Origin of the sequence: Frisingicoccus caecimuris, assembly GCF_004340975.1 — a bacterium.
Lineage (GTDB): Bacteria > Bacillota > Clostridia > Lachnospirales > Lachnospiraceae > Frisingicoccus > Frisingicoccus caecimuris.
The window spans coordinates 1-57,671 of sequence record NZ_SLXA01000013.1; the positions used below are offsets into that span (position 1 = coordinate 1).

Here is a 57,671-nt window from a genome sequence, read left to right on the forward strand (position 1 = left end):
TTAGACATAAAAATGGAGCCATTGCTCCATAGATGATTATTCATCTATTTTGCAACGGCCCCAGATGATTATTCATCTATTTTGCAACGGCCCCTATTTTTTTGTTGACAAATGAAAATATAGTGATATACTTTGATTATCAAAATATTAAAATATCAAATAAAATAAAAGACAGAGGAGATTATTTATGTTAGAGAAAATTAGAACAATCATTGCAGATCAGTTATCCGTTGAAGAAAGCAGTATCCAGCCGGAAACATCCCTGACAAAGGATTTGGAAGCCGACTCTTTGGATTTTGTCGAGCTTATTATGGCATTGGAAGATACCTTTGATGTAAAGATTGAAGAGGATGATGCTTCCAATATTTCAACGGTTCAGGATATTATGGATTATTTAAAAGCACAGGGTGTTGAGGATTAAGATGAAAACAGCGATTACAGAGTTATTGCATATTGAATATCCGATTTTCCAGGGAGGTATGGCCTGGGTGGCAGAGCATACGCTGGCAGCAGCGGTTTCCAATTCGGGTGGTCTTGGAATTATCGCCTCCGGCGGTGCGCCTTGTGAATATATTCGGGAAGAAGTGCAAAAAACAAAGGCCCTCACAAAGCAGCCCTTCGGTGTGAACGTTATGCTGATGAATCCGGAAGCGGAAGCAATTGCCCGGATGGTTGCAGAAGAGGGCGTTCAGGTAGTGACCACTGGGGCCGGTAATCCTGAGAAGTATTTTCCTTTATGGAAAGAAGCCGGAATTAAGATCATTCCTGTGGTGGCTTCTGTGGGGCTTGCCAGACGTATGGCCAAATATGGTGCGGATGCCCTGATCGCTGAAGGCTGTGAATCCGGCGGTCATATTGGTGAGCAGACGACAATGGCATTAGTGCCCCAGGTCGTTCAGGCCGTGGATATTCCGGTGCTGGCAGCAGGCGGTATCGGTGATGGCCGTGGTGTGGCGGCTGCCTTTATGCTTGGTGCTGAAGGCGTTCAGGTGGGGACACGTTTTTTGTTGGCAGATGAAACCCGGATTCATGATAATTATAAGGAGAAAGTAGCTAAGGCAAAGGATATTGATACCCAGGTTACCGGACGGTCAACGGGACATCCGGTGCGTCAGCTCAGAAATCCGATGACTCGGAAGTATTTGAAAATGGAAGCAGAGGGCGCATCGGCAGAAGAACTGGAATTGATGGCGCTGGGCTCTCTTCGTCGGGCAGTGGTGGATGGAGACCTGGAAGAAGGGTCTTTCATGGCTGGTCAGATTGCAGGACTTGTAAATAAACGTCAGCCATGTAAAGAAATTATTGAGGAAATGATGAGTGAAGCTGTAACATTAATGCAGGAAAAAGCAAACAGAAAATGAGGACGCTGCAAATGCGGCGGCTTTATTTTTAGACATATATTTTGAATATCAAATTAATTTTGGAGTAAAGAGAATGAAAAAGACAGCATTGATTTTTCCGGGGCAGGGTGCTCAGAAGATTGGTATGGGAAAGGATTTTTACGAGACTTTTTCAATAAGCAGGGAAGTTTATGATCAGGCTGGTAAGTGGCTGGACATGGATGTAAAAAGCCTTTGCTTTGAAGAAAATGATAAATTAGATATTACCCGTTATACTCAGATTGGATTGTTGACCACGGAGCTTGCTATACTCAAAGCGGTGGAAGCCATGGAAATCGTTCCAATTGTGACGGCGGGGTTAAGTCTTGGAGAGTATGCGGCGTTAACAGCGGCAGGAAAAATTTCAGTGGAGGATGCCATTCGGGTCATCGATAAGCGGGGACAGTATATGCAGGAAGCGGTTCCGGCAGGCGGTGCTATGGCGGCCGTACTTGGATTGAATGTGGAAACCATTGAAAAAATATGTGCTGACACCCGGGGAATTGTAGAAATTGCCAATGACAATTGTCCGGGACAGACGGTAATCTCCGGGGAGGCGGAAGCGGTATATCTGGCGAGCGAGGCCATGAAAGGCGCTGGAGCCAAACGGGTAGCCATGCTGAATGTGAGCGGTCCTTTTCATTCATCCATGTTGAAAAGGGCCGGTGAATGCCTGGCACCGGAACTTGAGCACATTTGTTGGTTGGACTCGGATATCCCTTATGTATCCAATACGACCGCAGAGCTTATCAGAGATAAAGGAATGATAGCTCCGCTGCTTGTTCGTCAGGTTTCCGAATCTGTCCGGTGGCAGCAGGATATGAAAGTGATGGTGGACATGGGTGTGGAAATTTTTGTAGAGATCGGACCGGGAAAAACATTGGCCGGATTTGCAAAACGAATCAACCGAAAAATTCCATGTCTAACAATAGAGACCGTCAAAGATCTGGAAAAGTTGGAGGCGTTAAAATGTTAAAGAATAAAATAGCTCTTATAACCGGCGGCGGCAGGGGGATCGGCGCAGGTATTGCCAGGGAGATGGCTGCTCAGGGAGCGGTGGTCATCATCAATTACAGTCATTCCGAAGAAGCGGCGAAGCAGGTACAGTCAGAGATTCGGGCAGCCGGAGGCAAGGCAGAAGTTTTTTGCTGTGATGTCTCGGATTATAACAGCGTAAAAGCGATGACAGGCGACATCATCCAACACTACGGCCGGCTGGATATTCTTGTGAATAATGCCGGGATTGTCAAAGACGGCCTGCTGATGCGGATGAAAGAAACAGATTTTGATAAAGTCATTGATATTAATCTGAAGGGCACATTTAATTGCATTCAGAACGTGTCCCGTCAGATGTTGAAACAAAGATACGGACGTATTATCAATATGTCTTCGGTTGTCGGTATTTATGGCAATGCGGGACAGGCAAATTATGCCGCATCCAAAGCGGGAATCATCGGATTAACAAAGTCGGCGGCGAAGGAACTTGGGCGTCGCGGCATTACAGTCAATGCCATTGCGCCTGGATTTATCCAGACAGATATGACCGAAACTTTAAGCGAAGCATTGAAAGAAAAAATACTTTCGGCGATTGCTTTGGAAAGCTTTGGCACAGTGCAAGATATTGCCCATGCCGCATGTTTTCTGGCATCAGATCGGGCGAAGTATATTACCGGGCAGGTTCTCGGCGTAGATGGCGGCATAAGTATGTAAGGAGAGTTGAAATGAAAGAACGTGTTGTAGTTACAGGAATGGGTGCCATTACACCGATTGGTAATAATATCGAAGAATTTTGGAATGGAATTAAGGCGGGAAAAACCGGATTCGGGAAAATCCGTGCCTTTGATACGACAAATTTTAAAACATCTCTTGCAGCGGAGGTAAAGGATTTTAATGCCGCAGATTATATGGATAAACGAGCGGCACGCCGTATGGAATTATTTTGCCAGTATGCGGTGGCGGCTTCAAAAGAGGCCATTGAAAATGCCAGACTGGATATGGACAAAGAAGATCCATTCCGCGTCGGTGTCTGTGTCAGTTCCAGTGTGGGAAGCCTTCAGGTTATGGAAAAAGAGGAAAAACGACTGGTGGAAAAAGGACCGGGCAGAGTCGGTCCGCTGCTTGTGCCGATGATGATTTCGAATATGGCTTCCGGCAATGTTTCTATTGCATTCGGTTGCCGGGGCAAATCTTTAAATGTCGTGACGGCCTGTGCGACGGGCACCCACTCTATTGGCGAAGCCTATCGGAGTATTCAGGCGGGAGAAGTTGACGTCATGTTGGCCGGAGGCGCGGAGGCTGCCATCTGTCCGATCGGTATTGCCGGCTTTGCTTCGTTGACGGCGTTGACTTCTGCTTCGGACCCGGAAAGGGCCTCCATTCCTTTTGATAAAGAGCGCAGCGGATTTGTTATGGGTGAAGGTGCCGGAGTTGTTGTGCTTGAAAGCCTTTCCCATGCGAAAGCCCGGGGAGCGCACATTCTTGCAGAGGTGGCTGGATATGGCGCAACCTCGGACGCTTACCATATTACATCCCCTTGCGAGGACGGCAGCGGTGCAGCAAAAGCCATGGAACTTGCTATGAAAGAAGCCGGAGTAAAGCCGGAGGAAGTGAGCTATATCAACGCCCATGGAACAAGTACCCATCATAATGATCTGTTTGAGACGCGGGCTATCAAGCGAGCCTTTGGCAATACAGCATATCAGGTACCGATCAGTTCAACAAAGTCTATGATCGGACATTTACTTGGAGCTGCCGGTGCTGTGGAATTTATTACCTGTGTAAAATCCATTGAAGACGGATATATCCATCCAACGGTTGGTCTGAAAGTGGCTGATGAGGAATGTGATCTGAATTATGTGCCGGGACAGGGAATTTATGGCGAGGTTCGGGTGGCTCTTTCCAATTCGCTCGGATTTGGCGGACATAATGCAACGCTGGCTGTGAAAAAGTTTGAGGAGGCATAAGTTTATGGAATTTGAACAGATGCTTCGATTGGTCGAAATGGTATCGACATCGGGACTTACCGAATTTGATTATGAAGAAGGCAATCTTAAAATTCATCTCGGAAAAAAATTGCCGAAAATGCAGCAGATTGGTAAAAATAGCGGCACGTTAAACAGCGGGGAGCTTTCGGAAGATGTAAGTGCAAGTAGTACGAATGTGTCGGAGATGGAAACAGAGACCTCAGAAAAGGCGCCGGATGGAACGGCGGTGACATCTCCCATCGTTGGCGTGTTTTACGCGGCGCCGGGACCGGAAAAAGAGCCCTTTGTCCGGGTGGGTGATCGGGTGGAAGCCGGGCAGGTCATTGGTATTGTTGAAGCTATGAAATTGATGAATGAGATACAAAGCGATGCATCCGGCGTTGTGACAAAGATTTGTGTACAGGATGGGGAAGGCGTGGAATACGGACAGCCTCTGATATATGTACAGGAATAGAGGCGGGATATGATTTTTGGAATTAAAGATATTATGGAAATAATCCCTCACAGACAGCCCATGCTGCTTGTCGATAAAGTGGAGATTCTGGAAGAGGATAAAAAAGCTGCAGGTTACAAGGGCGTTACTTATAATGAACCCTTTTTTGCAGGCCATTTTCCAACGGAGCCGGTCATGCCGGGGGTTTTACTCATGGAGGCGATGGCTCAGACAACGGCAGTTCTTCTTTTGCATAAAGACGATATGCGGGGTAAGATTGGTTATTACGGCGGAATCAATAAGGCAAAATTCCGTAAAAAAGTTGTTCCGGGAAGTCTGCTGCGCATGGAGGTTGAGGTGCTGAAACGCCGGGGACCTGTGGCTGTTGTTTATGGAAAGACCTATACAGAAGAAGGTCTGGCGGCGGAAGGCGAAATGACATTTATGATTGGTTAATGAGGTGAAAGACTTGATAAATAAAGTATTAATTGCCAACCGGGGAGAGATTGCCGTCCGTATTATCCGGGCCTGTCGGGAGATGGGTATTGAGACGGTGGCTGTGTATTCAAAAGCAGATGAAACGGCGCTTCATGTCCAGTTGGCCGACGAGGCTGTATGTATCGGTCCGGCGGTTTCAAAAGACAGTTATCTGAATATGGAAAATATGATCAGTGCCACGGTCATCAGCGGCGCGGATGCCATTCATCCGGGATTTGGATTTTTGTCGGAAAATGCCCGGTTTGCTGAAATGTGCCGTCAGTGCCATATTACATTTATCGGACCTTCACCTGAGTTGATTCATAAAATGGGCAATAAATCTGAGGCGCGAAAAACAATGATGGAGGCTGGCGTTCCGGTGGTTCCGGGAACGAAGGAGCCGGTGCATACGGCAGAGGAAGCCAGAAAAATGGCAGATGTCATGGGATATCCGGTCATGATCAAGGCATCTTCCGGCGGCGGGGGAAAGGGTATGCGTATATCCAGAAGCCCGGAAGATTTTCAAGAGAACTTTCAGCTGGCCCAGATGGAGTCCGTCAACAGCTTTAATGATGATACCATGTATATTGAAAAATATATCGAATCTCCGCGCCATATTGAGTTTCAGATTTTGGGCGATGCCTTTGGTCATATCATCCATCTGGGGGAAAGAGATTGCTCGATTCAAAGACGGCATCAGAAAGTGCTGGAAGAATCCCCGTCTCCGGCTGTTGACGATGAACTTCGGGAAAAGATGGGGCGTGCTGCCGTCCAGGCAGCACGGGCAGTCGGTTACGAGAGCGCGGGGACAATCGAATTTTTGCTGGATAAAAATAAAAACTTCTATTTTATGGAGATGAATACTCGAATTCAGGTCGAACATCCGGTGACCGAATTCGTGACGAATGTAGATTTGATTAAAAGTCAGATACGAATTGCTGCCGGAGAGCCTTTAAATATAGGGCAGGAAGATATAGAAATTAAGGGACATGCCATTGAGTGCCGGATAAATGCAGAAAATCCGGAAAAGAATTTCCAGCCCTCGCCGGGAAAGATTGAGCGTCTTCATTTGCCGGGAGGCAAAGGCGTTCGTGTGGATACGGCGGCCTATGCGGGATATGAAATTCCGCCTTATTATGATTCAATGATCGCCAAGCTGATTGTGCTCGGTAAATCAAGAAATGAAGCCATCAAAAAGATGAAAAGTGCATTAAGTGAATTTATTGTCGATGGTATTGATACCAATGTGGATTTTCAGATGGAAATCATGAATCATCCGAAATTTCAGAGCGGTGATTTCAGTACGGACTTTATTGAACAAATGAAAAAGGAGGGTGAATAATGCCGAAGTTAAACAGTATGTTTAAAAAAACGACCTATATCACCCTGTCCAATCGGCAGCAGAGCATCCGTCAGGATGCCCTGGTAACAGAAAAAGAACTGGAGCAGCCAAACGTACCAGAAGGGCTTTGGAAAAAATGTGAAAAATGCGGCGCCCTTCTTTATGACAGAGATCTGGAAAAAAATTTCTATGTATGCCAGGAATGTGGTCATCACCAGCGCATTTCTGCCTGGAAACGGATTGCACAGATTGCTGATGCAGGCAGTTTTGAAGAATTGGATGCAGTCATGACGGAGAGAAATTCTCTGAATTTTCCGGATTACGAAAAAAAATTGGAGGCCATGCGAAAATCCACCGGATTAAATGAAGGCGTGGTCTATGGACTGTGTACGATTCATGGCGAGCAAGCTGTACTGGCAGTCATGGATGCACGGTTTATGATGGGAAGCATGGGAACCATCGTGGGTGAAAAAATCACACGAGCCATAGAAACGGCTACAAGGCTGAAACTCCCGGTGATTATTTTTACATGTTCCGGAGGTGCGCGGATGCAGGAAGGTATTTTATCACTGATGCAGATGGCAAAAACCTCGGCAGCGGTGGAAGCTCACGGAAGGGCCGGTCTGCCCTATTTTACCGTCATTACCGACCCGACGACCGGCGGCGTGACGGCCAGCTTTGCAATGCTCGGTGACGTCATTCTTGCGGAACCGGACGTTTTGATTGGATTTGCCGGACAGAGGGTCATTGAACAGACCATCGGTCAAAAGCTGCCAGAAGGTTTTCAGCGGGCAGAATTTATGCTGGCACATGGATTTATCGATCAGATTGTGGAACGTAAAGATTTGAAACAGCGATTATTTCAGCTCATCCGGGCCCATCGGCCGGTGCATCCGGAGGCATAGGCCATGAAGAAAGAAACACGAGGCGAAGGACATATGAAGTTTAGTGCATGGGACAGAGTACGGATTGCCAGAGAAATGGATCGTCCGACAAGTCTTTATTATATTGAACACATTTTTGAGGATTTTATAGAGCTCCATGGAGACCGGGGAATAAAGGATGACCCGGCGATCGTGGGCGGTATCGGTTTTCTTGAAGGTCGGCCGGTGACCGTCATTGGTCAGCAAAAAGGACGGAATCTGAAAGAACAGGTTCAGCGTAATTTCGGCATGCCGAATCCGGAAGGTTATCGTAAAGCGCTGCGGCTGATGAAACAGGCAGAGAAATTTCATCGTCCGATTGTTTGTTTTGTAGATACGTCCGGAGCATTTTGCGGTATTGAAGCAGAGGAACGGGGACAGGGAGAAGCTATTGCGCGGAACCTTATGGAAATGGCAGGATTGACTGTACCGGTATTATCCATTGTGATCGGAGAAGGGGGAAGCGGCGGTGCCCTGGCTATGGCTGTAGGAAATGAAGTCTGGTGCCTGGAAAATTCTGTGTATTCGGTCCTTTCTCCGGAGGGCTTTGCGGCCATTTTATGGAAAGACGGTAAACGGGCCGATGAGGCGGCCGAAGTCATGAAGATGACATCGGAACATTTGAAGGCTTTAAAAGTTGTGGACAGGGTTTTTGCCGAACCGGAGCCGGTACATGTGGATCATGGAGGAGCATTGGCAGAGGAAATAAAACAGGCGATGACAGAATTCTTCCAGCGTTATGAGCGGATGGCGCCGGAAGAAGTTGTAAAAGAACGTTACGAGCGATTCCGCCATTTTTAGGAGAAAAGAATGAAATCAGAGCAAATAAAACCATTGAAAATCGGTGAATTGACGGCAAGACTGCCGATCATCCAGGGCGGCATGGGGGTTGGCGTCAGCCTTTCATCGCTGGCAGGCGCTGTGGCAGCGGCGGGCGGTATTGGTGTTATCTCCACGGCCCAGATTGGATTTTACCGTCCGGATTTTGAAAAGAATCCTCTGGAAGCCAATTTAAAGGCCGTAAAAGAACAGATTATTTTGGCAAAGGAAAAGGCCGGAGACGGAGTGATCGGTGTGAATATTATGGCGGCCACAAGAAATTATAAGGCATATGTCATGGCGGCCGTCCGGGCCGGTGTGGATGTGATTATTTCCGGTGCGGGCCTGCCAAAAAATCTTCCCGAATATATCAGAGGATCTGCGGTCAAAATCGCCCCGATGGTCTCTTCGGAGAAAGCGGCAAAGGTCATCTGTCGCCTCTGGGACAGAAATCATCACTGTGCACCGGATATGGTGGTGGTGGAAGGACCTCTGGCAGGCGGCCATCTGGGTTTTTCTGAGAAGGAATTGTCGCCCTTTATGGAAAACAATAGTAATGACATTTCACAGATGATGGCCGATTATGATGAGGAAATCCGTCGCATTATCCGTGTATGCCGTGAATATGGCGAGAAATATGAAAAGGAAATTCCTGTTGTTGTGGCCGGGGGTATTGATACACCGGAAAAGACCGAACATGCCCTTTCTCTGGGAGCGTCCGGCATTCAGGCGTCAACCCCTTTTGTGGCAACAGAAGAATGCGACGCCCACAGCAATTTTAAAGAAGCTTATATCAGAGCGAAAAGCGATGATGTTGTCATCTTAAAAAGCCCGGTAGGCATGCCGGGGCGCGGCATAAAAAATGCTTTTCTCGAAAAAGTTGCCCGGGGAGAACGGGGGAAAATTCATTGCAGACAATGTCTGGAAAATTGTAATCCGGCGACAATTCCCTATTGTATTACCGATGCGCTGATTCGGGCCGTTAAGGGGGATGTGGAAAATGGCCTTATTTTCTGCGGTGCCAATGTGGATAAAATTCAAAAAATATCCACTGTGAGAGAGGTCATCGGGAATATTCTGGGAAAAGAAAATATTTAGTCTTTCTTTAGTTAAAGCAGGTGTCTGAGAGAGACAGAACATATTGGGTCAAAGGCCAAATGCTCTCACGGTTAGTAAAATTGATACATTTTCCATAGGTTTCCAATAGCTGTTTGACTTCTTCACTCAGACTGTCCGGATCCTTTTTCAACAGCATTCGACGGAGCATGGACATCATAGCCTTGTGAGTGAAGCTTAAACGAGAATAGTCAATGCCGCCTCTCAGATGAAAAAGCCGGATCTGTTCCAGGATTTCCGGTGACAGGATTTTTGACAAAGACTTTCTGATAGTGGATATGTTGTCGGTATCCTCCGGATCTGCAAGTCCGCAGGTATAAAGAACGACCTGTTTGTTTTTTAGAAGCTTCCAGTTTTGGGTGATAAACTTTATACCGCTCACACCGCCGGCATAGAGACCACCGCCGTATATAATAACGTCATATTTCGTAAAATCCTTCGGGTTAAAATCTTTTCGCTCAAATAAAGAGCACATAAGTTCTTCGGCGATCCATTGAGCATAACATCTGGTTGAACCATATTTTGATTCATAAATGACTACTATTTTTCTCATGAAATAATCTCCTTTAATAAACGAAAGTATAAAAATGGCACACTTGTGTCTTTTCTTTTTTTATAGTATACTTTGTAGAAAGAAAAATCAAGGAATGGCACGGAAGTGCTACAAAAACGGAGTTTTGTGCCAAAGGTGGAGGGTGAATGGGAATGGACGGACATAAAAAGCAGAGGGAACAGTCAGCAAGAATGATTGAGACTGCTTTGTTTGAGCTGATGGAAGAAAAAGCTTTCAATGAAATTACGGTTTCTGAAATTGTTAAAAGGGCGGATGTTGCCCGAAGAACATTTTATCGATTATATAACCGAAAAGAAGATGTGATCCATCGTTATTTTGGCAAACTGAGCCGGGATTACGGGAATACCTATCCGGCTCTGGACAAATACGACTTGAAGCAGATTGGGTCAGATTATTTTAAATTCTGGTATCAGCACAGAGAATTTCTCCTGCTGATGAATCAGAGTGGTCTGGGAGAAATGATTTATTATGAAATCAGCCGGGCATCCGAGGAAATTGTTAAAAAACGTATTGGATGTGAAAAGGTCAGAAACGGACAGGATGTGCGATTTTTTGCTTATTATTCCACGGGAGGATTTATCTTACTGCTTCATCATTGGATTATCGATGGAATGAAGGAAACACCGGAGCAATATGCGCAGCAGGTGAGCCGTGCCATTTTGAAGTGTACGGAAGCTTGCGGATTGAACAGATATTAAAATTATGGTTTCAAAACTAATTTATGCATATGATATTCTTTTCTGTATAAAATACCAAATGACAGGAGGTTTTTACATGGAAAAGAATTGTCAGGAACTGAATTTGAGAAAAGTGGCCATGATTGGTTGTGGTTTTGTTGGTTCTGCATCCGCCTTTGCGTTGATGCAGAGTGGTTTATTTTCAGAGATGGTATTGATTGATGCGGATATGGACCGGGCCGATGGGGAAGCAATGGATATCCGGCATGGTCTGCCTTTTGAAAGACCTATGAAAATTTATGCGGGGGATTATGATGATATTGTCGATGCAGCGATTATTATAATCACGGCGGGAGCTAACCAGAAACCGGATGAAACCCGTCTGGACCTGGTGCATAAGAATGTGGCTATTCTTCGGAATATCATTCCGGAAATTTCAAAGCGGGGATGTCAGGGAATTTTACTGATCGTTTCAAATCCGGTGGATATTTTGACCTATGCTGCCTTGAAAATCAGCGGTTTTCCGGAAAATCGGGTCATTGGTTCAGGAACTGTTCTTGATACGTCCCGTTTAAAATATGAGATCGGCGAGTATCTCGGAGTGGACAGCCGAAGTGTTCATGCCTTTATTATTGGTGAGCACGGGGACAGTGAGATCGCCGCCTGGAGTAGTGCCAATGTTTCTGGGGTGCCTTTACGGAACTTCTATGAAATGCGGGGAAGGCATAAATACGAGAAGGCAGCGGAGCGGATTGCGGATACGGTTAAAAACAGTGCCTATGAGATTATTGCCAAAAAGAAAGCGACCTATTATGGAATTGCCATGTCGGTGCGGCGAATCTGTGAGGCTATTGTCCGGGATGAAAAGTCGATTCTTCCGATTTCCAGTCGGATGCATGGGGAATATGGCATTGATGATGTCGTTTTAAGTATGCCGGCAATTGTCGGCAAAGATGGCCTGGAAAGTCTGGTGCCGATTGATTTGGATGAGAAAGAACAGAGGAATCTGAAAGAGTCTGCAGATACACTGAAAGAAGTATTGGCAGATATCGACTGCTAGAAAGTGATATATTCCTCACATTTTTCGTTGACAATGAAAAGAAAAAGTGATATATTTGTCCTAAATGAAAGAGATAAATATATCACTTTTTTGCGTTGAGGAGGAAAAGCATATGTCAAAAAAGAACTTGAAACGGTTGATTATTTTGGGGGTTATCTGTGCTCTGTATGCAGCGTCGGCCATCGGTTATTCGCTGACTTTTAATGATGGGCGTCTGATCTATCCGATGGATTTCGGAAGTTATCAATTCCACATAAAAGATGTACCTATGATGCTGGCATTGATTTTAGTTATTTTATATGTCATCTATCTGGCAGCTTTATTGGTTATCAGCGGATTGGTCGTGAAACGGAACAGTAGGAAAACAGGGCGGACACGAAAAATCAATCCCAAATTTGGATATTTGGGCTTTTTAGGCTTCATGGGCTTTTTAGGCTTCTGGACATATCTGGTCTACGGTATGATTTTCCCATTTGTATTTTTCGTATTTTTTGGCTTTTTTGGATTCTTTTATGAGGGAAAAATGTCAAATATTCTGGCGGATGAGCGCTTTCAGCAAAATCGCCGGGAGGCTGAACTGAAAGCTTTACGAGTGGGATATAGTCTCACATTCCTGCTGGTGCTGCTTGTGGGAATGACAGGAAGTCATGTGAGCAGCGGAGTTGTGGCTCTGTTATTAACTTGTGGAATTTCTTTGATCTGCGGTCTGGTACAGTTTTTGAACGAATACCTATTGTATCGCTATGATCAGATGGATTCGACAGACTGGGAAGACGAGGATGAGTAGCCATGGTAGAATTTGTATGTCATTTAAAGAAATACCGCCAGCAGGTTGGGTTGACCCAGGAGCAGCTGGCGGAAAAGGTCGGTGTCCGTCGGGAGACGATCATGCGTCTGGAAAAGGCCCAGTACAATCCATCTCTCAAGCTGGCCGTGGATATTTCCAGAGTCGTCGGTGTACCGATTGAAGAAATCTTCATTTTTTAAGAGATGACGTTCGGGGTGAAAGTCGTTGATAAGTCGAATCTGGTCCTGACGGTTGAATTAAGCTTTTTTGCGTACCGGAAGCTGTACGAGAATGATAGCAATAAATACAAGAATGCAGCCAAAGATTTCTCTTGGAGCGAGGGCCTGATGTAGAATGACCCATCCGGCGAGAACACTGAACACAGATTCCAGGCTCAGGATCAGAGAAGCAATCGTTGGATCATAGTTTTTCTGGGCTACAATCTGGAGGGTGTAAGCTACACCGCAGGAGAGGATTCCGGCATAGAGAATCGGTGCCCAGGCCGCGACCAGAGAGGAAAACCGGGGATGTTCCAGAATCAGTGCCGGTATGCCGCAGAGGATTCCGGCGATGAAAAACTGGATACAGGACATCCGTACACCATCAACCCTGGGTGAAAAATAATCGATGATCAAAATATGTATGGAGAAAGCAAGGGCACAGAGGAGCACCAATGTATCACCTTTGCTGAAACTGAGACTGTCAGTCATACATAAGAAATAAAGTCCGGCCAGGGCGAGAATGACGCTGACCCAGATAATCAGCCGGGGTTTCTTTTTCAGGAAAATACCAAGGATAGGTACGATGACGATGTAAAGGGCCGTGATAAAACCGGCTTTTCCGACAGTCGTCATGGATATACCGTATTGCTGCAGTGTGCTGGCAATAGCGATGGCGATGCCACAGCATAACCCTCCGATCAGGAGTGTTTTTCTGTCTGTTGGATCAGTGGACGGAAGATTTTGGCAGCCAGCTGAAGGAGCTTCAGATTTGGCGGAGTCTTTTTTTTTCAGTACGTCCAGAAATGCGATGCAGGGAATAAGAAAGACAGCTCCGATGATAAATCGGGCCGCATTAAAGGTCAGGGGACCCACGTAGTCCATGCCCACACTCTGGGCTACGAAAGCAACGCCCCAGATAAAGGCCGTTAAAAGAAGCAGTAAGGTGTTTTTAGTCTTGTTCATGGTGTTTTTGCATCCTTTCGTATTTTTAAATAACCCATATTATACATATACATTAAGAGGGATATTCCGCAGATAATGATATAACCGATCAGGCTGAGACTGTCCGGCAATTCGCCGAAAACAACAAAACCGAGAACGGCGGCAAAAATGACCTGGGTATAATCATAAATTGAAATGTCCCGGGCCGGGGCAAATTTATAGGCGTAGGTGACGCCGAACTGACCGCCCGATGCGGCAACACCGGCAAGGAGCAGCGTACCAAGCTGTTTTATTGTCATTGGTTCAAAATTTAATATGATATAAGGAAGAACAGCGATACAGGAAAATGCGGAGAAGAAAAAGACAATAAAAGGCCCCCGTTCACCGCGAAGTCCAAGATACCGCACTGTTGTGTAGGCTGAGCCGGCAGCAATGGCTCCGACCAGTCCCATAAGGGCCGGCAGCATTTCTGTCAGCGAAAAGCCGGGGCGGATGATAAACAGGCTGCCGATAAAGGCGACGATAATGCTCAGAATCTGGAAGCCGTTCATCTTTTCTTTTAAAAAGATATAGGAACAGATGAGAACAACAAAGGGGGAAAGCTTTCCGAGCATGGAAGCATCGGATAAAAGTAAATGTCCCAGAGCGTAATAATTACATAAAATACCGATTGTTCCCAGGGCCGAACGAAGAATAAGATATTTCAGATTTTTTTTCTGAAATGAAAAATCATGTTCTCTAAATAATATGGCAGCCGCAAATAAAAAAGCGATCAGATTCCGGAAAAAGCTTTTCTGAATCGGATTGATATCTCCGGCCAGCTGGACAAACAAATTCATCAGCGCAAAAGAAAAAGCGGAGATGAGAATACATATAATGCCTTTCTGCTTATTTGTCATATTGTTTCACCTCAATTTTAGTCTAACTTAGATATTATAAGGCAGAAGGCAAAAAAAGTAAATCAAATCGGAGGAAATAATTTAAATGATTCCTGTTTGCTGGTGTTAATGTGAGGGCTTTGTATTTGCTTTAGATAACATTTTTTCAAAAAATAAACCGGCACCAAACCACAGAGGGGTGTAGCACAGGTTGATTAATCCATGGACATTTGCAGGCTGTTCGCTGTAATCCCATGGGCAGCGGTGAAATTTTTTCAGAACCGCACCAGTGGTGTATTCTGTGGCAAAAATGAGCAATGTATACAAACCTCCTCGAAAGAATGTATTTTTGCCATTCAGTCGTCTGCTGATGGGAGACAGGAATGCAGCCAATCCATAGATTGGAAACATCCAAACAGAAGTCCGACAGGTCAGCTTGGGGTCACGTGACACTATGGAGCCCAGTCCGGTCCACAGTACTTCCATACACCAACCCGCCAGACCACAAAGAATAAAATTTTTCTTCATAGATATATTATGCCGTAGGGTGGACAAAATATACATCGCATAAAAAATATTCTTGATTCCCTTTCATGGCAATGGTAAAGTAAGTAAATAACAGGAAATTGAAATAAAGAGGGAAAATAATGGGAACAGCAATCGTAACGTTAAAAAAAGGCGAGGGACGGACGTTGAAGTCCGGGGGCGCCTGGGTTTTTGATAATGAAATTGATGCAATCACAGGAAATTATGAGAATGGCGCGGATGTCATTGTTCGGGATTTTGACGGATATCCAATGGGTCGTGGCTTTATTAATAATGCTTCCAAAATCCGTGTCCGTATGATGACGCGGAATGTGGATCAGGAGATAGATGAAGAATTTTTAAGAATGCGGGTGAAAAATGCCTGGGAATACCGAAAAAAGGTCATTGACACAGAGAGCTGCCGGGTGATTTTTGGAGAGGCAGATTTCCTTCCGGGGCTGGTCGTGGATAAATTTACCGATGTGCTTGTTGTTCAGTCGCTGGCGCTGGGAATTGATAAATATAAAATCCAGATTGTTGAGCTGCTGAAGGAGATCATGGCAGAAGATGGCATTCGGATTCGTGGCGTTTATGAGCGCAGTGACGCGAAGGTTCGTCAGCAGGAGGGCATGGACCGGATAAAAGGCTTTATCGGAGAAGCTTTTGATACGAAAGTGCCGATCGTGGAAAATGGTGTCAAATACATGGTCGACGTGAAAGACGGCCAGAAGACGGGATTCTTCCTGGATCAGAAGGAAAACCGCAAAGCTGTGGGGAATTTAAGCCGGGGCTTTGAGGTGCTGGATTGCTTTACGCATACCGGTTCCTTTGCCTTAAATGCGGCTCTTGGCGGGGCTGTCCATGTGACGGGAGTGGATGCTTCGCAGTTGGCTGTAAACCAGGCCAGGGAAAACGCTGTTTTAAACGGCGTAGAAAATTTTGTGGATTTTGTCTGTGCCGATGTTTTTGAATATCTTCCGGCTTTGGAAAAAGAAGGGAAGAAATTTGATCTGGTCGTGCTTGATCCTCCGGCCTTTACAAAGTCAAGAAATTCCATAAAGAATGCGGTAAAAGGTTATCGTGAAATCAATATCCGCGGATTAAAGCTGGTGAAAGACGGCGGATATCTGGCAACCTGCTCCTGTTCTCATTTTATGGATTATGAACGGTTTACAGAGACGATTCAGCAGGCAGCCCGCAGTGCTCACAAGCGGCTCCGTCAGGTAGAGTTCCGTACTCAGGCACCGGATCATCCGATTTTGTGGGCAGCGGATGAGTCTTATTATTTGAAATTCTATATTTTCCAGGTATGCGACGAAAAGTAGGTGACGATCAGATGATTCAAATGACATATGAAGAGACAATGGATTGGATCCAGCAAGTCGGAAAGACGGGAATCGTCCTTGGTCTGGAGCGGATGGAGGAGCTTTTGAACCGGATTGGACGGCCGGAACGGGCTTTAAATATCATTCATGTTGCCGGAACCAATGGGAAAGGCTCGGTCTGTACATTTATTGCTGCAATCCTGGAAGCGGCAGGTTATAAGGTTGGACGATATATATCGCCAACCTTATATGATTATAGAGAGCGGATACAGATAAACGGCGTCTATATTGAGACGGAGGATTTGACCGACGGAATGAGCCGGATTCGGGAAATCTGTGAATCCATGGCAGCCGACGGTCTGGAAGTACCGACAGTTTTCGAGGTGGAAACCGCTCTGAGTTTTTGGTACTTTAAGAAAAAGAACTGTGATTTCGTTGTTCTTGAAACAGGTATGGGCGGACGGCTTGATTCCACCAATGTGGTGGAACATCCGGTGCTTTCTGTGATCACATCCATTTCCATGGACCATATGGCTCAGCTTGGCAATACTCTTTCAGCGATTGCTTATGAAAAAGCGGGCATACTCAAACAGGGAACACCGGCGGTGTCTGCATCTCAGAAGCCGGAAGCGATGGAGGTCCTTCGGGCACAGTGCCATAAGAAAAATATTCCTTTGGCGGTTATGGCCCGGGAACGGCTGATTATCAGAGAAAGGCGTCTTTTTGTCCATCAGACCTTTGATTATAAACAATACAAGGGCCTGAACATTCATCTGGATGGCATTTATCAGGTGGAAAATGCCTGTCTTGCCATTGAAGCCATCGAAGCATTAAAGTTGGAAATACCGGTAGAGAAAGTCATTACTCAGGGCCTTTCAGCAGCCCGGTGGCCGGGACGGTTCCAGTGTCTTTCAAAACAACCATTGATTTTTATTGACGGTGCTCATAATCCGGATGGGGCGGTGGCTTTAAGAGAGACCGTGGAAACCTATTTCCCAAAGCAGCGAAGGATTCTTATCATGGGTGTTTTTGCGGATAAAGATTACGAGGCTATTTTAAAAGAAATGCATTCGGTTTCCGAAATGTTGATCAGCTTTACGCCACAGAATGTTCGTGGACTTGACAGCGGAGTGTTAAAAATTGCGGCCCAGAGGTATTTTGATCAGGCTTTTGATGCCAAAACGGCTGAAAATGCCCTGAAAATTGCCAAAAAGCAGGCCGGACCCGAAGATGTAATAATAATTTTCGGTTCATTATCAACTATTTCGACATTTTGTGATATACTAGGAAGCAAATAAAAAAGCGGAGGCTGACATGATAGATGAGAAGAAAATCGAGGCGGGAATACGGCTGCTCTTAGAAGGCATCGGCGAGGACCTGGAGCGTCCGGGGCTTAAAGATACGCCGCACCGCATTGCGAATATGTATAAAGAGATTTACGGCGGCCTGGGGGCTGATGCATCGGTCCATTTGGGCAAGACTTTCCCGGCCATCAATAATGAGCTTGTTTTGGAAAAGGACATTACTTTTTATTCGACTTGCGAACATCATTTACTGCCTTTTTATGGGAAGGCACATATCGCCTATATACCGGATGATAAGGTCGTAGGTTTGAGCAAGCTGGCCCGGACTGTGGATGTGTTTGCCAGACGGCCTCAGATTCAGGAACAGATGACAGCTCAGATCGGGGATGCGATTATGGAACACCTGAAACCAAAGGGCGTTATGGTCATTTTGCAGGCGGAGCATATGTGCATGACAATGCGGGGGATTAAAAAGCCGGGAAGTCAGACGATGACTTATATTTGCCGTGGAGCTTTTGAAAACAATCCGGAACTACAGCAGATGGTCTTTCAGATGGTGAAGTCATGAATTATGTGAAAAAAAAGGAAGAGACCGTTGAAGCAGGAACAGGATGGAATGAAATTCCGGAAGATATGGTACGGGTGCAGAGAATTCTGCACCATCCGGAATTTAAGAAATCAATGGGGTGGATTGATATTTTGGAAAAGGACCGGGTATTCTGCGGCCATGGCATGACCCATCTGTTGGACGTGGCACGGATTGGCTGGATTGACAGTCTGGAGCAGGGCGCAGTCTTTCGAAAAGATGTGGTCTATGCCGCGGGGCTTCTTCATGATGTGGGAAAATATCTCCAGTATAAAGAGGGGATTCCACATCATATTTCAAGTGCTGAACTGGCAAGGAAGATATTAACAGAGACCGGTTTTACGGAGGAGGAAAAAAAGGACATCTGTCAGGCTATTTTGAACCATCGGGACAAAGCGGCGGCGGAGGCGAGCATTCTCGGGCGAATCCTCTACCGGGCCGATAAAATATCCCGGGCGTGTTATGCCTGTGGTGCGGCAGCAGAATGTAACTGGAATGAAGATAAAAGGACACCGGGAGTGATTATATGAAAAGATCAATGAACATTGGCGGAAAAGAATTTGAAAGAACAGGGCATACCTATATTATGGGAATCCTGAATGTGACTCCGGATTCATTTTCCGACGGTGGAAAATATACAACATTAGACAAGGCTTTAAAGCATGTGGAACAGATGATCCAAGAAGGGGCGGATATTATTGATATCGGCGGTGAGTCGACACGTCCGGGGCATACGCTCATTTCGGATGAAGAGGAAATATCCCGGGTAGTTCCGGTGATCGAAGCTGTGAAACAGCAATTTGACATACCGGTTTCTATTGATACTTATAAATCCGCCGTAGCAGAGGCTGCCATTTTGGCCGGAGCCGATCTGGTTAATGATGTATGGGGACTAAAATATGACGATAAACTGGCAAAGGTCATTTCAGGGGCGAAAGTTCCATGCTGTCTGATGCATAACCGGAAAGCTGCAGATTATGAACATTTTATGACCGACTGTCTGAATGATCTGAGAGAGACTCTGGCGATAGCCAGGACTGCCGGTATTGAAGATGAACAGATCATTCTGGACCCGGGTGTGGGGTTCGGCAAGACTTATGAACATAACCTGATCGTTATGAAACATTTGGATGTGTTCAGGGAATTGGGATACCCGGTACTCCTGGGGACATCCAGAAAGTCGATGATTGGATTAACGCTGGATTTACCGGCTGACCAGAGAGTGGAAGGAACGCTGGTGACGACGGTCATGGGGGTCATGGCCGGAATGAGTTTTGTCCGTGTGCATGATGTGGAGGCAAACCGACGGGCAATTCAGATGGCCGAGGCGATTTTGAAAGTACGGGAGGAATCAATTTGGGACACATTGGGATAAGAGATTTGGAAGTATTTGCCCATCACGGTGTCTATCCTGAGGAAACGGAAAATGGACAGATGTTTTACGTTTCTGCAGACTTATATCTGGATACATGGGATGCGGAACATACAGATGATCTGAATACTTCTGTGAATTACGGAACGGTCTGCGAATACATCAAAGACGTGATGACACGCCGGAATTATCAGCTCATTGAGCGGGCTGCCGGCGAGATTTGCGAAGATTTAATGATAAATTTTCCAAAACTTAACAAGGTTCGTGTAGAGTTATATAAGCCTGAAGCCCCGATACCGATACCTTTCGGCACCGTATATGTCGAAGCGTGCAGGGAATGGCAGAATGCTTATATAGGAATTGGCAGTAATATGGGAGATAAAGAAAAATATATCCGGTCTGCTATTCAGCTTTTATCGGAAACGCGGGGAATTCAGGTGGAGAAAGTCTCTACTCTGATTCAAACGGAACCTTACGGTTATACGGAACAGGATGAATTTTTAAATGGATGTCTGAAGCTTCGGACCTGGCTTCCGCCGGAAGCATTGTTAAAGCGGATGCAGGAGATTGAGCTGCTTTTGCACCGAGAGCGTAAGATTCACTGGGGACCTCGGACGATTGATCTGGATATGCTTTTGTATGGAGAAGAGATCATTCATACAAAAGATTTGTGTGTACCTCATCCGGACATGATCAATCGTCGTTTTGTGTTAGAGCCGCTGGACGAAATTGCCGGTTGGTCCTGGCATCCGACGGAGAAGAAAACGATTCACCAGTTAAGAGAAGCATTGAATGAGAAGGAGGCAATGGAGTCATGATTGATCTGCATGTACATCTGGCCGGGTCCTTAAAACCGGCAACGATTATTGAGTATGCCAAGGAGAGAAATGTTCCTTTGCCCACCTACAATGCTTCTGAGCTTGAAAGCTATCTGGAAGCCCCGGATCACTGCACGGATACTGCGGAGTTTTATGAGCTTTGTGATATGACAGACTGGGTTCTTCAGGAGCGCCGTTCCATTCGTCGTGCTATGACAGAGATGGTCAGGGAGTTGGATGCCCAGGGCGTCATGTATGCGGAAATTCGTTTTTCACCATCCGAATGTACGTTGGGAGGCCTGCGTCAGGGGGATGCAGTGTCGGCAGCGTTGGAAGGACTGACCAGAGGTATTCAGGAAAGCCGGCGTATCCGTGCCAATCTGGTACTTTGTATTATACCGAAGATGGACGAACACGAGGCTTTTGAAACGCTTGTGGAAGTGAAAAAACATCTGCGTAAAGGTGTTTGCGGGTTGGATCTTCTGTTGGAAGAATCCCTTTATGGAACAGAAGTTTATGACTGGTTGTTTACGCTGATCAAAGAAGAGCGTATTCCGTTTACTGTTCATGCAGGACAGTATAATACGGACAGTATGCGTAAAGCAATTCGCTATGGTGCCCAGAGGATCAGTCAGGGCTTACATATTCTGGATGATGATGATCTTCTGCAGGAAATTATTAATCGGAAGGTTGTTGTGGAATGTTGTCCGGCAAGTAATCTGAAATTGGGTTCGGTGGAAAATTACAGTCATCACCCGATACGAAAACTTTTTGACAGAGGTGTTCCGGTATGTGTCTGTACGGACCGCCTGAGGGTGTCCGGCATTACACTGGCTGAAGAATACCGGAAACTTGAGCGTTATCTTGGTTTTACACCATACGAAATTTATCAGATGAATCAAAATGCTGTAAACGGTGCTTTCCTTTCTCAAATGGAAAAGGATCGGTTGCGGTTTGACTTATATGAGGCCAACAAGGCAATCGTGGACAAGGAGTAGAAGACAATGGAAGACTTGGTGAAATTACGTGATGAGATTGACGCTATTGATGACCAGATTGTCAGTCTTTTTGAACAGCGCATGGCAGTGGCGGAAAATGTAGCCGCCTTCAAACGAAGTGTTGGCAAACCCGTTCTGGATAAAGAACGGGAAAAGATTAAAATACAAAAAGTAACGGAGAAGACGTCGAATGCCTTTAATCGTCAGGCAGTCGAATCTCTTTTTGGCCAGATCATGGCTGTCAGCCGTATGCTTCAATACCAGCGGCTGGCCAGTGAGCGGACCGATGTAGAAGGTTTTCAGGTAGGAGATATGGTGACAACACCAGAGACAAAGGTTGTTTATACCGGAGTTCCGGGAGCTTATGCAGAGGCTGCGATGGACAGTTATTTTGGCTCAGAAATCAGAGGCTTTAATGTAGAGACCTTTGGGGATGCTATGGAGGCGGTCCACAGCGGACGGGCTCAGTATGGCGTTTTGCCGATTGAAAATTCTTCGACAGGAAGTGTCAATGAGGTTTATGATCTCTTATCCGCTTATGATAACCATATTGTCGGTGAAACAATGATAAAGATTGAACATGCTCTTTTGGGACTTCCGGGAAGTCGGATTGAAGATATCCGTACTGTCTATTCTCATCCACAGGGACTGATGCAGTGCAGTCGTTTTCTTGACGCCCACAGGGAATGGCAGCAGGTCAGCCTGCAGAATACGGCGGCGTCGGCAAAACGGGTTCTGGATGATCAGGATATGGGTCAGGCGGCTATTGCCAGCAGGCAGGCAGCAAAAAATTTCGGTCTTGTTGTTTTAAAAGAAAAGTTAAATGATCTGGATAATAATTTTACGCGCTTTGTCGTTATCAGCCATGAAAAAGTATTCCGGAAAAGTGCGGATAAAATCAGCGTTTGTTTTGAAGTGCCCCATGAGAGTGGTACATTGTACAATATTCTCGGTCACTTTATATTTAACGGACTGAGTATGACCCGGATTGAATCCCGTCCGATACAGGGAAAACCGTGGCAGTACCGTTTCTTTGTTGATTTTAATGGAAACCTGAGAGAGCAGGCGGTAAGAAATGCTCTTCATGGTATTCAGTCTGAAACAGAAGGTTTTCGTATTCTTGGAAACTATATAGGAGTGGGGCAGCAGTGATGAAGATCAGAGTGCATGAATTAATTTTATACCGTAATTTTCAGGAAACTATTTTTTATGATATGGCCGATGTGGCCAATAATTATTTGAATGGAGATTGTGACAGAGAGACGTTGATCGATAAACTTTATCAATGTATCAATGAAATTGTCACGATTGCCAGAGACCATGGATTTAACGGGAATCTCTGGCATGGATATCTCACTTATCTTTTGACGACCAATGAAAATGCCTTCAGTATGTCCTGTGAGAAAAAGGGGGCTATTGAGGGGAGCATCAATGAGCTTGCTCTGCATGATCTTCGCATTTTTAAAGAAGCCTACGATGTGGATTGGGATGATATTGAAAAAGAGCTGGGTGTGCATTTTATCAGTATGATCCGCGCTTTCCACAGTCCGGATAATCTTGGGATTATCTACAGCCAGAGCCTGCGGGAGCGGATAGATGAATTGAATGGTCAGTTGGCGGCTGCGGAAGATGTTTATCAGATGTATGATGTGCTGACCGGCTTTTACAAGGATTATGGCGTAGGTAAATTTGGGCTTCACCGGGCTTTTAAAATTATCAGTGACGGACAGGAACCGGAGATTGCCCCGATCACACGGACGGAGAAAGTGGTTCTTTCTGATATTGTCGGTTATGAAATTCAAAAGAAAAAACTGAGAGATAATACAGAAGCATTTATTCAGGGGAAAAAGGCGAATAATGCGTTACTTTATGGTGACAGCGGTACGGGAAAATCTACAAGTATTAAAGCAATTTTGAATGAATATTATAAAGACGGACTCCGAATGATTGAAATATATAAGCATCAGTTTAAAGATATTTCAAATGTCATTGCCCAGATTAAAAATCGTAATTACAAGTATATTCTGTATATGGATGACCTGTCCTTCGAAGAGTTCGAGATTGAATATAAATATTTAAAGGCTATTATCGAAGGCGGTCTGGAAACAAAACCAGATAATGTGGTCATTTATGCCACGTCCAATCGAAGACATCTGATCCGGGAGACATGGAGTGACCGGAAACAGGCGCCGGATGATGTTCATGGTGGAGATTCTATGCAGGAAAAATTATCGCTGGCAACCCGGTTCGGCGAGTCGATTTATTATGGCAAGCCGAACCAGAAAGAATATTTAGAAATTGCCAGAGAGCTGGCAAAACGTTATGGTATTCAGATGAGTGAAGAGTTGATCGAGCAGGAAGCTGTTAAGTGGGAACTTGGCCATGGCGGACGTTCCGGACGGACAGCGCAGCAGTTTATCAATCATCTCATTGGAATTGCGAAATAAGCAGGAGGGAGGCAGAACGGATGCCCATACAGATGTTGGCAGCCATTGACGTAGGATCAAGTGAGGTTGCAATGAAAATCTATCAGTTTTCTAAACGGACCGGAATCCAGGAAGTGGAATATGTCCGTTCGATTGTCGAGCTTGGAGCAGATACTTATAATACAGGGATAATTTCCTATGACACTGCACGGGAATTGTGCGGTGTTTTAGGAGGGTTTGTGGAAAAATTGAAGGAGTACCGGATTGAAAAGTATGTGGCTTATGCCGGAAGTGCCATGAGAGAAGCGGTGAACCGTGATCTGGTCCTGGATCAGATCCGTCTGGAGACCGGGTTGAATGTGCAGATTATCGGAAATGCCCAGCAGCGTTTTCTTGTACTTCAGTCATTAGCCGGAACGATGCGCCAGTTCGAAGCCCTTACAAAAGAAGGTATGGCGGTGGTCGATCTTTCGTCGGGAAGTCTGCAGGTGTCTGTCTATGCGGAAGGCGTTTTGCAGATTACTCAGAATCTGAAACTGGGTTCCCTGAGAATCCGTGAGATTCTTGCGGATATTGAGCAGCAGACCACATCCTTTGTCCGGGTCATGGAAGATTATATCGGCAATGAACTGAGGACTTTACAGCGGCTTGTCATCAGAGATTATCGGGTGAAGCATGTCATTGTCCTTGGTGAGGAGATAGCGACGCTGCTGAATGCGGTCAATGCTTCAAAAAACAGAGAAAGTTTTACAGCTTCCCAGTTTGAAAAGTTTTATATCAAGCTGATGCGCAGCAGAGAAGAGGATATTTCAAAAAAATATAATATTCCTTATGAGACGGCTACCGTGTTAAAACCGTCCATGATCATTTTCAAAAATCTGGTGGAAATGCTTGGCGGCGAAGTCGTCTGGGCTTCTAATGTGGGACTCTGCGACGGTATTCTGGCCGATTATGTGCGGAGCAATCACATGGCTAAAAATACCCGTGATTTTACGGAGGATATTATCTCGGTCACCCGTCAGGTGGCAAAGCATTATGAAAGTGATATGGATCATACGCAGAACGTGGAGCAGCTTTCAATGGCAATTTTTGACAGCATACGAAAGTTTTCCGGATTGACTCAGAGAGACCGTCTGCTTCTCCAGGTTTCAGGAATTCTTCATGATTGCGGCAAGTACGTAAATATGATGCATGGTACGGACAATACGTATTACCTGGTTTTAAATACGGAGATCATTGGTCTGTCAGAAGCGGAAAAGCGGATTGTTGCCAATGTTATTCGTTTTAATTCGAACGGTGAGGTCCCGGAATATGCGGAAGTATCCGGTGAGATGGACCATATGGATTATGTGCGGATGCTTAAAATGGCGGCAATTCTTCGATTGGCCAACGGTATGGATCGGAGCCATTTACAGCGGATTCAGGATGTCCGGGTCTCGGTGAAAGATAATGAGTTAAAGATTATGGCAAATACCATTTATGATATTACGCTGGAGCAGGGAATGATGGAAAGCAGAGCGCATTTTTTTGAGCAGATTTATGGACTCAGGCCGATTCTCCGGCAGAAACGAAGGGGGTAATTAAAATGGATGTGAGCAGAGCAGAATATTTTACAAACCGGGAACTGAGCTGGCTGGATTTTAATTACCGGGTGCTTGGGGAAGCGAGGGACAAGAACATACCTCTTTTTGAACGGCTGAAATTTCTGAGTATTACATCTTCTAATTTGGATGAATTTTTCATGATTCGTGTGGCCTCGTTGAAGGATATGGTCAATGCGAAATATGAAAAACCGGATATTGCGGGAATGACACCTCAGATGCAGCTTGAAGCAATCAGCAAGAAGACCCATGATCTGGTGAATACCCAGTATACAACCTACAATCGGTCTTTAAAGCCGATGCTGCGGCAGAATGGGCTGACCATTATAGATTCTTATGAAGATTTGAGCGAGTCTCAGAGAAACTATGTGGACCAGTATTTTCAACAGGATGTGTATCCTGTATTGACGCCGATGGCAGTGGATTCTTCAAGGCCATTCCCTTTGATCCGAAATAAATCTTTAAATATCGGCGCGCTTATTTCAGATAAAGAGGATGAATCCGAATATGATTTTGCCACAGTCCAGGTGCCGTCGGTGCTTCCAAGGTTTATTGAGATTCCGTCCGGTGAAAAGGGACATAAGACCTTGATTTTACTGGAACAGGTCATAGAAATGAATATTCAGAAGCTATTTCTCAATTATAAAGTCATCTGTGCTTATCCTTATCGGATCATGCGAAATGCAGATTTGAGTATTGACGAGGAAGATGCTGCAGATCTTTTAAAAGAAATTCAGAAACAGCTGAAACGCCGTCAGTGGGGGGAGGTTATCCGGCTGGAAGTGGAAGATGGAATCGATAAGCGGCTTCTTAAGATTTTGAAAAAGGCCATGAACGTTGGTGAAGCTTCAATCTATCGGATCAATGGTCCTCTGGATCTGACATTTTTGATGAAGGTCAATGGCCTGGACGGCTATGATCATTTGAAATATCCGAAATATGAGCCGCAGCTTTCGAAAGATATTAATCCGGATGAGGATCTTTTTACCCAGATTCGCGCAAAAGATATTTTGCTATTCCATCCATTCCAGAGCTTTGACACGGTGGTTGATTTTGTACGTCAGGCAGCCAAGGACCCGGATGTGCTGGCGATCAAACAGACCCTTTATCGTGTCAGTGGAAATTCACCGATCATCGCATCTCTGGCGGAGGCTGCTGAAAATGGAAAACAGGTTACGGTACTTGTTGAGTTAAAGGCCCGCTTTGACGAGGAAAACAATATTATCTGGGCGAAAAAGCTGGAAAAGGCCGGATGTCATGTCATCTACGGACTGGTGGGTTTAAAGACCCACAGCAAGATTACATTGGTCGTTCGTCAGGAGGAAGACGGTATCCGGCGTTATGTGCATTTGGGAACGGGTAATTATAATGACAGTACGGCAAAAATGTATACCGATATGGGACTTTTAACCTGTGCCAAACCCATTGGTGAGGATGCGACAGCCGTATTTAATATGCTGTCGGGTTATTCGGAACCGCTGGCCTGGAACAAACTGTCTCTGGCACCGTTATGGCTTCGTGACCGGTTTGTTGAGCTGATTCATCAGGAAGAAATGAATGCCCGGGAGGGACGTCCGGCCCATATTATTGCAAAAATGAACTCCCTTTGTGATAAGGGGATTATTATGGCTTTATATAAGGCTTCTGCGGCCGGTGTAAAAATTGAGCTGATCATCCGCGGAATCTGCTGTCTGAAAACAGGTATCCCGGGAATCAGTGAGAATATTACAGTAAAATCCATCGTAGGTAATTTCCTTGAACATAGCCGGATTTTCTATTTCTACAATAATGGATGGGAAAATGTGTTTATGGGAAGTGCGGACTGGATGCCGAGAAATCTGGACCGCCGTGTGGAAATAATGTTTCCGGTGGAAGATGAGACCTGTAAAAAAGAAGTAATGCATATTCTGGATATTCAGCTTCAGGATAATGTGAAAGCCCATTATCTCCAGCCGGATGATACCTATCAGAAGCCGGACAAGCGGGGAAAAACTTTAGTATCTTCTCAGGATTATTTCTGTCGGGAAGCGATAGAAGCGTCGGCAGAGGATAAGAAAAAAGATGAAGAACTCAGCCGGGTCTTTGAACCGATGTATCACAATGACAACGAAAAATTTTAATAGATCTATAGGGGATTGGGATGAAACATAAGAAAGCATGGATAATATCTTTAATCTTGATGTCCTTTGCAGTGTTGATGTTGACAGGATGTACAGGAAAAGATTCAAAGATTTCAAAAGCGGTTAAAGCTTATGAAACAGTGTCGGAGCAGACCGTTCAAATTGAAAAAAACTATTTAAGTGAGGATGGTTATATTAAATCTGATGATGTGGATGGCGTATTATCGGAGGTCTATACCTGTGCGCAGACCTTATATGAGAATGGGATTATCACAGATTATGCCTATGAGACCGGGGATACTTGCGTCTATATGAAAATCGATAACTGGCTTGGATTCGTCTACATGCCCCCGTTGAAGGATTCTTTATCCGGAGATTCCGACGTAAAAATCGAGATATATACAGTACAGCCATATTCCACTGAATTTGCGGCCTACAGACTGTTTTTGGGATCCACTGCTTTTTTTAACAAAACTCCGGTCATGATCGCCAAATTGCTTCAGAAAACATTCAGTGAAGAATGTGATTACAAAAACAATTATAATGATAATGAAATTTCTGTTGAAATGCTTTTGGATTTTCCAAAGCGAAGTGTTGTTATGTGGGAAGGCCATGGCGGATATAATGAAAGAGTAGGTTCTATTTTGGGCCTGGGGAATCAAAAACTGGATGAACAGACATTGGATGTTTATGATATATTTGTTGGACAGGATGCACTTCTTATTGCTCAAGATGGACAATACTGTGTGACGTCGGCATTTTTTGAGAAAGTCGTTCCGGAAAATGCTTATGAAGGTTGTCTGTTCTATCTGAATTCCTGTTCAAGTTTTGCAGATGAGCGGCTGGCACAGAGTATATGGGATAAGGGAGCCAGATGTGTTGTAGGAAATACAATGGAAACATGGATACCTTATTCCACGACAATGATGTATCGCTTTTTTGAGGGATTTACAAAGCAAAATGACAGCGGAAGTTTCTATACAGTGTCAGAGGCGTTAAATTATGCCAAAGAAAAGGAAGGAAAAATTGACCCCTTATATGGCAGCAGCGTGGAAGCAGCGTATAGAGATGACTTTACATTTCTGGATATGTTATCTGAAATGCCGAATGAGACAGACAATGCGTCTGCACTGAGTAATGAGCAGTTAAAACGTGTTTGTGAACAGCTTGGTGTACCGGACGAATTAAACGTGGAGATTTCACAGGATCCTCCGGTTTACTGGGAAGCCGGAGAATGCTGGACAATTTATGTGACTGTTTACCATGCTGGAGCAATGGTAGCAGCTGCCAATGTAGATTTGGACACAGCTGAGCCGGTAAAAGATATCTGGCAGTATACTCCGGCTGAAAGCATTTCAGGGACGGCTGTGGGAATCGGCGAAACATGGATTCAGGAAGATGTCAACGATCCTTTAATGTTTGAGTTTCAGCAAGATGGGACTGTCTTTTATATGCCAACGGTGAGCCGTGAAGCTGAGTATACAACAAAATATAATATAGAAAATGATATTTTAACAATCCAGTTGGTTGAAATCGGGGCGACAGGTGTTGTTCCAGTTTCATATAAATTAAGCTATGATAATTCTGATGGAAATTACAGAGTTCGACTGGAGCTTATCAAGCCAGAAAAGGATGTGGATGTCAGCCGTCTGTATGGATGGGAATCTGTTATACCTGGATGGTATAGCCGTACAGGAAAGGGCATTCTGTCCAATTCTGAAGAATAAGAAGTGTTATAGGGAGTTTTTATGTTGGGGGAGCGGTGGCAAGCCCGCCCTCCTCTGATATGCATTTTAATTTATTTTTCTTTTGTATACTTCAGGCGCTTTTGAGCGTTTTTTTCATATTTTATGCGTTTTGAGGCATTTTTCAGGCACTTTTTCCTTCAAGCACCTCAACTCTTTTTGTCAGGTTCTGGACGCTTTCAATGACTAATCGTAAATTATCGTTCTCCAGTTTTGCAATCTGATAATACTGGTTTAAATTATCCACATTTTTTTGAATCTTGTCTATTTTGTTTTCTAAAATGGTTCGTGTCCGTTCCATTTCTTCTAAAAGCAGATTTTCCGAATCCCTGATTTTTACATCCATGGTGTTGATCATTCTGTTTTCTAATTTCTCGATTTTTGTCTCCATAGTGTTGACCATTCTGTTTTCGAGACTTTCGAGTTTCTGGTCCATTCTGTTTTCAAGATGTTCAAGTTTTTCATCCATGGTGCCGATCAATTCTGTCTTAAAACCAGAAAATTTGTCATCTAAAACTTCATTCATTAAAGATTTTAACGTCTGTATACTTTGGTTATCCAATAGGCATTCCTCCTGAAGTAATGATATGTATTGTCAGAACCTTGCCATTTCCAACTGATTTAATTATAGTCTATTTGAATGAAAAAGTGAATTGTATCTTTGATGAAAAAAAGTTTCAAAAAAATCACAAAATCTGTTGACAAAGTAAATATTCTGTTGTATACTCATACTTGCCTTTGAGATGAGGCAGTAAGCGCGAGTGGCTCAGTGGTGGAGTATCGCCTTGCCAAGGCGAGGGTCGCGGGTTCGAATCCCGTCTCGCGCTCTGGAAGAACCCGATAAATTATCGGGTTCTTTTTGTTTTCCGGGATTATAGAATATTTCGGAATATGACGTGCGTTTGGAATGCCTGTTTTCGAAAAGTACAGGCGTTTATAAAATTTGGAAAGGTGGGAAAAAAATGATCAAGCACATCGTATGTTTTAAACTGAAGGATAACAGTGACGAGAACAAAAAGGAAACAAAGGAAATTCTTATGTCCATGAAGGATAAGGTGCCAATGGTACGGGATATTCAGGTCGGTGTGGATTTCTTAAAATCGCCGCGCTCTTATGATATTATTCTTCAGGTAGAGTTGGATGACAGAGATACTCTTGATGCTTATCAGGAAGATCCATATCATGCAGGTGTTGTTAAGAAGCATATGCATGAAGTGATGGAGTCCAGCATAGCTATTGATTATGATTTAGACTAGATTGAATAGGATACGGATGAGGAAAAGCCGGGGCGGGATACTCCGGCTTATTTTACGGAGAAATTATGGATACATTTACATTATCTTTACCTGTGCTCTGCATCATCTGCTTTTTTGTTTTTTTGGCAGGCTTTGTGGATGCAGCAGCCGGAGGTGGCGGACTGATTTCTCTTCCGGCCTACCTTGCTACGGGAATACCTGCTCATATGGCTTATGGGTGCAATAAGTTTTCGAGTGCCTGTGGAACGACGTTGGCTTCCCTGCGCTTTTTAAAAAATCGGGCTATGGATGTTCAGACAGCCCTATTGGCGGCGGCGGGTTCTTTCATTGGGTCAGGTGTGGCAGCGAGAATTGTTTTGACATTGGATGACCAGTTTTTAAAACGGATTGTCATTGTTTTTCTGCCGATCGCGGCAATTGTTATTTTTCTGAATCGAGGATATGGGGAAGAAAATTGCGCAGGTTGTCTTTCAAAAAAGAGGAAGGTAGTGCTGGCACTGCTGATTGGTCTTTTTATTGGTTTCTATGATGGGATGGTAGGGCCGGGAACAGGAACTTTTGCCATCATTGCCTTTTCAATTCTGATGAAGTATGATTTAAAAACGGCATCAGGAAATGCCAAAATTCTTAATTTGGCGTCTAACTATGCGTCGCTCATTACTTATGCAGTAAACGGAAATGTTCTCTGGATGGTCGCTGTGCCAGCCGCTGCCTGTAATGTTTTGGGCAGCTATTTTGGCTCTGGCATGGCATTGAAAAGGGGGGCGGCTTTTATACGTCCGATGATTTTTTGCGTTATGTTTCTTTTATTGATTAAGATTGTATCCGATATTATTTTATGATAAAATGATAAAATGACTGAAAACCTTTGAAGGGAGATGTGAACATGAAGTTATCACAGAAGCAGATCAATCATATTACCGCATGTATTCAGATGATTCTGTGCGGTATCATGGCAGCGTTTGCATTTGAACGGGAAATTCGTATCGGATACAAAGTGACCAATAAATTAAAAAAAAGGCGAATTAAAAAAGAGAAGAGAAAGGGAACAGCAGTATGACAGATTCTTTGATTACCTGGTTTACCACTAATCTGAACGGTGTTGTATCCAAAGAGATGATTGTTTTTATTATCTCCATGGTGCCGATTTTGGAACTTCGTGGCGGTCTGGTTGCTGCCTCACTTTTGAAAATCCCGCTTTTTCAGGCCGTTGGTCTCTGCATTGCAGGTAATATTATTCCGGTACCGTTTATTTTGGCCTTTATCACGCCGATTTTTAACTGGATGAAGAAAACGCGGTGGCTCAAGCCAAAGATTGAAAAACTGGAAGCAAAATCCATGGGGAAAAGTGAACAGATTCAAAAGTATGAGTTTATTGGGTTGATGCTCTTTGTCGGAATTCCATTGCCGGGGACCGGCGCATGGACCGGTTCACTGATCGCCTCCTTGTTGGATATTAAATTTAAAAAGGCGCTTCCGGCGGTTATTCTTGGTATCTTTATGGCGACAATCATTATGTGTATCATTACTTATTTTATTCCCTGGCTGGTAACCAATGTATTTTAAAGTTTGTGAGTGCTCTGCCCGAAGGCAGAGCATTTCTGGTATTATTAGGAAGTGATAAAATGAATTATAATGATTTGATCTATAGTATTCCGGCAGCATTGCTGGCCATTGCCGGGCATGAGTTCGCCCATGGCTATGTCTCGTGGAAAATGGGGGATCCAACGCCGAAGGAGGATGGCCGGTTATCCCTGAATCCTTTTCACCATCTGGATGTGATGGGAACACTCTGCCTGATTTTGTTCCATTTCGGATGGGCCAAACCGGTGCGGATTAATTCGTGGTATTATAAAGATCGGAAAAAAGGGGTCTTTTGTACGGCATTGGCGGGACCGGCAGCAAACTTTATTATGGCCTTTATTGGACTGTTTGGTATGGGACTGATTTACAAATTTGCGGCGGGCCGCGCTGGAAACCTGCTTGTCTACCTGTTTCATCTGCTCAATTATTTTGCAGTGTTAAATATCGGTCTGGGCGTTTTTAATTTGATTCCGATTCCGCCACTGGATGGTTCTAAGGTTTATGGAATTTTAGTGCATGATGATGAAAATTATATGGAGAAACATGTCAACCGTTATGGCTATTTTGTGCTGGCTATTCTTGCAGTGACAGGTATCTTATCAATCCCGATGAGTCTGGCTCAGAACGCGGTGGTTCGCTTTATGTACGGGATCGTCCGGTTGATATTGAGATTTTAATCGGATGGAAACGGGTGCGGTGCGGAATATTTGTACCGGACGTCGCCAGCAGATATATGGGCATCTAATGTTTAAAACATCGGATGAATTGAATTAATAAGAGGACTTTTCGAGAATATTGAATAAATTTCTTTCGTGTAATATAATTGTACTTGAAAAAATACAATTTCACAAAAACGTCAGACAATATGAAGGAGGGTCATTATGGGGAAAAACAGAGAAACAGCAATGGAATATGTGGAGAAATTTCAAAAGCTTATTGATGCTTTTGATTCTGTGACATGCGCGGCATGCGATTGTATGGGAAGAGTGAATGGCATGTATCCGACCATTCGTCCGGAAAGCAAACCAGTACGTATGGCCGGATGCGCATTAACGGCTAAAACGGTGGGCGGTGATATATCGGCAGTCATTTATGCCATCGAGAATGCACAAAAAGGAGATATTATTGTTGTTGACAGCCATGGGTATTTAAATTCCGCATATTGGGGGGAAAACCTTTGTCTTTCAGCAATTAATAAAGGTGTGGCTGCAGCTATTATGGAAGGGGCTTGCAGGGATATTGAAGAAATCAGAAAACTTGAATTTCCTATCTATTCTATAGGAACATGTTGTAATGTGGGGCAGATCAGTGGTTATGGAAGTATTAAAGTACCGATATCCTGTGGGGGCGTTCAGGTGAATACATACGATGTGATTTTAATAGATGGAAACGGTATTGCAGTTGTTCCATATGATGAGCTTGAAAATGTTTATCAGAAAACAAAGCAGATGATGGAAACAGAGACAAATGTGTCTGATAAATTGAAAGCGGGAGAGACGATCGGACATCTGATCGATATTGAAAAATTGATGAAATCCACATTTAATTATCAGGAAAGAGCACTTGAGGAATAGTGTAATGAAATCTCTTGCAGAATGTATAGCTGATGACATCATGTCCATGATTATCATAGAGGGTCGTTTTCATCCGGGTGAAAAAATATTAAATGAAAGTGATTTTGCAAAAGAACTTTTTGTCAGCCGGTCCACATTCAGAGAAGCTGTAAAGATACTGTCTGAACGGGGCGTATTAATTGTCAGACATGGAAGTGGAATGTATGTCAGTAAGGATGTGCTTGAAAACAGAGAAAACAGATTTAAGAGGTATGAAAGTAAAATAGATGCCCTTGAGCTGAATGAGATACGCATGATGATTGAGCCTGAAACTGCATACTATGCGGCATTACGTGCATCAAATCATGAATTGAAGCGAATCGCTTATTATGGGCAACTTGTCGAAAATAAGATTGTGGCGGGCGTTACGGACCGGCGAACAGAAGAGATAAGGTTTCATCTTTCCATAGCGAGGGCGGCTCACAACAGTTTTATGGACCGATTGGCGCCGACCATATTCGACGCGATTGACAAGTCCAGAAATGTATTTAATCTGGAAGAAGTACGGCAGGGGACGCTTCTCGACCACAGAATGATTATACAGTATTTAAATGAAAGAAATGCGGATTTTGCGAGGACAGCTATGCGAAGCCATATGTTAAGAGGTATACAGGCTTTGAAGATGGAACGATAAAAAAGAAAAAATAGAAGTATATCGGGTTTTCTGTTATCAAATTTGCGAGAGCAGAATGCCCGGTATTTTTATTTTTTAAAAACTTCGGTTGATTAAGAACTTTTTATCGGTATAATATAATAGATGTGTACAGGGAATGATGCAAGAGAAAATATTTCTGTATATCAGAAAGAATTAGAAAGAATTAGAAAGAGGAAAAAATGGAAAAAATATTATTTGAAGCATTGGATATATCAGAAGAAATCAAGAGGGCCATCCGGGATATGGGCTTTGAGGAAGCAACGCCGGTGCAGGGGCAGAGTATCGGGCCGATGATGGCGGGGAGAGACATGGTGGCTCAGGCGCCGACCGGAACCGGTAAGACCTGTGCCTTTGGTATTCCGCTGATTGAAGGGACGGATACTTCCGCAAGAAATGTACAGGCTTTAATTTTGTGCCCAACCCGGGAACTGGTCGTACAGACCACGGATGAGCTTATGAAGCTGACGAAATATAAACAGTCGATTCGAATTGTTCCGATTTACGGCGGACAGAATATTGAACGTCAGATCATGGCTTTGAAAAGAAAACCGCAGATCATTGTGGCGACGCCGGGCCGATTGATGGATCATATGCGGCGGCATACGATTCGTCTGGAAAACCTTCAGTATATGGTTCTGGATGAAGCGGATGAAATGTTGAACATGGGATTTCGCGAAGATATTGATACGATTTTAAAATCCGTACCGGAAGAACGCCAGACGGTGTTGTTCTCGGCAACTATGTCCAGAGAAATTCTGTCGATCACCAAAAAATATCTCACTGATCCGGTCCGGGTGCAGATCACCAAGTCTCAGATTACGGTACCATCTATTCGGCAGTATTATCTGGAAGTGAGTCAGGAAAACAAAATAGATGTGCTGGCCCGCCTCATTGATATAAACAATTTTAAATTGTCCATGGTATTTTGCAATACAAAGCGCCGGGTGGATGAACTTACCCACGAGATGATCGCGCGAGGCTATCAGGCAGAGGGACTTCATGGAGATATGAAGCAGTCCCAGAGAGACCGGGTTATGGAATCTTTTAAAAACGGACGGGCAGAAATTCTCATTGCCACCGATGTGGCCGCCCGTGGGCTTGATATTGAAAATGTGGAAGCGGTCTTTAATTTTGATCTTCCGGAAGATCTGGAATACTATGTTCATCGTATCGGACGGACCGGAAGAGCCAACCGGGAGGGCGTTTCTTATTCCTTTGTCGGCCGTCGGGAGATGTACAAGCTCCGTGAAATTATGAACTATACCCGGGCAAAAATTAAATATATGAAGATACCAAAGGCAGCGGATATTGCCCAGGTCCGTACGAAACAGATGATGAAGGAAATACTGAAAATTATGGAACGGGAAAATCTGGACCGTTATGCCCGTGCTATTGAAAAGTTCATGGGAGAGGAGGAATTCCAGGATTATACGATTCTTGACGTGGCGGCGGCATTTTTAAGCCGGGAGATTCCTGCAGAAACCTTTAAAGAAATTGAGGAACGTCCAAGATTTCCTGAGGTGTTTAAAAAGAAAAAGGTCTATCCAGATCGAAGAGAACGTTCGGGAAGACGAAGACGAACGGACAGGAAAGAAGTAAAAAGGGGAAAGGGAAGACGATAAATACCCCTGTTAATTAAAAACCAAATATGGTATACTGTCTTAGAGTATAAATGAACGGGAGGATAAACCATGATTGATAAGCTGGTGGAAAAGATAAGAAGGACAGGGGCGCCGATTGAAGTCGGATTGGACCCGATGCTTGACTATGTTCCGGAATTTGTAAAGCAGAAAGCCTATGCGGAACAGGGAGAGACTTTGGAAGGGGCTGCAGAAGCCATCTGGCAGTTTAATAAAGCGATTATCGATGCCGTATATGATCTGATTCCTGCGGTAAAGCCACAGATTGCCATGTACGAACAGTTTGGTATCCCAGGGATCATGGCCTTTAAGAAAACATTAGATTATTGTCATGAGAAAGACCTGATCGTTATCGGTGATATTAAGCGGGGAGATATCGGTTCTACATCCGGAGCTTATGCCACCGGTCATTTGGGAAAGGCTCAGGTGGGAAGTCGGTCTTACTATGGCTTTAATGAAGATTTTATTACGATCAATCCCTATATGGGTACGGACAGTGTCCAGCCTTTTATCGATGTGGCTGTGCCTGAAAAAAAAGGTATGTTTATTTTAACAAAAACATCAAACCCTTCCAGCGGTGAGTTTCAGGATCGGTTGATCGATGGACGTCCTCTTTATGAATGGGTGGCTGAAAAGGTTGTTGAATGGGGAAGTCAGCATATGGGCGAGTGCGGCTATAGTTATGTGGGTGCAGTGGTCGGTGCTACCTATCCGGAGATGGGGAAAGTGCTTCGCGGTATTATGAAAAAGAACTTTATTCTTGTTCCGGGATATGGTGCTCAGGGAGCGAAGGGCTCAGACCTTGTCAATTATTTTAATGAAGATGGTCTCGGAGCGATTGTCAATTCTTCCCGCGGTATCATTGCAGCATATAAACAGCCAAAATACGAAAAATTCGGTCCGGAGGGCTTTGCAGATGCATCCCGTCAGGCTGTTCTGGATATGATTGAGGATATCCAGGTCGGTGCAGGATTGAGATAGGAGAGAGACGAAACATGCAGGAAAAAGAATGTAAGATCGTGAGAGTCATTTCTCAGAAACCATTGACATCGGATGTTTACAGCCTTTGGCTGGATGTGGGAGAGATGGCAAAGTATGTGAAAGCCGGCCAGTTTGTTTCTGTTTACAGTAAAGATGGAAGTCGCATGCTCCCGCGCCCGATCAGTATATGTGAGGTCGCAAAGGCGACAAAGGCCATTCGTCTGGTATACCGGGTGGTTGGTGAAGGTACAAAAGAATTTTCAAAACTGGTGTCAGAGGACACTGTTAAAATAATGGGTCCCCTCGGCAATGGTTATACATTGAGTGCTAAAAAAGCTATCCTTGTCGCTGGTGGAATCGGCATACCTCCAATGCTCCAGTTAGCAAAGGAATTGAAAAAAGTAGAAAAGACCATTGTCCTTGGTTACAAAGACAGTCAGACATTTCTTAAAGATGAATTGGAGAGATGGGGCAGAGTCGTTGTCGCTACGGAAGACGGCAGTGTGGGCGTGCATGGAAATGTATTGGATGCCATTCGCGAGGAAGGCATCGAGGGGGAGATTATCTACAGTTGTGGTCCGACACCGATGCTGCGTGCATTGAAAGCATATGCAGGGGAAAAGGGGATTGAAGCACAGATTTCCCTGGAAGAAAAGATGGCCTGCGGTATTGGGGCTTGTCTGGCCTGTGTTTGCCAGTCTAAGGATGTGGATGAACATTCACATGTACACAACAAACGAATCTGTAAAGACGGTCCGGTTTTTGATGCACGGGAGGTGGAACTTTGATGAATACGAAAGTAAATCTTGCCGGTGTGGAACTTAAAAACCCGGTGATGGAAGGTTCTGGGACTTTTGGCTCCGGCGCAGAATACAGGGAATTTGTTGATTTAAATAAGTTGGGGGCAGTGGTCACAAAGGGTGTAGCCAATGTGCCATGGCCTGGAAATCCGACACCGCGTATTGCAGAGACAGCCAGCGGCATGCTCAATGCCATCGGTTTGCAGAACCCGGGGATTGATGTGCTCATTCGGCGGGATATTCCATTTTTAAAGCAGTTTGATACAAAGATTGTTGTCAATGTATGTGGAAAGACGACAGAGGATTATCTGGAGGTTGTGGAACGTTTGAGCGATGAGCCGGTAGATTTATTGGAAATCAATATCTCCTGTCCGAATGTGAAGGAAGGCGGCATTGCCTTTGGTCAGAATCCGAAAGCTGTAGAGGCAATCACCAAAGCGGTGAAAAAAGTGGCAAAGCAGCCGGTCATCATGAAGTTGAGTCCGAATGTGACAGATATTACAGAGATGGCAAAGGCGGCAGAGGCCGGCGGCGCCGACGTTCTGTCATTGATCAATACATTAACAGGAATGAAGATTGATATTTACAAACAGGATTTTGCCCTCGCCAATAAAACCGGAGGACTTTCAGGACCGGCTATTAAGCCGATTGCTGTGCGTATGGTCTATCAGGTGGCCAATGCGGTAAATATTCCGATTATCGGTATGGGCGGTATACAGACCGGCGAAGATGCCATGGAATTTATTTTGGCCGGCGCTACAGCGGTAGCTGTGGGAACGGCTAATTTTAATAATCCATTTGCCACGGAGCAGGTGGCAGCCGGGATTGAATCTTATATGAGACGGATGGGTGTTGATGACATCCGTGATTTGATTGGAAAGGTAAAATGACAGTAATGGAAGCATATAAGAAATTATTGAAGGAAGAGGTTGAAGCATTTCGAAAAAGAGGGCATGAATTTCTGGACGGAACATTGACCAGAGCGGAGTTTAAAGGATTTTCCGGCGGTATGGGAAGCTATGCCCAGAAGGAGACGGGAAAGTTTATGATTCGTCTGAGGACACCGTCAGGCATTGTGTCAAGAGAACATTTTGCATTGATTTTGGATTATGCCGGGAAGTATGGTCTGGATAAAATCCATCTGACGACGCGCCAGGCTGTACAGCTTCATGATCTGAGTATTGACGATGTGTGCGACATTATGAGAGATGCCATTGACCAGGATTTGTTTACCCGGGGTGGCGGTGGAAATTTCCCTCGAAATGTATCTCTCTCACCAATGGCCGGTGTAGACCCGGAGGAAGTTTTTGATGTGACGCTTTATGCCCGTCAGGTCGGCGACTACTTTTTGCGCAATGCCACAGGATACAAGTTACCGAGAAAGTTGAAGGTGGCCTTCTCTTCAAGTGCTTCGGATACAGGCTGTGCAACAGTGAATGATATGGGATTTATCGGTGTTCTTGATGAGGGAAAACCGATGTTCCGTCTGTGGCTGGCTGGAGGAATGGGCGGTCAGCCGGCTCTGGGGATTCCTTATGATGAGTTGGTGGCACCGGAAGAAGTTCTTTATTATGTAGAGGCGATGGTCCGTCTCTTTATGGCCGAGGGTGATTACACGAACAAAGCCCGGGCAAGGGTACGTTTCATACCGCGCCGTATGGGTGTGCAAGCCTTTATGGAATGTTATAAAAAGCATCTGGAAGACGTTAAAAAAGAATGTCATTTTGACGGTATTACACCGTTGGTTTGGCGAGAAAATGTGGATTCCGAAAAAGTGGGCGATGCGGCAGCGGAGTCAGAAAACCCTCTGATTTTGCCGCAGAAACAGGAAGGTTATTTTACGGTAATACTGCATCCACTCTGTGGACAGCTTAAGTTAGAAGAGGGAAGGAAGATTCAGGAGATTCTTTCAGATATCCCGGATGCAGAGATTCGTCTGAGTATGGATGAGGAATTGTATATACGAAATCTGTCAAAGGACGAGGCAGAAAAAATGTTAAAAGTAATGGAAGACTGTATGATGCTGAGTCCAATACGGATGTCTGTGAGCTGTATTGGTACGCCGACCTGTCAGGCCGGTGTCAACCAGAGTCAGAAACTTTGTCAGGCGGTAGAGAAAGCGGTTGTCAACGCAGAACTGAATGAAGATCGTCTGCCGAAGCTCTACATCAGCGGTTGCCCGAACTGTTGCGCACGACATCCGGTCGCAGCCATGGGCTTTTCCGGACGCAAAGTTAAAGTGGACGGCGTGATGGAAGAAGCTTTTGACTGTTTTATCGGAGGACATGTCGGTATGGATACGAGCTGCTTTGGAGAAAAAGTGGGTACCATTCTGGCGTCACAGATCCCTGAAATGATTGTAGAATTGGGTCAGATGCTCACAAAAGAGAAAAAGGATTATATGGATGCGCTGACGGACGGTTCAGCCGCAGCAGTGATTCAAAAATACTGTCAGGCATAGAGGAGGAGAAAACCATGGAACAATATAAACAGGAATTTATTGAATTTATGGTCGAAAGCGATGTACTCAAATTTGGTGAGTTTACATTAAAGAGCGGAAGAAAATCTCCGTTTTTTATGAACGCAGGAGCCTATGTGACAGGCACACAGCTCCGCCGTCTTGGTGAATATTACGCCAGGGCGATTCATGATAACTACGGTCTGGATTTTGATGTGTTATTTGGACCGGCTTACAAAGGTATTCCCCTGGGAGTTGCCACAACAATGGCGATCAGTGAGTTATACGGAAAGGATATTCGTTACTGTTCCAATCGTAAAGAAGTGAAGGATCACGGGGACACAGGTATTCTGCTCGGAACAAAACTCAAAGACGGTGACCGGATCGTTATTATCGAAGATGTGACAACCTCCGGAAAATCCATCGAAGAAACTTTCCCGATCATTAAGGCTCAGGCAGATGTGGAAATTAAAGGTCTTATCGTTTCTCTGAACCGTATGGAAGTCGGTAAGGGTGGCGCGAAGAGCGCTTTGGATGAAATTAAAGATTTATATGGATTTGAGACAAGTGCGATTGTATCCATGGCAGAGGTTGTTGAATATTTGTATAATAGACCGTATAAGGGCAAGATCATTATCGATGATACTTTGAAAGAAGCAATTGATGCTTATTATGCACAGTACGGTGTCAAATAGAGGAGGATGCTCTATGGATGAAAAGCTTTATAAATCAATGGGACGTATCGGCGGCACGAATATCGCCATGGGTATTGTATCTATCATTGTTGGTGTGACGGTGGGTGTTTTATCGATCGTCTGCGGCGGCCGATTATTGAATGATAAACGGCATTTGCTTTTCTAAAAGTTGATTTTTTCAGAAAACGAAAGAAAAAGGACTTGTGAATGTCCTTTTCTTTCGTTTTAAAGTTATATAGAAGGTGTAAAATGAAGAAAATCCAATGGGGCACAGTCGTGTTCCTGATTATATATTTGATGGTTCTGGCCTATGTCTGTTTCTGGAGCGAAGGCTATGGCCGGACGGAGGTGCAGAATACATATCGTTATAATCTTGTACCATTTAAAGAGATTATGAGGTTTTATACATATAGAGAATTGGTGGGCATTGAGGCATTTTTACTGAATCTTTTTGGAAATGTGCTGGCATTCATCCCATTTGGAGTGATGGTGCCCATTGTCAGCAGAAAGAACCGGAGGTTTTTTCGGGTCCTGGGTCTGACATTTTTATTGAGTTTATTTATTGAATGTATCCAGTTGATCTTCAAGGTAGGTTCCTTCGATGTGGACGATTTGATTCTGAATACAGTGGGGGGTATCATTGGCTACATAGTGTTCTGGCTGATGAATCAGATAAGGAGGCAGTGGTTTGTCAAATAAAGTATACAGTTTTACGAAGGTTGAAAAGCGGTGGACAAAGTCGGGAGAGTACGCATTTGCCGTGGGAATTATATCTTTTGCCGTGCTGTTTTTCTTTATTGGAGTTGGCATTTATAAAAATGGCACAATGAGCGGCGCATTCTGTTTGATACCTTATGTGACGATGGTCGCCAGCATTGCAGGTGCAGTCACCACCAGAAAGAATCAGTCCAGAATTGATGTGGCAGGAAAATGTCTGTATATTGGTTACAGAGTGTGTGCAGCGTCCGCTGTATGTCATGTGGTCATTTTCCTTATAGGAATTTTGAAGGTTATTTTATAGAAATCAGGGAGTAAAAATGGAAGAAGAAACATTTTTGATGGAACGGTACAAGCTCGTCATGATGCGCGTTCGGGAAATTCCTGAAGAAATTGGAAAAAGAACGACGAAGGGATTCCCCTGGGAAGACTTTTTTTCACAGATGGCCTCCTGGATGATTGGGTTGGATAATTTCAGGGAATGGAAGTTGTCCCATGATTTTAAAGACTGGTCATTGGAAGAATGGCAGTCCTTTTATGAAGAGATGTATCGGCCACTGCGGCAGGATTATGAGATCAGCTACGCCAATCCGGACAGGACAACAGAGTCTTTTGGAAAAGCATATGGCCAGCTTTTTTCATTTTTGGCCAGTGAGATTTACCGGTCTTTTTCTCAATGGATGACGGGCCATTTGGAAGCTGTTGTCATTTTATGGGAATTGTTTGTGGAAGTTTATACAGATTTTGTCTATGGAGAAGAAGAGGGTATTCTGCCTTCTGTCGAAGCTATTGCGAAGGCTGTTTACTGGTATGTCAGTGATTACAGCGATGAGATGGTGTCCTGGCGGATTCATGAGCAGCAGGAGCCGGATTTTTCGTCCATTAAATCGATTATCATGTCGGAAGATTTAACGGACCTCAGATATTTATATCGATTTGGAGAGTACATATCTGATACCGAGCTTGGAACTGCAGAATATATGAATCGGCTCTCAGAAAAAGCCATTAATGCCATGGCGGAAACCTTTGTAGACGGGTATATCCGCGGATTTGAAATCAATCGTATATCTTTAGAAAATAAAAAATATGTGACGGTTCGAGGCAGTCTTGGCTTTGAACGAGTGTTCCGCAGCGCTGTGGAGAAATTCAGGGAGCGGGGATTGGAACCGGTCTTTTTCCCGGCGTCAACAACCATTCTCAATCGCCGTCAGGTACGTATTGGATATCAGGGAAAAAGTGTCAATCCTCAATTTGAGTTTGACCATTGTAAAGATAAGGCTCTTTATTATGATAGGGCTATGGCCAACCGGTATCTTGCGGCGCTGAAAAAAGCCTATGAAGAATGCCGGGAATGGATTTCTGTCAATGCAGGGCCCGCTTGTTTTGAGACCTTTGGCGAATTGCCATTTGCTCCGGCTGTCAAGGAGAATGCCTGCCACCTCAGTCCAAAGCAGCAAAAACTGGAGGCAGAGTTTTCTGATCTTCAGGCCGGATTGGCGGAACAGTATATGAAAAGTTCTGAAATCAGCTTTACCATCATTGCTTTTCCGACACCGGATATTGGACGGGATTACGAAGCGGTCTTTGATGAAATTGTCAAAGTGAATACACTGGATAATAATGTCTACCGGGAGATTCAGCAGAAGCTCATTGACGTTTTGGACAAAGGGGAATATGTTTATGTCCGTGGAAAATATCCTAACAGAACTGTGATGAAGGTACGGCTTCACCCATTGAAACATCCGGATAAGGAGACGAATTTTGAAAATTGCTGTGCCGATGTCAATATTCCTCTTGGTGAAGTGTTTACCAGTCCGATGCTGACGGGTACAGAAGGACTGCTCCATGCCACCAGTGTCTATTTAAACGGAATTTATTTTAAAGACCTGATGCTGCGTTTTGCTGATGGCCGGATTGTGAGCTTCGACTGTGGCAATTCAGAAAACAGGGACAGCAATCGACGTCTGATCAAAGACTATCTTTTGGGCGGGCGGGATAGTCTGCCCCTCGGAGAGTTTGCCATCGGGACGAATACGACGGCTTATGCGGCAGCGAGAAAATATGGGATTACCGAGCGGCTGCCGATACTGATCGTGGAAAAAATGGGGCCTCATTTTGCGATTGGGGATACCTGTTATTCCCGAGCGGAGGATCATGCGGTGTTTAATCCGGACGGTAAAGAAATTATTGCCAGGGAAAATGAAATTTCAGCCCGACGAAATGAAGAAGGTTTTCAGGCCTATTTTAACTGCCATACGGACATTACGATTCCATACGATGAAATTGAAGAGATTCTGGTGATTGATAAAGATGAAAATATGTTTCCAATTCTACGGGACGGTCGTTTCATTTTGGAGGGAACGGAGGACTTAAACATGCCGCTTAACATTCATTAATGAACATTAATAAGCGCCTTTAATAAGTCGAAAAAAAAGGCCCTGTTTCGGGCCTTTTTTTGGTGGACGGCTATTGACGGATAAAAAATGGACAGGTACAATGAAAATAGTTTAGTGCGCCAGGACGTACTTGAATATGACAAAGAGAGGCTTTAGCGTATGTATCGAATAGGAATTATTGGCGGCGGCCAGCTTGGAAAGATGATGATTTTGGACGCAAAACGTCTGGATACTTATTTTGTGATTCTGGATCCGACACCAAAGTGTCCGGCAGACAGTATTGCGGATGAGCACATTGTGGCAGAATTTGACGATGTTCGGGCCTTCCATGAACTGGCTGAAAAAGTCGATGTGGTGACTTATGAATTTGAACATATTAATGCGGAAGCGTTGCAGGAGCTTGAGGCGGAAGGGCATAAGGTCTATCCGTCCAGCGAGACACTGCTTCACATTCAGAACAAATATCATCAGAAGGAATGGCTGAAAAAACATGGACTTCCGGTACCGGATTTTAAGAAAGTGGAAACGCCGGAAGATATCCGGGAGGCTGGAAAAGTATTTGGTTATCCGATGATGTTAAAGACCTGTACCGGCGGTTATGACGGTAAAGGCAATGCACCGGTGAACACAGAAGCCGACGTGGAAAGCGCGTTTGGAGCTTTAGGAGCAGGCAGCCTGCCGCTCATGGTAGAGGCCTTCTGTCCGTTTATAAAGGAAGTGTCCGTACTTGTCTGCCGCAGTGTAAACGGCGATGTAAAGGTATTCCCGGTGGCGGAAAATGTACACAAAGACAGCATTTTGGATGAGACGACTGTTCCGGCGGATATCAGTGATGAATGTACAAAAAAAGCAATGGATATTGCCAGAGAGGCGGTCCATGTTTTTAATGCCTGTGGTATGCTGTGTATCGAATTATTTGTCACTGGAGACGGTCAGGTCCTCGTCAATGAATTGGCACCGAGACCGCATAACTCAGGACATTATACGATTGAAGGCTGTGTGACTTCTCAGTATGAGAATCATATCCGTGGAATCCTCGGCCTGCCCTTGGGAAGTACAGAACTTCTCCGGCCGACAGTCATGAAAAATATTATCGGTCAGTATCCGGTGGACAAAGCAGAGGTCAAAGGACTGGATGAGGCTTATGCCATTGGGGAAGTGAAGGTACATATTTATGGCAAAGAAAAAGTATCTAAAGGCCGGAAGATGGGACATATTACAGTGACAGCGCCGACAGTGGAAGAAGCGCTTTCGAAAGCCCGTCTGGCCCATTCAAAAATATCATTTTAGAATCAGGAGGAAAGTACCATGGACGTAAAAGTTGGAATTATTATGGGAAGCGATTCAGATTTACTAGTCATGTCGAAAGCGGCAGAAATATTGGATGAACTGAAGGTAGCTTATGAGCTGACGATCGTATCGGCCCATCGGACACCGGATCGTTTATGTGAATATGCAAAAACAGCGGAAGAAAGAGGCATTAAAGTAATCATTGCCGGAGCCGGCGGCGCCGCTCATCTCCCGGGAATGACGGCAGCGATGACAGTTCTTCCGGTCATCGGTGTACCGGTACAGACAAAAGCTCTCGGCGGTGTGGATTCGCTGTACTCCATTGTTCAGATGCCTCCGGGAATCCCGGTAGCAACCGTGGCCATCAACGGCGCTCAGAACGCGGGGCTGCTGGCAGCAAAGATTCTGGCGACAACCGATGGCGAACTTTCCAAACGCTTAAAAGATTACGCCGAGGGTCTGAATCAGACCGTTTTAAAAAAAGCAGAAAAATTAGAAGGCGTTAAATATGAAGAATATTTGAAGCAGATGTAATAGGAGGGGGTTTTATGAGTCGCAGCGGATTATTTGCCATGTACAACAATAACACCGATGCTTTCAGTACCGCAGCGTCGATTTATTATGGACTCTTTTCCATGCAGCATCGAGGAATGGATGCGACGGGTATATGTATCAATCAGAACGGTCAGTTTAAATATAAAAAAGAGGATGGTATGGTCATTGATGTTTTCGATGAAAATCTTCTCAGCCGTATGGAGGGCCATGCCGGGATTGGTCATGTGCTTCATTCAAACCGAAGTGATGTTCGGGAGTATGCACAGCCAATTGTTATCCGTTATACCAGCGGTCAGATGGCCGTAGCCTTAAACGGCGGCCTGGTAAATACGGAGGAACTTAGGAAAGAGCTGGAACTTCAGGGGGCTGTTTTTCAGACCTCGGATGATGCGGAAATCATCTCTGTTCTCATTTCCAGAGCACGAAATCGTTTTGAAACCATTGAGGAAGCTATTGCGGATATAATGCCGAAGCTTCGCGGGGCTTACGCTCTGCTCGTGATGACACCGAGAAAGATTATCGGAGTGAGGGATTCACTGGGCATGAAACCTCTGATTCTTGGGAAAAAGAGAAATTCTCTTTACTTTTCCTCGGAAACATGTATTTACAATGAGCTGGATGTGGAAGTTATCCGGGAAGTGATGCCGGGTGAGATTGTGACGATTAATCAGGATGGTATTAAATCATTCCAGCAGATTCATGAAGAAAAGCGAGCTTTATGTGCCTATGAATATATCTATCACTCAAGACCGGATAGTGTATTGAATGGTATTGAGGTTTTTGAGGCCAGAGAGGATATGGGGAGAATTCTTGCGGAAGAGGCTCCGGCAGATGCGGATGTCATTGTCTGGGTGCCAAATTCCGGACTTGCAGCAGCGTCCGGTTATGCAAAGGCATTAAATCTTCCGCTGGAAGATGCTTTCCTGAAAAATAAATTTTACTGTAATAAATTTGTTCAGCCGACTGAGGATATGGTCCGTCGGGGAGTGACGATGAAACTGGCAGTTATTAAAAGTCGTGTCTGTGGCAAGCGGGTCGTTGTAGTGGATGATTCGATGGTTCGTGGAACGACCGGACGGCTTTTGGTCGATCTTCTGCGGGATGCGGGAGCAAAGGAGGTTCATATGCGAATCGCAGCGCCGGAGGTTAAAAATGAATGCTATTTCGGCGGCAATGATCTGGACCGGACTTCTTTGATCTCAAGTCATAAAACAACAAAAGAGATTCAGGATATGATCGGAGCAGATTCACTGGCCTTTTTGTCAGTCAAAGGATTGAAAGAAGCCTGCAAAGGCACAGAAAACACATTATGTATGGCATGTTTTACCGGTGAATATCCGGTGAAGTAAATAGGAGGATGAATTATGGACTATAAGAATGCAGGAGTAGATATTGAAGCGGGATATGAATCCGTGAAGTTGATGAAAAAATTTGTGCAGAAGACAATGCGGCCGGAAGTACTGACAGATATTGGTGGTTTTTCCGGAGCTTTTGGCCTGGAGAAATTTAAAAATATGGAAGAGCCAACGCTGGTTTCCGGTACGGACGGTGTCGGAACGAAATTGAAACTGGCTTTTATCATGGGAAAACATGATACGATCGGTATCGACTGTGTGGCTATGTGTGTGAATGATATTGCCTGTGCCGGTGGTGAGCCGTTGTTTTTCCTGGATTATATTGCCTGCGGTAAAAACTATCCGGAAAAAATCGCAACGATTGTCAGTGGTGTGGCCGAAGGCTGTGTTCAGTCCGAAGCGGCATTGATTGGCGGCGAAACGGCAGAAATGCCGGGCTTTTATCCGGAAGATGAGTACGATCTGGCCGGATTTGCTGTAGGTATTGTTGATAAAAAGGATTTGATCACAGGAAAGGAATTAAAGGGCGGCGAGACCCTGATCGGTATCGCATCCTCCGGTGTTCACAGCAACGGTTTTTCTCTTGTACGTAAAATTTTTGAAATGACAGAAGAGTCATTAAATACATATTATGACTGCCTTGGAAAAACCCTTGGCGAAGCCCTTCTTGCTCCGACAAAAATTTATGTCAAAGCATTAAAGAACCTGAAAAAGGGCGGTGTGAAAGTAAAGGCCTGCAGCCATATTACCGGCGGCGGTTTTTATGAAAATATTCCAAGAATGCTTCCGGAAGGTGTACGCGCTGTGGTCCATAAAGATTCCTATGAAGTTCCGGCTATTTTTAAGCTGATGGCTGAGAAGGGTGATGTGGAAGAAAAAGTCATGTATAATACTTACAATATGGGTATCGGTATGGTTATTGCAGTGAATCCGTCAGATAAGGATAGAGCTCTGGCCCTGCTTGAAGAAGCAGGTGAAACAGCTTATGTGATCGGTGAAACTGTGGAAGGCGAAACAGGTGTGACATTATGCTGAGAGTTGCGGTGCTTGTATCCGGAGGAGGAACAAATCTTCAGGCGATCATTGACCGTATCGAGGACGGAACGATAAAAAATACGGAAATCGTTATGGTCATTTCCAATAATAAAAATGCAAAAGCTCTTCAGAGAGCTGAGAAACATCATATTCCTTCCATGTGCATATCACCGAAGGATTTTGAAAGCAGAGCAGTATTTAATCAGACCCTTTTAAAAACTCTGATGGATTTAAATGTAGATTTGATTGTTCTGGCTGGATTTATGGTGGTCATTCCACCGGAGATGATACAGAATTTCAGAAATCGGATCATCAATGTTCATCCATCCCTGATACCTTCCTTTTGTGGTACGGGCTATTATGGGCTGCGTGTTCATGAAGCGGCGCTGGCCAGAGGTGTTAAGGTCAGCGGGGCCACAGTGCATTTTGTTGACGAGGGAACGGATACGGGACCGATCATTCTGCAGAAAGCTGTGGAAATAAAAACCGGAGACACACCGGAAATTTTACAGCGCCGGATTATGGAACAGGCGGAATGGCAGATTATGCCGAAAGCAATTGATTTAATTGCAGCGGGTAAAGTGAAGGTCGAGGATGGCCGTGTCATCATAGAGGAGGAAACAGCATGAAAGTTCTGATTGTAGGAAGCGGCGGAAGAGAACATGCCATTGCATGGAAAGTGGCTCAGAGTGAGCGTGTAGATAAGATTTATTGTGCGCCGGGCAATGCGGGTATTGAAGAATATGCGGAATGTGTCAATATCGGTGCCATGGAATTTGATAAATTGACAGAGTTTGCCGTGGCGGAAGGCATTGACCTGACGGTTGTCGGTATGGATGATCCTTTGGTCGGCGGTATCGTCAATGCTTTTGAAGAGAAAGGGCTGCGGGTATTCGGACCAAGACAGCTTGCGGCAATGATCGAAGGCTCCAAAGCATTTTCAAAGGATTTAATGAAAAAATATCATATCCCCACAGCGGCTTATGAGAATTTTGATGATCCGCAGAAAGCGCTGGAATATCTGGAAACCGCAAAAATGCCGATTGTTCTGAAAGCAGATGGTCTGGCCCTGGGTAAAGGTGTTTTGATCTGTAATACATTAGAAGAAGCTAAAGATGGTGTAAAGACCATTATGGAAGATAAACAGTTTGGTTCAGCCGGAAATCGTATGGTTATCGAAGAGTTTATGACCGGCCGGGAAGTTTCTGTACTTTGCTTCTGCGATGGAACGCATGTGGTTCCGATGACTTCTGCTCAGGACCATAAACGGGCAGAAGACGGTGATCAGGGATTGAACACCGGCGGTATGGGAACTTTCTCTCCAAGTCCATTCTACACACCGGAAATAGCAGCTTTTTGTGAAGAAAATATTTATAAGCCAACGATGGCAGCCATGAAAGCTGAAGGCCGGGATTTTGTCGGAATTCTTTTCGTCGGACTGATGCTGACAGAGGATGGTCCTAAAGTACTTGAATACAATGCTCGTTTTGGCGATCCGGAAGCTCAGGTTGTACTTCCTCGGATGAAGACGGATATTATCGATGTTTTTGAGGCTTGTATTGACGGCAGGCTGGATGAGATACAGCTGGAATTTGAAGATAATGCGGCGGTCTGTGTCGTGCTGGCTTCTGCTGGATATCCGGTCAAATATGATAAAGGCTTTGTCATCGATGGGTTGGATACATTTAAGGAACATGATGGCTACTACTGCTTTCATGCAGGAACAAAACGCACAGAGGCAGGCATCGTTACAAACGGCGGCCGTGTTCTCGGCGTGACGGCAAAGGGCAGTGACTTGAAAGAAGCCCGGGCAAATGCTTATAAAGCGACCGAATGGGTACGTTTTGACAATAAATACATGCGCCATGATATTGGAAAGGCTATTGATGAAGCATAAAACTTCATGTATAATGAACAGAAGAAAAAGAGTCGGTAATGAACTTATCGACTTTTTTTTAAATTAAAATCCGGATCTGTACGGAAGAGGAGGAGGGCTTATGAAAGCGCTTTTTGATAAAATTAAATTATTTGTACTGGATATGGACGGTACATTCTATCTTGGGGAAAATCTGATTGACGGCGCCCTGGAATTTATAGAGCGAGTCCGTGAAACCGGAAGAAAATTTGTATTCTTTACAAATAATTCGTCAAAAAACGGAGCAATGTATGTGGAAAAATTAAACCGTATGGGCTGTCGGGTAACCTGTGAGGACATTATGACGTCGGGGGATGTCACGGTCGAGTATCTGAAAACAAATTATCCGGGAAAAAAAGTTTATCTGGCCGGCACGCCGGCCCTGGAAGAAGTGTTTCGGGAAGCAGGAATTTGTTTGACGAAAGATATGCCGGATGTGGTAGTCGTTGGATTTGATATGACTCTGACCTATGAAAAACTGGAAAGAGTATGCACTTATATCCGTCAGGGAGCTGTTTTCCTTGCTACTCACAAAGATATTAACTGTCCGACTGAAAATGGTTTTATACCGGACTGTGGAGCTATGTGTGCGGCTATTACACTTTCTACAGGAGTGGAGCCAAGATATTTGGGAAAACCCTGCGGCGAAACGGTGGATATGGTTTTAGCCAGGACCGGACATAAAAAAGAGGAAATTGCATTTGTCGGCGACAGACTGTATACGGATGTGGCCACAGGGGTCAATAATGGAGCGGCAGGACTTCTGGTCCTCAGTGGAGAGACAAAAGCCGAGGATATCGAAAAATCAGATGTGAAACCGGATGGTGTTTTTGATTCACTGAAGTCAATGATTGATTATCTATAAGCATTGACATCACAAACAACTTGTTATATTATATATATAACAAGTGTAACGATTCAAAAGATAGAATTCGGGTGATAGTATGATAATTAAAATTGATTTTAACAGTGATGAAGCGATATATATTCAGCTTCGCAATCAGATTGTCATGGGAATTGCTACGTCTCAGTTGACTGTGGGAGATTCCCTGCCTTCCGTACGCCAGCTGGCAGACCATATAGGAATTAATATGCATACGGTGAACAAAGCTTATTCAGTTTTAAGGCAGGAAGGATATATTAAGCTGGATCGCCGGAAAGGCGCAGTCATTGCAATCGACTACGATCAGGTGTTGGCATCTCAGCAGATCATGAATATGCTTCAGCCGGTTCTGGCTGAGGCCATGTGTAAAAACGTCGGCAGAGAAGAAGTACATGAGATGGTGGATGCAATTTATGATGCTTTTATGCATCCGGACAAAGACGACTATGATGAGATATAATACGGAACTTTCCTCAGGGAAAGTTTCACAGAGATAGACAAACAGGAGGTTGATTATGCAGTATCGTTTGACAAGACAGGCGGAAAGGGCAGTAGAGTATGCCAGAGATATAGCGGAAGAGCTTCATCACACCTATGTCGGAACCGAACATCTGATGTTAGGACTGATTCGTGCGGTGGATGGTCTTGCGTCGAAGGTTCTGTTGCAGAACGATGTTACGGAAGAACAGATGTTGCGTTTGATTCAGCAGCTGATCAATGATGGCAATATGATGTCCGGAGAAGTGGCGGATTATACGCCGAGAGCCCGTCGGGTACTGGAGTGCAGCAGCCGGGAGGCAGCACGGCTCAATCAGACACAGATAGGGACAGAACATCTGTTGATTGCTTTATTAAAAGAGAAGGACTGTATTGCGCTGCGCCTTTTAAATACACTTGGAGTGAGTATTCAGAAGATTTATTCCGAATTGCTGGCGGCTATGGGCATGAATACGGCGATGGCAAAGGAATATATGGCTGGAAAGAACAATGGTTCTAAGGAGAAAAACTCGGCGTTGGAGAGCTATAGTATGGATTTGACCCGCATGGCAAAAGAAGGAAAACTGGATCCAGTGATCGGAAGAGATGCAGAGATCCGGCGGGTGGTCCAGATTCTGAGTCGGCGAACGAAAAATAATCCGTGTCTGATCGGAGAACCGGGTGTCGGAAAAACAGCAGTGGTCGAGGGATTGGCTGCAAGGATTGCAGAGGGAAGTGTGCCGGATACGATAAAAGATAAACGTCTGATGACACTGGACCTGTCTGCTATGGTGGCCGGTTCTAAATACAGGGGAGAATTTGAGGAGCGAATCAAGCATCTGATTGCCGAAGTTAAGAATGATGGTCAGGTGTTGCTTTTTATCGATGAAATTCATACGATCATTGGTGCCGGCGGTGCAGAGGGCGCGTTGGATGCTTCAAATATATTAAAACCATCCCTGGCCAGAGGTGAGATTCAGGTTATTGGTGCCACAACCATTGAAGAATATCGTAAGTATATCGAAAAGGATGCGGCATTAGAACGTCGTTTCCAGCCAGTAATGACCAATGAGCCGAGTGAGGAAGAAAGTGTAGCTATTTTACGGGGACTCCGTCCGGCCTATGAGGCGCATCATCAGGTTTCAATTTCGGATGAAGCTGTCGAGGCGGCGGTGAAAATGTCTGTGCGTTATATTAATGATCGTTTTTTGCCGGATAAAGCCATCGATTTGATCGATGAAGCTTCTGCAAAGGTGAAGTTATCATCAATGAGCCTGAGCGGTGAGCTTCAAAACCTGACGAAACAGATGGAAACTCTGGACGAAGCGAAGGAGGCGGCGATTATTTCCGGTGACCTGAATCGAGCTTCGGAGATTGGAAAGGAACAGAGACTTCTTTCAGCGGAAATCGCATCCATGCAGCGAAGTGTGGAACGGCGCAATAAGAAAAAGATTGTTGTACAGGAAAGGGATATTGCCGATGTGGTATCCAGTTGGACGAAGATTCCGGTAAAGCGGCTGGAAGAAAAGGAATCGGAACGGTTGATGCGAATGGAGGCTACGCTCCATCGACGGGTCGTCGGACAGGATGAAGCAGTGACGGCCGTGTCGAGAGCCATTCGGCGAGGACGTGTGGGTTTAAAAGATCCGAAACGTCCGATAGGTTCTTTTCTGTTCCTGGGACCGACAGGGGTCGGCAAAACAGAGTTATCCAAGGCGTTGGCCGAGGCAATGTTTGGCTCTGAGAATAATATTATCCGGATGGATATGTCCGAATATATGGAGAAGCATAGCGTATCTAAGCTGATCGGTTCTCCTCCGGGATATGTGGGCTATGATGAAGGCGGCCAGCTCAGCGAGAAGGTGCGCCGAAATCCATATTCGATTTTGCTTTTTGATGAGATTGAAAAGGCGCATCCGGATGTGTTCAATATTCTGCTTCAGGTGCTTGATGACGGGCATATTACCGATTCTCAGGGACGGCGGGTGGATTTTAAAAACACGGTGATTATTATGACTTCAAACGCAGGAGCATCCAGTATCATTGCACCGAAAAAATTAGGATTTTTATCGGGAGATGATGAAAAAGCCGATTATAACCGGATGAAGTCGGCTGTTATGGAAGAAGTAAAGCATATATTTAAACCGGAATTTTTAAACCGAATTGATGATATTATCGTTTTCCACTCTTTGACTCAGGATCATATCCGAAAGATCGTGAGCATTATGATGAATGAAATTTCTGAGAGAGCGTTGGAACAGATGGGAATCGGGCTTCATGCATCCGAAGGTGTTCTCCGTATGCTGTCTGAAGCCGGATTTGACCCGGTGTATGGGGCCAGACCGCTGAGACGGGCAATTCAGAATAAGGTGGAAGACCTTTTGGCAGAGGAGATTCTCAGAGGCAAGATACAGCGGGGAGATGAGGTGCGTCTGACCTTGAATGGAAAAGAAATTAAAATTTCTATAAACTCGCCGAATGCTCTGGCGTAAATAAAAAAAATAAGATATAATGAGCATAGTTGATAAGATTTTTCGGTCTTGTCAAGGATGTAAAGACATACTGTTAGATAAAGCAGTGTTCTAATTTAGGAGGATAAAATACCATGGCAGTAATTAGTGAATTGATTCGTTCAGAATCTGATGGAACATTAAGTTTTGGTGATTATACTTTAGAACAAAAATCCAAGTTGTCTGGATTTGAGTTTCAGGGAGATAGCTATAAAGTAAAAACCTTTAAGGAGATTACGAAACTTGAGAAGAATGAATCTTTTATCTATGAATCTGTACCAGGAACTACCGTACATCATATGAAAGTGACAGATCAGATGATTGAATTTCAGGTTGAGGGTGAGGAACAGGCGCAGGTTACTCTGGAACTGGAAGCAGAGAGCGAATATGAAGTGATGATTGACGGTTTTCATATGGGTACAATGAAAACAAATCTTGGCGGCAAGCTGGTCATCAGTGTGGAGTTTACTGGTAAACCTGAAAGTGTTGTTGTAAAGAAAATGTAACCGAAGATGTAATTGGGCTGTTGCGATGGTGACAGCCCATTTTTTTTAGTATTGATTTAAATGTGCAGTAAGAAAGGAAAGGCATTATGGCAAAAGGGAAAAACGTTTTTTATTGTCAGTCTTGTGGGTATGAATCGGCTAAATGGATGGGACAGTGCCCGGGATGCAGAGAATGGAATACATTTGTGGAAGAACCAGTTATTGTCACCAGAAATTCTCAGAAAAGGGCGTCACTTATAAAAAAACAGAATCCGACGCTGCTTTCAAAGGTAAGCGGAGAAAATAGTTTACGGATATCCACCGGAATCCGGGAATTTGACCGGGTACTGGGTGGTGGCATTGTGGAAGGTTCCATGGTTTTAGTTGGAGGTGATCCCGGAATTGGAAAATCTACTTTGCTGCTTCAGATGTGTCTGCTTCTTGTATCGCAAAAGCACAAGGTCCTTTATATTTCCGGCGAAGAATCTCTTCAACAGATTAAGATTCGGGCAGACAGACTTGGAAATCATGGTGGTGATCTGATGATGTTGTGTGAAACAGATCTGGAGGCGATTCAGGAGGTCATCGAGCGGATTAAACCACAGTTGGTTGTTATTGATTCCATTCAGACGATGTGTAAAAGTGATGTTAGTTCGGCACCTGGAAGCGTATCCCAGGTTCGTGAATCTACCGGCGTTTTTATGAAAATCGCAAAGACTTTGGGAGTGACAGTGTTTATCGTTGGTCATGTGACAAAGGAAGGGGTTGTGGCCGGACCACGTGTCCTTGAACATATGGTAGATACGGTTTTATATTTTGAAGGGGAGCGCCATGCTGTTTATCGGATACTGCGCAGTGTGAAAAATCGTTTTGGTTCAACGAATGAGATTGGTGTTTTTGAAATGGGCCAGAAGGGGCTGACGGAAGTGTTAAATCCGTCACAATATCTTCTTGATGGTCGTCCGGAAGGAGCTTCTGGTTCAGTAGTGGCCTGTTTAATGGAGGGAACCCGTCCGGTAATGGTAGAGGTGCAGGCTCTCGTCTGCCGGACAAATTTTAATATGGCCCGCAGAACAGCTGCCGGAATGGACTATAACCGGGTCAATTTACTGATGGCTGTTATTGAAAAACGGCTTGGCTTATCACTGTCCAATTGGGATGCCTATGTGAATATTGCCGGAGGGATGAAGCTGAATGCTCCTGCATTGGATTTAGCTGTTGTTACAGCAATTATTTCGAGTTATAAAGATTTTCCGGTGGATGAAAAGACGATTGTTTTTGGGGAAGTCGGATTGGCCGGAGAAGTACGGGGGGTCAGCATGGCAGCCCAGTGTATTCAGGAGGCTAAAAAACTTGGGTTTCAACGGTGTATTCTTCCAAAAGTAAATATGACAGGGGTCGATAAAGAAGAAATTGAACTTACAGGAATATCGAATCTCAGAGAATTGATGGGTAAACTGTGATAAAAAATAAACAATTCAACAAAAAATTGGATAATATGGTTAAAAAATAAACAATTTAAACAAATAAAGCGTTAAAATGGTTAAAAAATAAACAATTTGAATAAATTAAATTTTTTGACAAAAAACAAGAAAAATAATAGACATTTTTCAAAAAATATAGTATAATTTAACAAAATATACCGGACAGAATAGTAACGATATTTATTCTGTCGGTAGTACGATATTTTTATATGGATAATAACTTTTGAATTTATCTGTTTTTGTCGGAGGGCGATTTTCAGACGTTTGCGCCAATGGGAAAATGGATGAAGAAAAGGTTAGTATATCCAGGAAAGGGGTTTATTATGGGTTTAGAATTTATTTTGGCATTGTTGCCGATCATTTGGCTGTTCATTGCCTTCCTGGTGCTCAAAATGCCTGGCTATATTGGCTGTCTCATTGCACTGGGCATCTCTATTGTTGAAAGTTTGCTTATTCCATCCTTCAGCCTGTCAGTGGCTCAGTCTCTTACGGCTGCTTTAGAAGGTGCGATTAGTGCAATCTGGCCGATCTGTCTTATTATCCTTGCTGCTATGTTTACATACAATGTTTGTGTGAAAACAGGCGCTATGGAAATGATCAAACGTCTGTTAACATCTGTTACAAATGATAAACGAGTTCTTGTTATGATCCTTACATGGGGATTTGGGGGGTTCATGGAAGCGATCGCTGGATTCGGTACGCCTGTTGCCATTCCTGCAGCAATGATGGTCGGTCTTGGATTTGATCCGATCTTTTCTGCTGTAGTATGCCTGGTTGCCAATTCCATCGCACCGCCATTTGGTTCTGTTGCTATTCCGACAACATCCACTGCCAATGCTGTTGGCCTTGATCCGGCCTTGCTTTCCGGACCGGCTATTAACATGCTGATTATCCCTGCGATCATCGTTCCATTTATCATTATCTGGATGACTGGAAAATCCTGTGGCGGCAAAAATCCTTTTAAAGGCATGATTCCGTTTACAATTGTTGCAGTCGTTTCTTACATTGTTCCTGCGGCTCTTGTCGGCAATTTTGTAGGCGCTGAATTTGTTGACCTTATCGGTTGTGTTATCTGTTTGATTGCTCTTGTTGTTTTTGCAAAGAAAATGAAACCTACAGATGATCCTGCATATATGATTACAGCAGATACAGATAATGAAAAAGCAGTCGAGGCCAAATTTGGTATGGGTGCGGCTGTACTTCCTTATATATTAATGCTCGTTTTCCTGCTTGGAACATCTAAACTGGTTGCACCTGTCAACAGTTTCCTTGCACAGTTTACCACCAAGTTTTCTGTTTATGCTGGTGAAGGCGCCTCTACGATCAGTTTGTCATGGATTGGCAATGCTGGTACATTGATTCTCTTTGCAGGTATTATCGGTGGCTTTGCTCAGCATATGGGAGTTGGCGAGATGATTTCCACTCTTGGTCAGACATTGAAGAATATGTGGAAGG

The 57,671-nt window shown here is 44.5% G+C and carries 59 protein-coding genes, 1 tRNA gene and 1 pseudogene (1 of these 61 running past the window's edge); 56 read left to right on the plus strand and 5 right to left on the minus strand.

The features are described from left to right. Window positions 1-187 precede the first annotated feature (187 nt). The 10 genes and pseudogenes from acpP to EV212_RS11035 all read left to right on the plus strand — a co-directional run bounded on the left by acpP (window position 188) and on the right by EV212_RS11035 (window position 9,455). Window positions 188-421, plus strand: coding sequence for an acyl carrier protein (gene acpP, locus EV212_RS10985; protein WP_132093173.1), 234 nt, complete (start codon window positions 188-190; stop codon window positions 419-421). Between the two features lies 1 nt (window position 422). Continuing rightward, complete coding sequence (gene fabK / locus EV212_RS10990; RefSeq protein ID WP_132093176.1) at window positions 423-1,361, plus strand: enoyl-[acyl-carrier-protein] reductase FabK; 939 nt, start codon at window positions 423-425, stop codon at window positions 1,359-1,361. Window positions 1,362-1,434: 73 nt separating this feature from the next. Beyond that, window positions 1,435-2,355 carry an ACP S-malonyltransferase gene (fabD, locus tag EV212_RS10995; protein WP_132093179.1) on the plus strand — a complete coding sequence of 307 codons (921 nt, stop codon included), beginning with the start codon at window positions 1,435-1,437 and terminating at the stop codon, window positions 2,353-2,355. Continuing rightward, entirely contained in the window at window positions 2,349-3,089 is a 741-nt protein-coding gene (fabG, locus tag EV212_RS11000; RefSeq protein WP_132093182.1) for a 3-oxoacyl-[acyl-carrier-protein] reductase, read from the plus strand. The genes fabD and fabG overlap by 7 nt, the downstream gene beginning before the upstream one ends. An 11-nt stretch (window positions 3,090-3,100) precedes the next feature. Further along, window positions 3,101-4,342, plus strand: coding sequence for a beta-ketoacyl-ACP synthase II (fabF, locus tag EV212_RS11005; protein WP_132093185.1), 1,242 nt, complete (start codon window positions 3,101-3,103; stop codon window positions 4,340-4,342). A 4-nt stretch (window positions 4,343-4,346) separates the two neighbouring features. Continuing rightward, window positions 4,347-4,817 (plus strand): acetyl-CoA carboxylase biotin carboxyl carrier protein, encoded by a 471-nt coding sequence (accB, locus tag EV212_RS11010; protein WP_132093188.1) that lies wholly within the window; start codon window positions 4,347-4,349, stop codon window positions 4,815-4,817. Window positions 4,818-4,826: 9 nt separating this feature from the next. Next, on the plus strand, window positions 4,827-5,252 hold the full coding sequence (gene fabZ / locus EV212_RS11015) for a 3-hydroxyacyl-ACP dehydratase FabZ (RefSeq protein ID WP_132093191.1): 426 nt from the start codon (window positions 4,827-4,829) through the stop codon (window positions 5,250-5,252). Between the two features lie 13 nt (window positions 5,253-5,265). Then, entirely contained in the window at window positions 5,266-6,615 is a 1,350-nt protein-coding gene (locus EV212_RS11020) for an acetyl-CoA carboxylase biotin carboxylase subunit (protein ID WP_132093350.1), read from the plus strand. After that, window positions 6,615-8,339: pseudogene (locus tag EV212_RS13975) on the plus strand (acetyl-CoA carboxylase carboxyltransferase subunit alpha). The gene EV212_RS11020 and the pseudogene EV212_RS13975 overlap by 1 nt, the downstream one beginning before the upstream one ends. A gap of 9 nt (window positions 8,340-8,348) precedes the next feature. Then, window positions 8,349-9,455 carry an NAD(P)H-dependent flavin oxidoreductase gene (locus EV212_RS11035; protein ID WP_132093197.1) on the plus strand — a complete coding sequence of 369 codons (1,107 nt, stop codon included), beginning with the start codon at window positions 8,349-8,351 and terminating at the stop codon, window positions 9,453-9,455. A gap of 7 nt (window positions 9,456-9,462) precedes the next feature. Here the strand turns inward: EV212_RS11035 and EV212_RS11040 are convergent, their stop codons facing one another. Continuing rightward, window positions 9,463-10,026 carry a flavodoxin domain-containing protein gene (locus EV212_RS11040; protein ID WP_132093200.1) on the minus strand — a complete coding sequence of 188 codons (564 nt, stop codon included), beginning with the start codon at window positions 10,024-10,026 and terminating at the stop codon, window positions 9,463-9,465. 146 nt (window positions 10,027-10,172) lie between these two features. On the opposite strand from EV212_RS11040, the gene EV212_RS11045 reads away from it, so the two are divergent. The 4 genes from EV212_RS11045 (at window position 10,173) to EV212_RS11060 (ending at window position 12,771) form a co-directional block, all read left to right on the plus strand. Then, entirely contained in the window at window positions 10,173-10,745 is a 573-nt protein-coding gene (locus EV212_RS11045) for a TetR/AcrR family transcriptional regulator (protein WP_132093203.1), read from the plus strand. A 76-nt stretch (window positions 10,746-10,821) separates the two neighbouring features. Continuing rightward, window positions 10,822-11,784, plus strand: a complete 963-nt coding sequence (locus EV212_RS11050) for an L-lactate dehydrogenase (protein ID WP_132093206.1) — start codon at window positions 10,822-10,824, stop codon at window positions 11,782-11,784. A 112-nt stretch (window positions 11,785-11,896) separates the two neighbouring features. Then, entirely contained in the window at window positions 11,897-12,571 is a 675-nt protein-coding gene (locus tag EV212_RS11055; RefSeq protein ID WP_165873361.1) for a DUF3796 domain-containing protein, read from the plus strand. Window positions 12,572-12,573: 2 nt separating this feature from the next. Then, entirely contained in the window at window positions 12,574-12,771 is a 198-nt protein-coding gene (locus EV212_RS11060) for a helix-turn-helix transcriptional regulator (protein WP_132093212.1), read from the plus strand. Window positions 12,772-12,828: 57 nt separating this feature from the next. On the opposite strand, the gene EV212_RS11065 is transcribed toward EV212_RS11060, so the two are convergent. The 3 genes from EV212_RS11065 to EV212_RS11075 all read right to left on the minus strand — a co-directional run bounded on the left by EV212_RS11065 (window position 12,829) and on the right by EV212_RS11075 (window position 15,140). Then, a complete protein-coding gene (locus tag EV212_RS11065) occupies window positions 12,829-13,755 on the minus strand; it encodes a DMT family transporter (protein ID WP_132093215.1) in 927 nt (308 codons plus the stop codon). Beyond that, complete coding sequence (locus EV212_RS11070) at window positions 13,752-14,633, minus strand: DMT family transporter (RefSeq protein ID WP_132093218.1); 882 nt, start codon at window positions 14,631-14,633, stop codon at window positions 13,752-13,754. The genes EV212_RS11065 and EV212_RS11070 overlap by 4 nt, the downstream gene beginning before the upstream one ends. A gap of 105 nt (window positions 14,634-14,738) precedes the next feature. Then, complete coding sequence (locus EV212_RS11075; protein ID WP_132093220.1) at window positions 14,739-15,140, minus strand: putative ABC transporter permease; 402 nt, start codon at window positions 15,138-15,140, stop codon at window positions 14,739-14,741. 119 nt (window positions 15,141-15,259) lie between these two features. Here EV212_RS11075 and EV212_RS11080 point away from each other — a divergent pair, with 119 nt between their 5' ends. From EV212_RS11080 to EV212_RS11135, 12 genes are read left to right on the plus strand one after another with little or no spacing between them, the layout of a single operon-like run. Continuing rightward, window positions 15,260-16,462, plus strand: a complete 1,203-nt coding sequence (locus EV212_RS11080; RefSeq protein ID WP_132093223.1) for a class I SAM-dependent rRNA methyltransferase — start codon at window positions 15,260-15,262, stop codon at window positions 16,460-16,462. An 11-nt stretch (window positions 16,463-16,473) separates the two neighbouring features. Continuing rightward, window positions 16,474-17,760 (plus strand): bifunctional folylpolyglutamate synthase/dihydrofolate synthase, encoded by a 1,287-nt coding sequence (locus EV212_RS11085; RefSeq protein WP_165873362.1) that lies wholly within the window; start codon window positions 16,474-16,476, stop codon window positions 17,758-17,760. A gap of 16 nt (window positions 17,761-17,776) precedes the next feature. Further along, window positions 17,777-18,334, plus strand: a complete 558-nt coding sequence (folE, locus tag EV212_RS11090) for a GTP cyclohydrolase I FolE (RefSeq protein ID WP_132093229.1) — start codon at window positions 17,777-17,779, stop codon at window positions 18,332-18,334. Continuing rightward, window positions 18,331-18,882: an HD domain-containing protein gene (locus EV212_RS11095; protein ID WP_243115544.1), complete on the plus strand. Its 552-nt coding sequence runs from the start codon at window positions 18,331-18,333 to the stop codon at window positions 18,880-18,882. The genes folE and EV212_RS11095 overlap by 4 nt, the downstream gene beginning before the upstream one ends. A gap of 8 nt (window positions 18,883-18,890) precedes the next feature. Then, window positions 18,891-19,727 carry a dihydropteroate synthase gene (folP, locus tag EV212_RS11100; protein WP_132093360.1) on the plus strand — a complete coding sequence of 279 codons (837 nt, stop codon included), beginning with the start codon at window positions 18,891-18,893 and terminating at the stop codon, window positions 19,725-19,727. Next, window positions 19,709-20,542 (plus strand): 2-amino-4-hydroxy-6-hydroxymethyldihydropteridine diphosphokinase, encoded by an 834-nt coding sequence (gene folK / locus EV212_RS11105; protein WP_132093232.1) that lies wholly within the window; start codon window positions 19,709-19,711, stop codon window positions 20,540-20,542. Before folP ends, folK begins: the two co-directional genes overlap by 19 nt. Further along, on the plus strand, window positions 20,539-21,540 hold the full coding sequence (gene add / locus EV212_RS11110) for an adenosine deaminase (RefSeq protein WP_132093235.1): 1,002 nt from the start codon (window positions 20,539-20,541) through the stop codon (window positions 21,538-21,540). Before folK ends, add begins: the two co-directional genes overlap by 4 nt. Before the next feature lie 6 nt (window positions 21,541-21,546). Then, window positions 21,547-22,692, plus strand: a complete 1,146-nt coding sequence (gene pheA / locus EV212_RS11115) for a prephenate dehydratase (protein ID WP_132093238.1) — start codon at window positions 21,547-21,549, stop codon at window positions 22,690-22,692. Beyond that, window positions 22,692-23,987, plus strand: coding sequence for an ATP-binding protein (locus EV212_RS11120; protein ID WP_207669104.1), 1,296 nt, complete (start codon window positions 22,692-22,694; stop codon window positions 23,985-23,987). The genes pheA and EV212_RS11120 overlap by 1 nt, the downstream gene beginning before the upstream one ends. A gap of 20 nt (window positions 23,988-24,007) precedes the next feature. Then, on the plus strand, window positions 24,008-25,546 hold the full coding sequence (locus EV212_RS11125) for a Ppx/GppA phosphatase family protein (RefSeq protein WP_132093241.1): 1,539 nt from the start codon (window positions 24,008-24,010) through the stop codon (window positions 25,544-25,546). Between the two features lie 5 nt (window positions 25,547-25,551). Beyond that, on the plus strand, window positions 25,552-27,687 hold the full coding sequence (locus EV212_RS11130) for an RNA degradosome polyphosphate kinase (RefSeq protein WP_243115545.1): 2,136 nt from the start codon (window positions 25,552-25,554) through the stop codon (window positions 27,685-27,687). Window positions 27,688-27,707: 20 nt separating this feature from the next. Next, window positions 27,708-29,414 carry a hypothetical protein gene (locus tag EV212_RS11135; RefSeq protein WP_132093247.1) on the plus strand — a complete coding sequence of 569 codons (1,707 nt, stop codon included), beginning with the start codon at window positions 27,708-27,710 and terminating at the stop codon, window positions 29,412-29,414. A 142-nt stretch (window positions 29,415-29,556) separates the two neighbouring features. Here the strand turns inward: EV212_RS11135 and EV212_RS11140 are convergent, their stop codons facing one another. Continuing rightward, the gene (locus tag EV212_RS11140; RefSeq protein WP_132093250.1) at window positions 29,557-29,994 is read right to left on the minus strand and encodes a hypothetical protein; all 438 of its coding nucleotides are present in this window, start codon (window positions 29,992-29,994) and stop codon (window positions 29,557-29,559) included. Between the two features lie 193 nt (window positions 29,995-30,187). On the opposite strand from EV212_RS11140, the gene EV212_RS11145 reads away from it, so the two are divergent. The 30 genes from EV212_RS11145 to EV212_RS11280 all read left to right on the plus strand — a co-directional run. Further along, window positions 30,188-30,259, plus strand: a tRNA-Gly gene (locus tag EV212_RS11145). 135 nt (window positions 30,260-30,394) lie between these two features. After that, window positions 30,395-30,688, plus strand: a complete 294-nt coding sequence (locus EV212_RS11150; RefSeq protein ID WP_132093253.1) for a Dabb family protein — start codon at window positions 30,395-30,397, stop codon at window positions 30,686-30,688. A 65-nt stretch (window positions 30,689-30,753) separates the two neighbouring features. Then, window positions 30,754-31,530 (plus strand): TSUP family transporter, encoded by a 777-nt coding sequence (locus EV212_RS11155; protein WP_132093257.1) that lies wholly within the window; start codon window positions 30,754-30,756, stop codon window positions 31,528-31,530. A 44-nt stretch (window positions 31,531-31,574) separates the two neighbouring features. Then, window positions 31,575-31,748 (plus strand): hypothetical protein, encoded by a 174-nt coding sequence (locus tag EV212_RS13490; RefSeq protein WP_165873363.1) that lies wholly within the window; start codon window positions 31,575-31,577, stop codon window positions 31,746-31,748. Beyond that, on the plus strand, window positions 31,745-32,254 hold the full coding sequence (locus EV212_RS11160; RefSeq protein WP_132093260.1) for a COG2426 family protein: 510 nt from the start codon (window positions 31,745-31,747) through the stop codon (window positions 32,252-32,254). Before EV212_RS13490 ends, EV212_RS11160 begins: the two co-directional genes overlap by 4 nt. 59 nt (window positions 32,255-32,313) lie before the next feature. Beyond that, window positions 32,314-32,949 (plus strand): site-2 protease family protein, encoded by a 636-nt coding sequence (locus EV212_RS11165; protein WP_132093263.1) that lies wholly within the window; start codon window positions 32,314-32,316, stop codon window positions 32,947-32,949. A 204-nt stretch (window positions 32,950-33,153) separates the two neighbouring features. After that, on the plus strand, window positions 33,154-33,846 hold the full coding sequence (locus EV212_RS11170; protein WP_132093265.1) for an RraA family protein: 693 nt from the start codon (window positions 33,154-33,156) through the stop codon (window positions 33,844-33,846). A 4-nt stretch (window positions 33,847-33,850) separates the two neighbouring features. Further along, window positions 33,851-34,519, plus strand: a complete 669-nt coding sequence (locus EV212_RS11175) for a FadR/GntR family transcriptional regulator (RefSeq protein WP_132093268.1) — start codon at window positions 33,851-33,853, stop codon at window positions 34,517-34,519. A 200-nt stretch (window positions 34,520-34,719) separates the two neighbouring features. Beyond that, on the plus strand, window positions 34,720-36,162 hold the full coding sequence (locus EV212_RS11180) for a DEAD/DEAH box helicase (protein WP_132093271.1): 1,443 nt from the start codon (window positions 34,720-34,722) through the stop codon (window positions 36,160-36,162). A 69-nt stretch (window positions 36,163-36,231) separates the two neighbouring features. Next, window positions 36,232-37,161: an orotidine-5'-phosphate decarboxylase gene (pyrF, locus tag EV212_RS11185; RefSeq protein WP_132093274.1), complete on the plus strand. Its 930-nt coding sequence runs from the start codon at window positions 36,232-36,234 to the stop codon at window positions 37,159-37,161. A gap of 14 nt (window positions 37,162-37,175) precedes the next feature. Continuing rightward, on the plus strand, window positions 37,176-37,949 hold the full coding sequence (locus tag EV212_RS11190; protein ID WP_132093277.1) for a dihydroorotate dehydrogenase electron transfer subunit: 774 nt from the start codon (window positions 37,176-37,178) through the stop codon (window positions 37,947-37,949). After that, window positions 37,949-38,851 carry a dihydroorotate dehydrogenase gene (locus tag EV212_RS11195; protein WP_132093280.1) on the plus strand — a complete coding sequence of 301 codons (903 nt, stop codon included), beginning with the start codon at window positions 37,949-37,951 and terminating at the stop codon, window positions 38,849-38,851. The genes EV212_RS11190 and EV212_RS11195 overlap by 1 nt, the downstream gene beginning before the upstream one ends. A 5-nt stretch (window positions 38,852-38,856) precedes the next feature. Beyond that, a complete protein-coding gene (locus EV212_RS11200) occupies window positions 38,857-40,422 on the plus strand; it encodes a nitrite/sulfite reductase (protein ID WP_132093366.1) in 1,566 nt (521 codons plus the stop codon). A 14-nt stretch (window positions 40,423-40,436) separates the two neighbouring features. Beyond that, window positions 40,437-41,114, plus strand: a complete 678-nt coding sequence (pyrE, locus tag EV212_RS11205) for an orotate phosphoribosyltransferase (protein WP_132093283.1) — start codon at window positions 40,437-40,439, stop codon at window positions 41,112-41,114. 13 nt (window positions 41,115-41,127) lie between these two features. After that, window positions 41,128-41,280: a hypothetical protein gene (locus EV212_RS13495; RefSeq protein ID WP_165873364.1), complete on the plus strand. Its 153-nt coding sequence runs from the start codon at window positions 41,128-41,130 to the stop codon at window positions 41,278-41,280. An 83-nt stretch (window positions 41,281-41,363) separates the two neighbouring features. Continuing rightward, window positions 41,364-41,813 carry a VanZ family protein gene (locus EV212_RS11210; RefSeq protein ID WP_207669102.1) on the plus strand — a complete coding sequence of 150 codons (450 nt, stop codon included), beginning with the start codon at window positions 41,364-41,366 and terminating at the stop codon, window positions 41,811-41,813. Then, window positions 41,803-42,135 carry a hypothetical protein gene (locus EV212_RS11215; protein WP_132093290.1) on the plus strand — a complete coding sequence of 111 codons (333 nt, stop codon included), beginning with the start codon at window positions 41,803-41,805 and terminating at the stop codon, window positions 42,133-42,135. The genes EV212_RS11210 and EV212_RS11215 overlap by 11 nt, the downstream gene beginning before the upstream one ends. Window positions 42,136-42,151: 16 nt before the next feature. Next, window positions 42,152-44,227 carry an aminopeptidase gene (locus EV212_RS11220; protein ID WP_132093293.1) on the plus strand — a complete coding sequence of 692 codons (2,076 nt, stop codon included), beginning with the start codon at window positions 42,152-42,154 and terminating at the stop codon, window positions 44,225-44,227. A gap of 159 nt (window positions 44,228-44,386) precedes the next feature. Beyond that, a complete protein-coding gene (locus EV212_RS11225) occupies window positions 44,387-45,517 on the plus strand; it encodes a 5-(carboxyamino)imidazole ribonucleotide synthase (RefSeq protein ID WP_132093296.1) in 1,131 nt (376 codons plus the stop codon). An 18-nt stretch (window positions 45,518-45,535) separates the two neighbouring features. Beyond that, window positions 45,536-46,051: a 5-(carboxyamino)imidazole ribonucleotide mutase gene (gene purE / locus EV212_RS11230; protein ID WP_132093299.1), complete on the plus strand. Its 516-nt coding sequence runs from the start codon at window positions 45,536-45,538 to the stop codon at window positions 46,049-46,051. Window positions 46,052-46,065: 14 nt separating this feature from the next. Further along, window positions 46,066-47,421: an amidophosphoribosyltransferase gene (gene purF, locus EV212_RS11235; RefSeq protein WP_132093302.1), complete on the plus strand. Its 1,356-nt coding sequence runs from the start codon at window positions 46,066-46,068 to the stop codon at window positions 47,419-47,421. A gap of 15 nt (window positions 47,422-47,436) precedes the next feature. Further along, window positions 47,437-48,462 carry a phosphoribosylformylglycinamidine cyclo-ligase gene (gene purM, locus EV212_RS11240; protein WP_132093305.1) on the plus strand — a complete coding sequence of 342 codons (1,026 nt, stop codon included), beginning with the start codon at window positions 47,437-47,439 and terminating at the stop codon, window positions 48,460-48,462. Beyond that, complete coding sequence (gene purN, locus EV212_RS11245; protein ID WP_132093308.1) at window positions 48,456-49,091, plus strand: phosphoribosylglycinamide formyltransferase; 636 nt, start codon at window positions 48,456-48,458, stop codon at window positions 49,089-49,091. Before purM ends, purN begins: the two co-directional genes overlap by 7 nt. Next, entirely contained in the window at window positions 49,088-50,359 is a 1,272-nt protein-coding gene (gene purD, locus EV212_RS11250) for a phosphoribosylamine--glycine ligase (RefSeq protein WP_132093311.1), read from the plus strand. The genes purN and purD overlap by 4 nt, the downstream gene beginning before the upstream one ends. A gap of 100 nt (window positions 50,360-50,459) precedes the next feature. Then, a complete protein-coding gene (locus EV212_RS11255; RefSeq protein ID WP_132093314.1) occupies window positions 50,460-51,242 on the plus strand; it encodes an HAD-IIA family hydrolase in 783 nt (260 codons plus the stop codon). A gap of 79 nt (window positions 51,243-51,321) precedes the next feature. Continuing rightward, the gene (locus EV212_RS11260; RefSeq protein WP_132093317.1) at window positions 51,322-51,720 is read left to right on the plus strand and encodes a GntR family transcriptional regulator; all 399 of its coding nucleotides are present in this window, start codon (window positions 51,322-51,324) and stop codon (window positions 51,718-51,720) included. Between the two features lie 55 nt (window positions 51,721-51,775). Beyond that, window positions 51,776-54,229 carry an ATP-dependent Clp protease ATP-binding subunit gene (locus tag EV212_RS11265; RefSeq protein ID WP_132093320.1) on the plus strand — a complete coding sequence of 818 codons (2,454 nt, stop codon included), beginning with the start codon at window positions 51,776-51,778 and terminating at the stop codon, window positions 54,227-54,229. A 113-nt stretch (window positions 54,230-54,342) separates the two neighbouring features. Further along, entirely contained in the window at window positions 54,343-54,753 is a 411-nt protein-coding gene (locus tag EV212_RS11270) for an endosialidase (protein ID WP_132093323.1), read from the plus strand. A gap of 86 nt (window positions 54,754-54,839) precedes the next feature. Then, entirely contained in the window at window positions 54,840-56,195 is a 1,356-nt protein-coding gene (radA, locus tag EV212_RS11275; protein ID WP_132093326.1) for a DNA repair protein RadA, read from the plus strand. Window positions 56,196-56,539: 344 nt separating this feature from the next. Further along, window positions 56,540-57,671, plus strand: the 5' portion of a protein-coding gene (locus EV212_RS11280) for an L-lactate permease (protein WP_165873365.1). It continues 422 nt past the right edge of the window; 1,132 of the gene's 1,554 nt are visible here — the first part of the coding sequence; it begins with the start codon at window positions 56,540-56,542; its stop codon lies off the right edge, out of view.

Excerpts from the sequence above, each read along its gene's own strand:
- acpP (WP_132093173.1), top strand. The coding sequence starts at position 188 with ATGTTAGAGAAAATTAGAACAATCATTGCAGATCAGTTATCCGTTGAA.
- fabK (WP_132093176.1), top strand. The coding sequence starts at position 423 with ATGAAAACAGCGATTACAGAGTTATTGCATATTGAATATCCGATTTTC.
- fabD (WP_132093179.1), top strand. The coding sequence starts at position 1,435 with ATGAAAAAGACAGCATTGATTTTTCCGGGGCAGGGTGCTCAGAAGATT.
- fabG (WP_132093182.1), top strand. The coding sequence starts at position 2,349 with ATGTTAAAGAATAAAATAGCTCTTATAACCGGCGGCGGCAGGGGGATC.
- fabF (WP_132093185.1), top strand. The coding sequence starts at position 3,101 with ATGAAAGAACGTGTTGTAGTTACAGGAATGGGTGCCATTACACCGATT.
- accB (WP_132093188.1), top strand. The coding sequence starts at position 4,347 with ATGGAATTTGAACAGATGCTTCGATTGGTCGAAATGGTATCGACATCG.
- fabZ (WP_132093191.1), top strand. The coding sequence starts at position 4,827 with ATGATTTTTGGAATTAAAGATATTATGGAAATAATCCCTCACAGACAG.
- EV212_RS11035 (WP_132093197.1), top strand. The coding sequence starts at position 8,349 with ATGAAATCAGAGCAAATAAAACCATTGAAAATCGGTGAATTGACGGCA.
- EV212_RS11040 (WP_132093200.1), bottom strand. The coding sequence starts at position 10,026 with ATGAGAAAAATAGTAGTCATTTATGAATCAAAATATGGTTCAACCAGA.
- EV212_RS11045 (WP_132093203.1), top strand. The coding sequence starts at position 10,173 with ATGGGAATGGACGGACATAAAAAGCAGAGGGAACAGTCAGCAAGAATG.
- EV212_RS11050 (WP_132093206.1), top strand. The coding sequence starts at position 10,822 with ATGGAAAAGAATTGTCAGGAACTGAATTTGAGAAAAGTGGCCATGATT.
- EV212_RS11055 (WP_165873361.1), top strand. The coding sequence starts at position 11,897 with ATGTCAAAAAAGAACTTGAAACGGTTGATTATTTTGGGGGTTATCTGT.
- EV212_RS11060 (WP_132093212.1), top strand. The coding sequence starts at position 12,574 with ATGGTAGAATTTGTATGTCATTTAAAGAAATACCGCCAGCAGGTTGGG.
- EV212_RS11065 (WP_132093215.1), bottom strand. The coding sequence starts at position 13,755 with ATGAACAAGACTAAAAACACCTTACTGCTTCTTTTAACGGCCTTTATC.
- EV212_RS11070 (WP_132093218.1), bottom strand. The coding sequence starts at position 14,633 with ATGACAAATAAGCAGAAAGGCATTATATGTATTCTCATCTCCGCTTTT.
- EV212_RS11075 (WP_132093220.1), bottom strand. The coding sequence starts at position 15,140 with ATGAAGAAAAATTTTATTCTTTGTGGTCTGGCGGGTTGGTGTATGGAA.
- EV212_RS11080 (WP_132093223.1), top strand. The coding sequence starts at position 15,260 with ATGGGAACAGCAATCGTAACGTTAAAAAAAGGCGAGGGACGGACGTTG.
- EV212_RS11085 (WP_165873362.1), top strand. The coding sequence starts at position 16,474 with ATGATTCAAATGACATATGAAGAGACAATGGATTGGATCCAGCAAGTC.
- folE (WP_132093229.1), top strand. The coding sequence starts at position 17,777 with ATGATAGATGAGAAGAAAATCGAGGCGGGAATACGGCTGCTCTTAGAA.
- EV212_RS11095 (WP_243115544.1), top strand. The coding sequence starts at position 18,331 with ATGAATTATGTGAAAAAAAAGGAAGAGACCGTTGAAGCAGGAACAGGA.
- folP (WP_132093360.1), top strand. The coding sequence starts at position 18,891 with ATGAACATTGGCGGAAAAGAATTTGAAAGAACAGGGCATACCTATATT.
- add (WP_132093235.1), top strand. The coding sequence starts at position 20,539 with ATGATTGATCTGCATGTACATCTGGCCGGGTCCTTAAAACCGGCAACG.
- pheA (WP_132093238.1), top strand. The coding sequence starts at position 21,547 with ATGGAAGACTTGGTGAAATTACGTGATGAGATTGACGCTATTGATGAC.
- EV212_RS11120 (WP_207669104.1), top strand. The coding sequence starts at position 22,692 with ATGAAGATCAGAGTGCATGAATTAATTTTATACCGTAATTTTCAGGAA.
- EV212_RS11125 (WP_132093241.1), top strand. The coding sequence starts at position 24,008 with ATGCCCATACAGATGTTGGCAGCCATTGACGTAGGATCAAGTGAGGTT.
- EV212_RS11130 (WP_243115545.1), top strand. The coding sequence starts at position 25,552 with ATGGATGTGAGCAGAGCAGAATATTTTACAAACCGGGAACTGAGCTGG.
- EV212_RS11135 (WP_132093247.1), top strand. The coding sequence starts at position 27,708 with ATGAAACATAAGAAAGCATGGATAATATCTTTAATCTTGATGTCCTTT.
- EV212_RS11150 (WP_132093253.1), top strand. The coding sequence starts at position 30,395 with ATGATCAAGCACATCGTATGTTTTAAACTGAAGGATAACAGTGACGAG.
- EV212_RS11155 (WP_132093257.1), top strand. The coding sequence starts at position 30,754 with ATGGATACATTTACATTATCTTTACCTGTGCTCTGCATCATCTGCTTT.
- EV212_RS13490 (WP_165873363.1), top strand. The coding sequence starts at position 31,575 with ATGAAGTTATCACAGAAGCAGATCAATCATATTACCGCATGTATTCAG.
- EV212_RS11160 (WP_132093260.1), top strand. The coding sequence starts at position 31,745 with ATGACAGATTCTTTGATTACCTGGTTTACCACTAATCTGAACGGTGTT.
- EV212_RS11165 (WP_132093263.1), top strand. The coding sequence starts at position 32,314 with ATGAATTATAATGATTTGATCTATAGTATTCCGGCAGCATTGCTGGCC.
- EV212_RS11170 (WP_132093265.1), top strand. The coding sequence starts at position 33,154 with ATGGGGAAAAACAGAGAAACAGCAATGGAATATGTGGAGAAATTTCAA.
- EV212_RS11175 (WP_132093268.1), top strand. The coding sequence starts at position 33,851 with ATGAAATCTCTTGCAGAATGTATAGCTGATGACATCATGTCCATGATT.
- EV212_RS11180 (WP_132093271.1), top strand. The coding sequence starts at position 34,720 with ATGGAAAAAATATTATTTGAAGCATTGGATATATCAGAAGAAATCAAG.
- pyrF (WP_132093274.1), top strand. The coding sequence starts at position 36,232 with ATGATTGATAAGCTGGTGGAAAAGATAAGAAGGACAGGGGCGCCGATT.
- EV212_RS11190 (WP_132093277.1), top strand. The coding sequence starts at position 37,176 with ATGCAGGAAAAAGAATGTAAGATCGTGAGAGTCATTTCTCAGAAACCA.
- EV212_RS11195 (WP_132093280.1), top strand. The coding sequence starts at position 37,949 with ATGAATACGAAAGTAAATCTTGCCGGTGTGGAACTTAAAAACCCGGTG.
- EV212_RS11200 (WP_132093366.1), top strand. The coding sequence starts at position 38,857 with ATGGAAGCATATAAGAAATTATTGAAGGAAGAGGTTGAAGCATTTCGA.
- pyrE (WP_132093283.1), top strand. The coding sequence starts at position 40,437 with ATGGAACAATATAAACAGGAATTTATTGAATTTATGGTCGAAAGCGAT.
- EV212_RS13495 (WP_165873364.1), top strand. The coding sequence starts at position 41,128 with ATGGATGAAAAGCTTTATAAATCAATGGGACGTATCGGCGGCACGAAT.
- EV212_RS11210 (WP_207669102.1), top strand. The coding sequence starts at position 41,364 with ATGAAGAAAATCCAATGGGGCACAGTCGTGTTCCTGATTATATATTTG.
- EV212_RS11220 (WP_132093293.1), top strand. The coding sequence starts at position 42,152 with ATGGAAGAAGAAACATTTTTGATGGAACGGTACAAGCTCGTCATGATG.
- EV212_RS11225 (WP_132093296.1), top strand. The coding sequence starts at position 44,387 with ATGTATCGAATAGGAATTATTGGCGGCGGCCAGCTTGGAAAGATGATG.
- purE (WP_132093299.1), top strand. The coding sequence starts at position 45,536 with ATGGACGTAAAAGTTGGAATTATTATGGGAAGCGATTCAGATTTACTA.
- purF (WP_132093302.1), top strand. The coding sequence starts at position 46,066 with ATGAGTCGCAGCGGATTATTTGCCATGTACAACAATAACACCGATGCT.
- purM (WP_132093305.1), top strand. The coding sequence starts at position 47,437 with ATGGACTATAAGAATGCAGGAGTAGATATTGAAGCGGGATATGAATCC.
- purN (WP_132093308.1), top strand. The coding sequence starts at position 48,456 with ATGCTGAGAGTTGCGGTGCTTGTATCCGGAGGAGGAACAAATCTTCAG.
- purD (WP_132093311.1), top strand. The coding sequence starts at position 49,088 with ATGAAAGTTCTGATTGTAGGAAGCGGCGGAAGAGAACATGCCATTGCA.
- EV212_RS11255 (WP_132093314.1), top strand. The coding sequence starts at position 50,460 with ATGAAAGCGCTTTTTGATAAAATTAAATTATTTGTACTGGATATGGAC.
- EV212_RS11260 (WP_132093317.1), top strand. The coding sequence starts at position 51,322 with ATGATAATTAAAATTGATTTTAACAGTGATGAAGCGATATATATTCAG.
- EV212_RS11265 (WP_132093320.1), top strand. The coding sequence starts at position 51,776 with ATGCAGTATCGTTTGACAAGACAGGCGGAAAGGGCAGTAGAGTATGCC.
- EV212_RS11270 (WP_132093323.1), top strand. The coding sequence starts at position 54,343 with ATGGCAGTAATTAGTGAATTGATTCGTTCAGAATCTGATGGAACATTA.
- radA (WP_132093326.1), top strand. The coding sequence starts at position 54,840 with ATGGCAAAAGGGAAAAACGTTTTTTATTGTCAGTCTTGTGGGTATGAA.